Here is a 57671-nt window from a genome sequence, read left to right as displayed (position 1 = left end):
CAGACCTTTGGTATTGATTACTTCAACTATCCCAAAACAAGAACCCTTGTTTTTGGCTTAAACGTATCATTCTAATCGAAAAAACACTTCAAAAAATGAAGAATAAAATAATAATAGCATTATTTGGAATAGGCTTGCTTACCAACATAAGCTGTACAGATCTTGAAGAAGAAGTTATTGATGAATCCCTCGAGGGTAGTGGTCAGGCCGAAGCGATCAGCGGGGCCATTGCACCTGCCTATGGGCAAATAGCTTGGACTTGGCGACATACCAACTATTACGGGCTACAATTGATTCCTGCGGATGAGGCCATATTGCCTTACCGTGGTGGAACGGATTGGTATGACAACGGGAAGTTTTTGGATGCCCATTCACACGATATCGCGCCGAGCAATGATCTCGTGGGAAGCTCGTGGAACGAAGTGACCCGAAATATTTCCAGAACCATCACTGCTATAGAGGTTCTACAACCTCTTGCAGAAGCCGGGGATACGCAAGCAGAAGGAGCATTATATGAAATGATAGCGTTGAGGGCCTATTTGAACATGCTGACCTTGGATAGTTGGGGATTGGCCTTTAGAAAAGAAGTTTCTGGCGAGCTATCGGAGATTTTAAGAGGGCAAGAAGCCATCGATTATATCGAAAGTGAATTACTGTCCGTTGTGGATGTCATTAATACGAGCAGAGGTCCAGGAAGGATTACCCAAGCTGCCGTGTGGGGCTTTTTGGCACGATTGAGCTTGAACGCTGCCGTTTATCGCGACCCATATGGAACTCCGGATTTTACTACCGAGGATATGAACAATGTAATCGAGTATACCGATAACATAATTGATTCGGGCATGTTTTCATTGTCCCCAGAGTATTTTGAACTTTTCAATGATGAGAACCACGACAATCCCGAGTTGATTTTTGCGCTGGACCAGCGTGGGGTAATGAACAACGAACATAGTCGTTGGGCCTATTGGTCCTTGGCAGGTTCGTGGTATCCTCGACCAGAGCACCCCAGTGCTGATGGAACCGATGGCCCTGCAATTACATCCGATTTTTATCAAACTTGGGTAGATGCCTACGGGGATGTAGATTCAGCGCAGGCGGATGCAAGATTCTATCAAGAAAATCAAATGATTCCAGCAGAGCTTCAGGATTTGACAGGAGTTTCTCCCGAGAATGATGAAGATCACTATTACTGTGTTTCCGCTGACGATTTTGAAATCAATAGAGGGATTATCCGAGGAGTAATTTGGGGACCTCGTAAGGACGAGAACGGTGCTTTTTATACTTGTGATGAAGGTTACCGTATCTATCCAGTGATTCAAAGAAAAGGAAATGGCCCTGATAGGGATGTGGATTATGTGAACCATAATTTGCAGGTGGATTTTACCAATCAAGGAAGATTGCACAAAAATGGTTACCGCGTTTCCAAGTATCAGTTTAGTCGCACTTCACCCAACGGAAACAACTATAGCAGTGTTGATTTGGTACTGATGCGTTTCGCAGAAATTTATTTAATGCGCTCCGAAGCAAAACTAAGAACAGGTGACAATGCTGGTGCCTTGGCCGATGTAAATACCGTAAGAACCTCAAGAACGGCCCGCCCGGCTCAAACCCCGGAGGCGTTACCGGCGATTGATTTGGAAATTTTGTTCCGTGAAAGAGGATTTGAACTCTACTGGGAAGGTTTTAGAAGAGGAGACCAGATTCGATTTGGTCACTACGAGGACACTTGGACAGAAAAAACGGACGACAACGTATATCATAGATTGTTCCCGATTCCACAAGATGCAATAGATGGAGCATCCAATGTTGCAGGATATTTGGAACAGAACGAAGGTTATTAAAATCAGGTGTATTTTTTAGCTAAGCGGCAAGTTGGTTTTTCCACTTGTCGCTTACATTTTTATAAATGACAAAGAAAAGAGCATGAAGATTTCATATCAAATGGTTATAGCAGCAATTGCCGGGTTGGGCCTAGTGGGCTGTGGTTCTAAAAAAGAGAAAGAACCGGAAGAAATAGCTCCTAACGAACCCTTGAGCATTATTTTTATGATTGGTGACGGAATGGGTGTGCCACAAGTCTCATCCGCCTATTATTTTGGTGACAGCTTGCCGAATTTTTCACGGTTCAAACAAATTGGGTTTCACCAAACGTCCGCAACGGATTACACTATTACCGATTCGGCCGCAGGGGCCACGGCCTTCTCGACTGGAGAGAAAACCTATAAAAGAGCCATAGGAGTATCTTCGGATTCCCTTCCAAAAGAAACCATTTTAGAGCAACTTAAGGAGCAAGGATATCAAACCGGGTTAATAAGTCTCACCACCATAACACATGCAACACCTGCCAGTTTTTATGCACACGTCACAGACCGTGACATGCACGAGGAAATTGCAGCTCAGTTGATAGATGCCAAAGTCGATTTTTTTGCCGGGGGTGGTAAAAAGTTCTTCAACCAAAGAGAAGATGGCAAAGATCTTTTTGCCGAGTTGCTGTCCAAGAATTATCATTTGGATACCTTGGAGCTTTCAAAACCCGAAATAAATAAAAAGAATGCCTATGTATTGGCAGATGATGGGATACCATCAAAAGTTGAAGGAAGAGGTGATTATTTGTCCGAAGCCACCAAAATGGCTTTGGATTACTTTGATCAAAAAGAAGCACCATTTTTTATGATGGTGGAAGGGTCTTACATAGATTGGGGAGGACATGCCAAAAACGCAGAAATGATGATATCCGAAGTCTTGGATTTTGATAAGACCCTCGGTGTTGTTTTGGATTATGTGAAAACAAACCCCAATACGCTATTGGTGGTCACCGCGGATCACGAAACTGGGGGAGTGAGCATTGGCAAACACTATGAAACGGACGAAAGTACCGGAGAAAAAAAGGAGGTTCCCGAAAAAGTATCGGTATATTTCAATACGGACCAGCACAGTGGCGAGTTGATTCCGGTTTTTGCCAATGGCGAGGGAGCAGAAAACTTTCAGGGAATTTACGAGAACAACGAAATTTATCATAAAATCATTAAAGCCATAAATCAAGCAAAATGAGAAAAAGAACCTATTTGTTGATTATTGCCGGATTAATACTGTTCATTTCCGGAAAAGTTTTCGCCCAGAACAGTTACAAAATCCACTCGCATAACGACTACGCTCAAGAATTGCCGTTCTGGTTCGCATACAGTAGTGGAGCATCATCCATCGAGGCTGATATTTTTTTGAAGGACAATGAGCTATATGTTACTCATGCGGAAGAGGAAATCGTAGAAGGGTATACTTTGAACAAACTATATTTGAATCAACTCAGTAATCTGGAAGCATCCGGCAAACTTAAGGAACTTCAATTACTTATCGATATTAAGTCAGAAACATACGCCACCTTAAAAAAGTTGGAAGAAGTACTGAAGGAGTATCCAGAATTGATATCAGATGGCAAAGTGAAGTTTGTAATATCCGGCAATCGACCAAGACCTGAGGAATACAAAAACTATCCTGATTTTATTTGGTTCGACCATCAAAATTTGGATGAGCTAGGAACTATTGATTTGAGTAAGGTCGCATTGGTGAGCACGAGCTATAAAAACTATTCGGTATGGAACGGCTATGGAAGAATGACGGGCCCGGATTTAATTAAAGTGGAAGAAGCTATAAATAAGGCAAAGGCATCGGGAAAACCATTCCGATTTTGGGCCACACCGGATACAAAGACTGCTTGGGCACGTTTGGCCAAATTGGGAGTAGACTTCATCAATACGGACAAACCGGCACTGGCAAAAGAATATTTGGACGATGTGGACAAAAACACTTTTACCTTGGAATCGCCAGTTGAGGTTTATACACCCAAATATGAATATGATGCCGATTCCAAACCTGCCAATATCATTTTAATGATAGGAGATGGAAATGGTCTTGCCCAGATTTCTTCGGCCATGATTGCCAATAGGGGGAATCTTACCATAACATCATTGAAAAATATCGGACTGTCCAAGACCGCTTCCTATGATGATCTTATAACCGATTCGGCGGCTGGTGCCACGGCTATGGCCACAGGGCAAAAGACCAATAACCGTGCAATCGGTGTAGGGCCGGATGGCGAAAACTTATCCAATTTAACCGATGAGCTGAGCAAGAAAGATTTTAACACCGCCATAGTTTCAACAGATGCTATTTATGGTGCCACGCCCTCATCTTTCTATGCGCATCGAGTAGAGCGGGACGACACCCCAGGTTTGGTAGCGGATTTAAAAAACAGTCAACTAAATTTTTTTGTTGCTGGAGGTGAAGGAAAGAAAAAAAGTATTGAAGAAAAATTTTCCACCATAGACCTTTCTTCTCTCAGTGAATTGGATGAACAAACAGGAATCTATCTAGGGGACAATAAGGCACCATCCATGTCAAACGGTAGAGGAAACGCACTTCCCAAAAGTGTTACCAAAACGCTTCAGATTTTGGAGTCAAAGAACAATCCTTTCTTTTTAATGGTAGAAGCGGCCCAAATTGATAACGGTGGACACTCCAACAGTACAAACGACATTGTTCTTGAAATGTTGGACTTTGACCGTGCCATTGCTGAAGCTATAAAATTTGCGGACTCCAATGAGAATACCCTTGTGATTATTACCGCAGATCACGAGACATCCGGTTTTGGGATAGTGGGTGGAAATCTGGAAACGGGTACGATCCAGGGGGATTTCTTAACAGTAGACCATACAGGAATCATGGTGCCCGTATTTGCTTATGGACCTGGAGCCATTAATTTTAATGGGGTTTATGAAAATACGGAGATCTTTAAAAAAATCTTGGATTCTTTGAAGTAGCATATGATCAAGGACATTTTTTGAACAAAGATGTCCTTGGTTTTTTAAAGATACATTATCAAGTCAACACCCTCAGCTCTGAAATAAAATCATGAATAGGAACTATTGGGAGCAGGATTAGTTTCCTTAATTTTGTGCCATATTTCTTTCAAAGACAAACTATGGACAAGGATTTAGGTCGTTTGCTTTATAACTATCTAATTGAGTTGGGAATGGCAGAAGGCATTGCCACTTATATCAATTTGATTGTGCTGATGTTGGTGGTCCTCGTCCTGGTGCTCTTGCTCGATATCCTGATTTGGAAGATTCTAAGAGGTGTTTCCGTTCGCTTGGCCAGAAAGTCCAAGAATAATTTCGATAATTTTCTGGTTGCACATAGGGTTCCGAGGTACGTGGCACATGTGGTTCCGCTCACCATTTTATTGGAATTTGTACCCATAGCGTTCGAAGATTTCGATTACGCAGAGGGCATAGCACTGAAGACCATTAAAATTCTCTTTGTTCTTCTGGTCTTGGTCATATTCCGTAAGTTTTTTAAAAGTGTAAATGGCTATTTAAAAACCCGGCCCAAGTTTAAGGACAAACCTATAAACAGCTATGTACAGGTATTCATGATTTTTGCATGGATAGTGGGTATACTTACCATTTTTGCTATTGTAACAGGTACTACGGTTTGGAAGTTTTTTACCGCCTTGGGTGCGGCATCAGCAGTGGTCCTACTTATTTTCAAGGACTCCATTTTAGGTTTGGTGGCCAGTATTCAAGTGACCATAAACGACATGGTCCGCATCGGGGACTGGATTACGTTTGAAAAATATGGGGCCGATGGCGACGTGGTAGAGATCAGTTTGGCAACGGTCAAAGTCCGAAATTTTGACATGACCATTACTACTATCCCTACCTATGCACTGATTTCGGATTCCTTCAAGAACTGGAGGGGTATGCAGGTTTCGGGGGGAAGGCGAATCAAAAGATCGTTGATTATAAGGCAAAAGAGCATTCGTTTCTTAACCGAAGAGGAACTGGAAAAGCTTAAGAAAATACAATTGGTTGAAGCTTATATAAATGCCAGAAATGAACAGATTAAAGCCTACAATCAAGATAACAAAATCAATAAAGAGTTATTGGTGAATGGAAGAAATCTCACCAATTTTGGTGTTTTTCGGAAGTACGTGACTACTTATTTGGAAGGTCACTCTGCCATAAATAAAAATATGACTTTGATGGTTAGGCAGTTACAACCTACTCCACAGGGCATTCCCTTGGAGATTTATGCGTTCAGTTCAGATAAAAGATGGGAAAATTATGAATATGTGATGGCCGATATATTTGATCATCTGCTCGCTGCTCTACCATATTTTTCTTTGGAGCTTTTTGAGCTTCCCGTTACAAAAGAGTTCGTTCCTGTTGAGGAAGACGAACCTAAAGCCTGATTTTTAGGGCAAAGCGGCGGCCAAAGCAATTTTCACCATATCCTTAAAAGAACTTTCACGGGCGTGGGCCGATAATCTTTCCTTCGTCACCAATGAATCTGAAATGGTAAGGATGCTCAAAGCCTTTATGTTGTACTTTGCGGCTATGGTGTAAAGTCCGGCTGTTTCCATTTCCACACAAAGCACTCCATATTGTGCCCAGAGTTTGTACTCCTCCGGGTCATCTACATAAAATTCGTCGGATGAAAGTACATTTCCTGCCTTTATCGGAATTTTATGTTCCTGTGCATAATTCACTGCTTTAATAAAAAGCTCAAAATTGGCAGTGGGGGAATAATCGGAGTTGATAAACTTTGAGTTGTTGATGCCCGAAGTGGTTGAAGCGGCCATCGCCAATACCACATCGTTTATTTTTACATTTTCTTGGTAGGAACCTGCAGAACCCACGCGGATAATATTCTTGACCCCATAATCTTGAATCAGCTCATGAAAATAAATCATGGCGGAGGGCATGCCCATACCGCTGCCTTGAACAGATATTCTTTGGCCCTTGTATGTTCCCGTGTAACCGAGCATACCCCGTATTTTGTTATAGCAAAAGGCATCTTCCAGAAAAGTTTCCGCAATCCATTTAGCACGCAGGGGGTCCCCCGGCATTAAGACCGTGGCGGCAATCTCTCCTTGTTTGGCTTCAATATGGGTGCTCATTACTTGTTTTTATTGAATTAATGATGGTCCAGATGAGGTTCCTATTCGGGATACACCGAGTTCAATATATTTTAAGGCTTCTTCACGGGTCTTAATTCCACCTGAAGCTTTTATTTTTGCGTTATCGCCAACAACTCTTTTCATGAGGGCCACATCTTGCAGCGTGGCTCCGCCCGTACCAAAACCGGTAGAGGTTTTTACATAATCCGCCTTTGCTTCAACAGCTAAACGGCACGCTATTTCTTTCTCTTCATTTGATAGGAAACAGGTTTCAATGATTACTTTTAGTACATGGTCGCCAATGGCTTTTTTAATAGCTTCAATCTCCTCTCGAACGGCATCATAATCTTTCGATTTTAACCATCCTATATTAATGACCATATCAATTTCATCCGCACCGTTTTCAATACAGTCGACTGCTTCTTGGACCTTTGCCTTGAAAGACATGGCTCCTAATGGAAAACCCACTACGGCAGCAATTTTTATATGTGTTCCCCTCAATACTTTTTTTGCGGAGGATACATGGCAGCCGTTAACGCAAACGGCATAAAAATTATACTCAATGGCCTCTTTGCACAATGCTTCAATATCGGTAGTGGTGGCCGTAGGCTTTAAATTGGTATGGTCAATGTATTTTTCCAAAGGAATAATAGTGATTAAAAGCTAAAGATAACCAACATATACCATTTATTCTTCCGACAGATGATCTAAGATTTTTATACATATGCTGATACGGCACACCTCTTTTCTACATATCAAAACAAACCCCCAATTTGTTAAAAATTCTTCATTGAATAGCAATGGAATTTGCTTGGAATATAGTAGTTTGCTAGGTGTACTAAACTATGTTTAACAAAACAAATAAAATGAAAAAAATAGTAACATTTGGAGAAATCATGCTCCGTTTGGCCCCCAAAGAAAACCTAAGGTTTTCTCAGGCATCAGAATTTAATGTCATTTATGGGGGAGGGGAGTCCAACGTAGCTGTATCCTTGGCCAATTATGGCCTTCCCGTGGAATTTGTTACGCGTTTGCCCAAAAATGATATTGGCGAATGTGCTCTTATGGAAATGAGAAAGCGGAACGTAGGTACCAATCATATTGCTTATGGAGGCGATAGACTTGGAATTTATTTTCTGGAAACGGGGGCCGTCAGTCGAGGTAGCAAAGTAGTTTATGATAGAGCCCATTCTGCCATGGCAGAAATTCAACCCGGAATGATAGATTGGAAAGAAGTTTTCAAAGATGCCCATTGGTTCCATTGGACGGGTATAACCCCTGCCATTTCACAAGGTGCGGCCGATGCTTGTTTGGAAGCTGTTAAAGTTGCCAGTGATATGGGACTCACCATTTCAACGGATTTGAACTATCGAGCCAAATTATGGAAGTATGGAGCGGAACCAGAAACCATTATGACGCCTTTGGTCTCCTATTGTGATGTAATCTTGGGAAATGAAGAAGATGCCCATAAACATTTTGGTATCCATCCTAAAGGATTGGACGTCCATAAAGATGGTAAGGATGTAACAGCTGAAGCATTTTTATCAGTTTGCGAACAAATGATGGAAAAATTCCCAAGAGCCAAAAAAGTAATTACAACTTTAAGAGGTTCCATTAGCGCGTCGCACAATACATGGGCGGGGGTAATGTACGATGGGAAAAGAATGTACAAGTCGACAACCTATCAAATTACACATATTGTGGATAGAGTAGGAGGAGGCGATAGTTTTATGGGCGGTTTGATATATGGGTTGAATACTTATAATGATGACCAGAAGGCTTTGGAGTTTGCAGTTGCAGCATCCTGTTTGAAGCATACCATTTACGGTGATGCGAATCTAGCTACAATCGCCGAGGTGGAAAAGCTGATGGAAGGCGATGCATCAGGAAGGGTGGCAAGATAGTTTTTTATTTACCTATTTATACAATCGATTGTGTAAATCAACCGAACAGCCATGAAAAAGAAAAGCCCCGTAATTACGGGGCTTTTCAACATATAAATTTTTCTATTATTATCCAGTAAAGTAAGAAAGGATACCTATTACTATTACCACCAAGAGCACCGAAAGTACAATATCGATAGTGCTATAACTACCTTTTGAATTTATACGATCCTCGGGAGACAGTGTTCCAAAGGACAGTCCTTTTATGGTCGCATAGTTTGGTGGAGCGGTTGCCAAAGTAACGGCAATGCACAACGCTACGGAAAAAAGAAACATAAAGATGGCCATATGGGCAAAGTTTACCGTAGCAAACGCAAACAGAAATCCAGATACCTCTGTTCCTGCTGCAATCTCAGGTTGGTAATAAATCTCTGACCCCAAACGCAGGATCAATAAAACCAGTCCCGCCAATAAGGTGGTAATGGCCGCTTTGGAGTTTACCCTTTTCCAGATGATTCCCAATAAAAATACCGTGGTTACGGGCGGTGCGATATATGATTGCACGTTCTGTAGGTATTGGTACATAACACCACCGCCTATTTTGTCCATAATCGGGATCCAGATGATACCCAAGACAACAATAATACCAGTGGCAATCTTACCAATGGTCAATAATTCCCGTTCAGATTTTTCTGGGCGCAATTTTTTGTAGATATCAATGGTGAAGATGGTGGAGCATGAATTGAACACAGATGCCAAAGAGCTCATCAATGCGGCCATAAGACCACCTGCGACCAAACCTTTTAATCCAACAGGCAGTAAAGTTTTTACCAACATAGGGAAAGCCCTATCAGCTCTATCTACACTAAAAACCTCAGGATTTTGAATGGTGAGTGCAAAGGCAATGATACCAGGAATCAAGAAAATCAAAATAGGCATCAATTTTAGATAGGCTCCAAAAATGGCTCCTCGTCTACCAATCTTAATATTATTGGCCGCCAAGGTACGCTGGACAATATATTGATCGGTACACCAATACCAAATTCCAACAATGGTTCCACCGAACAGCAATCCGGTCCACGGAAAATCAGGGTCGCTCATGGGTCTCCACATATTAAAATGGTCTGGGCTTACAGAGGTTACTGTTTCGTGCAGTTGTCCCCAACCACCTACTTCTTTCAGTCCAAGGTAGGTAATCACCAACGAGCCTAAAATCAGGATAACAGTCTGTAATGTCTCGGTGTAAATAACAGCTTTCATACCGCCGACAACAGTATAGATTCCTGTAAATATGACTACACCGATAGCTCCATACCAAAATGGGATTCCCAAAAGCTCGGAAACAACAATACCACCGGCGTAAATGGTTACCGATACTTTGGTAAGCACATAGGCGACCAAAGAAAAAATGGACAAGAACCAGCGGGAACGACTATCGAAACGTTTTTCCAAAAACTCAGGCATGGTAAATGCACCACTTCGGATGTAAAAAGGCAGGAACAACCAGCCCAACAATAGTACAATCCAAGCATGCAGCTCATAATGCGCCATTGGGGTTCCTGTTTCAAATCCGGTCCCTGCCAGTCCCACAACATGCTCCGAACCAATGTTCGAGGCAAATATGGAGGCACCTATCACAAACCACCCTACATTTCTACCGGCCAAAAAATAGTCTTCGGTATTTTTGTTCTTTTGGGATACCACCCAAACGGCAACGCCGATCAAGGCCAAAAAGTAAATGCCCAGAACAATCCAATCCGGCCTTTCCAAAACTGATTCCATAATTAAGTTTGATTAGTTAACGAAGTGTTTTATATATTGATTTGACGTATATTTTAATGCTTAACATGAACGCGGATTACCCCTTTAATTAAAAAGTACATATTTTTTTCATATCTTTTTTCAAATATAGTTAACGGAATCGATTGCGTAAATTAAATTTTAAATTTCTTTTGTTGAAGTAAACATTTCTAGGAAGATAAGGTATTTGCTCTTGATCGGAATGAGCCTAAATAGCGCCAAATCCAAAAATCGATTTCAAATAATTATACTAAACTGAAACTAAAAGTTAATTTAGCAACATAAAAACTCAGGTCTGTTACAATTCCTCGACTTGAATAACCTAACCGAAATCTGAACAATGAAGATCAAAAAGGAGGTTACCATCTACGATCTTGCCAAAGAATTGAACTATTCACCCTCGACGATTTCGAGAGCCTTGAACAATCATAAAAGTATCAGTAAAAAAACCATTAAGTTAATCAAAGAGGCTGCTGAAGAGATGGGTTATCGTCCCAATAACTTGGCTGCGGGACTTAGAAACAATAAAAGCAATACCATAGGAGTACTCATTTCCAGGATCAACCGCCCCTTTATGGCTTCTTTGATCAGTGGAATAGAAGAGACTGCACGAAAAGCCGGTCACAATGTGCTTATCAGTCAATCCAACGATAAGTATGAGAACGAAATAAGTAATTGCAACACACTTTACGATAGCAGAATTACTGGGTTGATCGTTTCACTTTCCATGGAAACCGTGGAGATGGACCATTTTCAAAAATTTGTGGACAAGGGCATACCCATTGTCTTTGTGGACAGGGTGCCGGATAATTTCAATTCCTACAAAGTCGTCATCGATAACTACACCGCGGGTTATTCCGCAACCAAGCATTTGATAGAACAAGGTTGTAAACGAATTGCGCATTTTGCAGGGGCACAGCATAGAAATGTATATCGGGAACGTAAAAAGGGGTATTTGGATGCGCTTCGTGAACACGGTCTGCCCATTGAGGATAATTTGATAGTCCACTTTAAGACCTTAAGTTTTGAGGAAGGCAACAAGGCGACCAAAAAACTTTTAAAAATGAGCAATCCACCAGACGGCATTTTTTCTGCCAACGATACCGCTGCGGTGAGTGCCATTATGTGTGCCAAGAAAATGGGGGTTAATGTGCCGGAACAATTGGCGGTAATCGGATTTAACGATGACCCCATTGCATCCATTGTGCAGCCATCCCTGTCTACCGTATCCCACCCCGCAAGCAAAATGGGTGCGATTTCGGCCAAAAGAATATTAGATCATTCCATAAATACTTATGATACAGGTGTTTCTGAAGTCACCGTTCTCGGAACAGAAATAATTGCCAGGGATTCCTCCTTAAAGAAGGCCAAAGTTTTAGAGTCCGAATAATCTAGGAAGCCAAAGGCTAATCTCTGGAAATATACTCACCAAAACCAAAGCCAGAATCATTGCTAAAAACAAGGGCATCAGTGGACGTACTACTTTTTGAATCGTTGTTTTGGCCACCCCGACCCCTATGAACAATACTGCACCGACCGGTGGTGTGCACAGACCAATACATAGATTTAGCACCATTATAATTCCAAAATGGACAGGGTCTATCCCAAGTTCCATCACCACGGGCAAAAATATGGGAGTAAATATTAATACAGCAGGGGTCATGTCCATAAAAATTCCTACGATAAGAAGAATTATATTGATCAAGATGATGACCATAATCTTGTTGTCGCTCAAACTCAACAGTGCTTGGGTGACCGCTTGTGGGATATTTTCATACGAAAGAACCCACGACATCGCAATGGAAACCGCAATCAGTAACATGACTATGGCAATGGTAGAGGAGGACTCCACCAAAATAGGACGAATATCCTTAATAGAAATTTCCTTGTAGATCATGGCCAGTACCAAACAATAAATGACTGCTACGGAAGATGCTTCCGTTGCAGTGAATATTCCCGCCACAATACCACCGATGACCACTATCAATAGGAAAAGACTGGGCAATGCATTTAAAAAAGTAGTAAATATCATTTTAAATGAACTTCGGTCCGCGGTGGGATATCCTTTTTTTCTGGCCCAGATATAAGCAACTATCATTAAGAAAATTCCTGTGATAATACCGGGAAGATATCCTGCTAAAAATAGGGCACCAATACTCACCCCACCACTGGCTACGGAATAAATGATAAAAATATTGCTGGGTGGAATTATCAGTCCAGTTGTGGCAGAGGTAACATTGACCGCCACTCCAAATCCTTTATCGTATCCTGATTCTTCCATTTTTTCCGACATAAAACCGCCAATGGCTGCCGCTGCCGCTCCGGCAGAGCCTGCGATGGCTCCGAACAACATGGCCGCAACAATGTTCACATGGGCCAATCCGCCGGGCAACGCACCCACTAAACTTTTGGCGAAAGCAATCAGGCGTTCGGCAATGCCCCCCTTGTTCATAATATGGCCGGCCAGAATAAAGAAGGGTATCGCCAAGATGGAAAAACTGTCCAATCCGGTTACGAGTCTCTGTGCAATGGTGGTTACTGCTGGAAAAGTATCTACACTCACCAATAAGGTAAGTAAGGATGATATCCCAAGGGCCCATGCCACCGGAACGCGAATAGAAATCAAAATGAGAAAACTCAGGATAAGTATGCTAATTTCCATTCTTTAATTTTTTTAGGATGATGAAAAGCTCCGATAATTTAAAATAGAGGATAAAAGCACCGGATATGGGCAGCACCATATAAACAAATCCAATGGGCAATTGAAGCGCAGGCGAGGTCTGTCCCAGTGCAAAGGAAATATAAACGTACCTAATACCCCCAATCAAAAAAACAGCTACTGCAAATAACAATACAAGTAGGTGTATAACAAGGTCCAGGTAATATTGTTGCCTTTGGTTAAGGTGTTTGGGCAGCAGGTCGATGGCGATGTGCAGCTTTTTGCCCGAAGCGTAAGCGGCCCCCAAAATGCTGAGCCATACCAGTAAAAAACGGGCAAGTTCATCTGTCCATGAACTCTGGCTTTCCAATAGATATCGTGTGATTACGCCCCAAAACACATCCAAAACCATAGCACCCAACAAAAAAGCCATGACCCATTCCAAAAAAGTATCGACATGGTTTTTCATTATTCAGCGTTTTTTATTTCCTGTATCAGTTCATATAAATGCCCATTTTTTTCTTTTAGGGATTGGAGCATCGGTTTAGCTTTTTCCTCAAAAAGAGACTTGTCCGGGTATGAAACTTGAACTCCCGCTTTTTCAATTTCCCTTAATGCTTCACGTTCGGCATCTTGCCATAATTTTCGCTGTAAAAGAGTAGCTTCTTCCACAGCTTCCATTAACCAATCTTTTTCTTGTTCGCTCAGCTTGTTCCACGTCAATGTGCCAATGACTAAAATATCAGGGATTGAGGTATGTTCGTTTTTGGAAAAATACTTACAGACCTCATAATGTTTCGAGGTATAAAAACTGGGAAGGTTGTTTTCTGCACCATCCACGACGCCTTGTTGAAGTGAAGTGTATAGTTCCGCCCAAGAAATGGGAGTAGGGGACCCACCGAAATTCTTTACCATTTCTATGGCCGTGGGACTCTGCATGACCCGTAATTTAAGACCCTCCAAGTCTTTTGGGCTATCAATTGGGGTATCCTTTGTATAGAATGAACGATTTCCGGCATCAAAGTAGGTCAATCCCTTTAACCAAAACTGCTCTGAACCGGAAAGAAGTTCTTTGCCAATTTCACCATCATATATGTTGAAGCGATGCGCATCATCTTTAAATATGTAGGGGTACCCCAAGACCTTAAGGTCGGGCGAAAAATTTTCCATTACCGCAGCGGATACCTTCGTCATTCCCAAACTGCCTATTTGGAGTAGTTCCAAAGATTGTTTCTCGGAACCTAATTGGCTACTGGGATAAATTTCAATTTTGAGTTTGCCCTCCGATTTTTTTGCGACCAAATCCGCCATGTGGACCATGGCTTCGTGCACAGGATGGTTTACCCCAAGACTATGTGCCAGTTTTATGGAATTTACATTTTCTTCATCAGCCTGACAACTCAAAAGAAAAATGGCAAAAAATAGAAAAAACCAGGTTTTCATACCGATTTTATCTCTTGGATAATCTTTATAACATCTTTTACCTTTTGCTTAATCAAATCAAAGTTGCCCTCTACCAGAGCCTGTTTGTCTATGAGTTTGGAGCCCATTCCCACACAGATGGCGCCAGCTTCAAACCAAGCGGTCAGATTTTCCCGGGTAGTGTCAACCCCACCTGTTGGCATTATGTTGGTCCATGGTTGAGGTCCCTTAACAGCCTTGATGAATTGCGGGCCATATACTTCCGCAGGGAATAATTTTACCACTTCACAACCGAGTTCTTCGGCCCTTGTAATTTCGGTAAGGGTGCCGCATCCGGGGGACCAAAAAATCTTTTTACGGTTACAGATGATGGCAATGTCCTCGCGGAACACTGGAGTAACCACAAATGAAGCGCCCATATTAATGAAGTTGGATGCAGTAGCGGCATCTGTGATGGAACCCACGCCTAAAATCATATTCGGACACTCTTCATTACAAAAAGTGACCAGTTCGGAAAATACCTTTTCGGCGTTTTCCCCTCTGTGGGTAAATTCAAAAAGTCTAGCGCCCCCATCATAGCAAGCTTTTACTACTTGCTGTACCATTTTGGGGTCGGAATTGTAGAATAAGGGAACAAACCCAGTTTCCCCCATAGTTTTAAAAACATCGAGACGGTTGTATTTTTTCATGTGCAATATGTTTGTTTAGTTCAGGGGTTGTGAGTCCCTTTATGTTTTTACGCTTTCATTTTTCATTACGCTCGGGAATTGAAAATATGACTTGGCGTTATTATATGTTATGTCTTTTACTATTTGTCCTATCCATTCCATATCATTCGGTAGCAATCCAGCTTTAAGATCGTTGCCCAGCATGTTGCACAATACCCTCCTGTAATATTCGTGACGGGGAAAGGATAGAAAGCTTCTGCTATCCGTGAGCATACCCACTGAACAACTGAGTAATCCCATGTTGGAAAGAATGTTCAGTTGGTCTTCGATGCCATCTTTTTGATCCAAAAACCACCAAGCGGCCCCGAATTGCACCTTGCTTTTTACCCCTTCTCCTGTAAAATTACCGGCCATGGTTGCAAAAACCTCATTGTCCGAAGGATTGGAATTATACAGGATGGTCTTGGGCAAGCTATCATTTTTGTTCAGATGATTTAAGAATTTGGCCAAATGCTCCGCTTGTTGATAGTCACCGATACTGTCTACTCCGGCATTGATCCCGATTTTGGAAAGAACGGCCTGGTTGGTATCACGTATGGGGCCTAAATGCAATTGCATTACCCAATTTTTCTTAGCGTACAACTCGCCCAGCGCATGCATGATCGCCGATTTGTATTGAGCCACTTCTTTTCCGGTAATCGATTTGCCCTCCAAACGAAGCTTCAATATCCCATCAATTTGATCTGGGGTAAAAGCTTCACCATAAGCATGGATAAGCCCGTGGTCGGAAAGTCTGCATCCATGGGCATGGAAAAAGTCAATCCTGATACCAATGGCTTCCTTTAGGGATACAAAATCAGAGATGGCAATGTCCGTGATTTCGGATAGGCGTGATAGGTAATCTGTAAAACCATGTTTCTCAATATCGATTAATCCATCAGGCCTGAAGGTCGGTAGAATCTTAACGGGATAATCCGATTCTCTCAGTTGGTTATGGTCACAAAGATTATCCAAGGGATCATCCGTTGTGCAGACGACTTCCGCCTTCATCCCATAAAGTAGGTTCTGTGGAGAAAAATCGGGACTTTCCAATTTTTCATTACAGATTGAATAGATTTCGGCTGCAGTCTTGGGAGACAGTATTTTATCGACCCCAAAATACCGGCTCAGCTCCATATGGGTCCAATGATATAATGGATTTCTTAATGCATATGGAACGGTTTCAGCCCATTTGAGGAACTTCTCCTCATCTGTAGCGTTGCCCGTAATGTACCTTTCCTCTATGCCCAAGGCTCGCATGGCCCTCCACTTATAATGATCGCCCTCAATCCATACCTGCGTCATGTTGACAAAGTTTTTATTTTCTGCAATTTCGTTGACCGGGAGGTGACAGTGAAAGTCTATTATAGGCTGATTTTTTGCATAATTATGATATAGCTCCTTGGCGTAATCAGTTTCCAGCAAAAAGTCATCGTGTATAAATTTCTTCATGTGTTGGTTTCTAAGTAAAGGTTTAATTTAAGATGACAGTTTTGGCTGGGCTGACATGCCTCAATTAGTGGGGAACTGTCATCAAAATATACTTCGAGCTTTACAGGTGAAAAAACCTGTTTACCCATATTGAATACAATTAGCCAAACGTTGGGTTCAAAAGTGAAGGTACTATTTTTCGAGGTATTTAGATTAATATTTTTTGGATAGCCCTCAAGGTCCCGTTCCATGATTTCTTTTATTTTCTCCTTGCACAATGAAAAAATAGAGAAAGCCAGGGAACAAAATAAGTGAACCTTAGAAGACTTCATCGTTTATTGGTTTAGATTACTTTTTCTTTAAATAGATTTCAAATTTCGTAAAAATTTTCATTTTTGCAATCGATTGCGTTAAACATTTTGTTAATCTATGAATTTTTTACTTATTTTACTGGGCGCAATTGATTGATTAACCAATTAATCGATTTTTTTTGTGAATTTCCAAATGATGAAACATCTCTTTAGACTTAAAAAAACATTTTCCCTAAGCTTTTTTGTACTGCTGGGCAGTATGTCGTTCGCTATGTCCAACGGATATGAGCTATGGTTGAATTACGATAAAATATCAGATGATACTGTCTTAAAAACTTATCGAAATCAGCTTCAAAGTGTCTTTATGGAGGAAGGTGGTGCGACAATGGAAGCCATAATGATGGAGTTGGAAATGGGTTTGGGAGGCCTATTGGATAGGGAAATTCGGTTCGATTCCCTTCCATCTTCAGGGAATCAATTGGTTGTTTCCAAATATGGTAGTTTGCCGAAGGACTTTAAAGAGGACATCAATATTGATCACCTTAATAGTGAAGGTTACATCATAAAGCATATCAAAAAAAGTGGGAGGGGCTATTTGGTTATTACAGGCAAGGAAGATATCGGATTGTTATATGGAACTTTTCACCTTTTACGCATTCTAAAAATGCATCAAACACTGGAAGGTTTAAATTTGGAAGAATCCCCAAAAGTCGATATCCGTATGTTGAACCATTGGGACAATTTGGACAGAACGATAGAAAGAGGCTATTCTGGGTTCTCCATTTGGAATTGGCAGACACTTCCCGATTATATCGACCAGCGTTATATCGATTATGCCCGTGCCAATGCATCAATTGGAATCAATGCCACAGCATTGACCAATGTGAACGCGAATGCACTTATTTTAACCCCTCAATATTTGGAAAAAGTGCAGGCCTTGGCAGAAGTTTTTCGCCCATATGGCCTAAAAGTATATCTCACGGCCCGTTTTTCAGCACCCATGGAAATAGGAGGTTTGGAAACAGCGGATCCTTTGGACCAAGAAGTAATTCAATGGTGGAAGAACAAGGCTGCAGAAATTTATAAAAGCATTCCTGATTTTGGAGGTTTTTTGGTGAAAGCAAACTCTGAAGGGCAGCCCGGACCGCAAAACTATGGACGAACCCATTTGGATGGCGCCAACATGTTGGCCGACGCTTTGACACCATACAAAGGAAATGTAATCTGGCGTGCCTTCGTATATTCTGAGCACGATGCGGAGGATAGGGCCAAACAAGCGTACAGCGAATTTGTTCCAGATGATGGGAAGTATCGTGACAATGTGCTTATCCAAGTGAAAAATGGCCCTATCGACTTTCAACCACGGGAACCGTTTCATCCTATGTTCGGAGCCATGCCGAATACTCCACTTATGATGGAGTTTCAAATCACCAAGGAATATTTGGGCTTTGCCACGCATTTGGTTTATCTCCCCAAGTTATTTGAAGAGGTACTTCAGAGCGATACCTATCAAAAAGGAAAAGGGTCCACGGTGGCCAAGGTGGTCGATGGCTCCCTCAATACTAAAAAGTTAACCGGAATGGCGGGCGTGTCCAATATTGGAACAGATACCAATTGGACGGGACACCCGTTCGGTCAGGCAGATTGGTACGGCTTCGGAAGGTTGGCATGGGATCCCTCCATGAACTCGGAAGCAATAGCCGATGAATGGTTGAGAACTACTTTCAGTAATGACGAAGAGTTTATAAAATCCGTAAAAAAAATGATGCTGGAATCTAGGGAAGCCGTTGTCAACTATATGAATCCACTGGGATTACATCATATATTTGATACCAGCCATCATTACGGCCCCGGACCTTGGGTCGGTAATCTGTCCCGCCCGGAGTGGAACCCGGTATATTATCATAAAGCGGATGAAGATGGAATTGGTTTTGACAGGACCAAAACGGGTAGTAATGCATTGTCCCAATACGCACCAGCATTCGAGGAAAAATTTGGCAACCTTGAAACCTGTCCGGAGGAATACCTCCTATGGTTTCATCATTTGCCATGGGATTATCAGCTGAAGAGCGGAAGAACGCTCTGGGACGGTTTGGGAATCAAATACCAGCAAGGGGTGGACCAAGTCAAGCAAATGATCAATACGTGGGAAAACATGAAACCCTACGTGGATGAATATAGACACAATCAAGTGAGGATGTTATTGGGTATACAGCTCAAAGAGGCCAAATGGTGGCGAGATGCATGTATGCTCTATTTTCAGACATTCCCAAAAATGGATTTTCCAAAGGAAATGGAATCCCCGGAAAATACATTGGAATATTATAAATCTTTGAAATTTCCATATGCACCCGGTATTCGGCCGCAGTGGGATTAAAATTTACCAACACACATAATTAATGGATAAAAAAGTAGCCATAGTAACCGGGGGCAACTCTGGATTGGGATATGCAACAGCAAAGAAATTCTGCGATAACGGTATTAAAACCTATGTTATTGGGCGGACCAAAGAGCGCACGGTAAATGCCTGCTCCGAGATAGGGAACAATGCCATGCCATTGATTTTCGACCTGACGAATTTGGATGAAATACCCGGAATGATCCAAGATATTTTCGATAAGGAAGGGCAGATTGATATTCTAGTCAACAATGCGGGCATTAATATGAAGAAAGAGTTTATCGAAGTCACGGATGCCGAATTTGAAAACATACTCCACACCAATTTGTTCAGTGTTTTTGCCATCAGTAGAGAGGTGGTGAAAAAGATGAAGGAAACAGGAGGCGGAAGCATTGTGAACATCAGTTCCATGGCCGCACAGTACGGTATGCCCAAGGTAGTGGCGTATTCCGCCAGTAAAACCGCTATAGAAGGTATGACACGGGCAATGGCCGTTGACCTGGCCCAATATAACATTAGGACAAATTGCATCGCTCCGGGCTTTATCAAGACCAAAATGACCGCTAAGGCACTGGACTCCGACCCACCACGAAAAGAAAGGGTCTTTTCAAGAACGCCAATGGGCAAAATGGGACTTCCAGAAGATATTGCAGATGCCGTGTTCTTTATGTGTTCCAAGGAGGCCAAATTTGTTACAGGAACGGTACTTCCCGTTGATGGAGGAAATAGTATAGGTTTTTAATAAAAGGAAACAAGGTATGATTACGATGCAACAAACCATGCGATGGTACGGCCCGCATGATGGTGTTTCCCTTCGGGATATCAGAGAGTGTGGGGTAGAGGGAATTGTTACCGCTCTGCACCAGATTCCAGTAGGGGAAGTATGGCTGGTAAAGGATATTGAAGAACGCCAGCAAGTCATTCGTAAAGAAGGTATGGAATGGATGGTGGTAGAAAGTTTACCGGTGCACGAAGATATCAAGAGACGTGGTGGTAACTTCGAGCAATATATCCAAAACTATAAAAAGAGTTTGAAAAACTTGGCCGAGTGTGGCATCAAAGTGGTCGCATACAATTTTATGCCCATTTTGGACTGGGTGCGAACAGATCATGCCCATGTCAACCCTGATGGGACAAAAGCATTGTTGTTCGATGAGGTGGCCTTTATATTTTTTGATGTGTATTTACTAAAAAGAGCGGGCGCGGAGGACGATTACACCAAAGACCAATTGATTGAAGCAAAAACCTATGGAAACTCATTGGACGAATCGCAAAAGGAAAAACTCTTTAAAAATGTGCTGTTGGGATTACCGGGCAGTGATGAAAGCTTCACGCCCGAAAAGATTTTAGATCTTTTGAATGCTTATCAGGGTATCGATGATGATGCCTTGCGCAAGAATCTGGTTCATTTTCTTTCCGAAGTAGCACCTGTGGCCGAAGAACTCGGAATAAAATTGGCCATTCATCCAGATGACCCACCTTTTTCCGTGTTAGGACTTCCTCGGGTGGTTTCCACCGAAAAGGATCTTGACGATATTTTATCTGCCGTTCCACTTGATGCCAACGGACTTTGCTATTGCACAGGTTCCTTAGGTGCCCAACCGAACAACGATTTGTTGCGAATCATAGATCAGTACGGAGATCGTATTCATTTTTTGCATTTACGGAATGTAAAACGGGAGGATGGGAAACGGTTCAGAGAGTCGGAGCATTTGAACGGGGATAATCCCATGGAAGAAATTATTGAAAAACTCTTGTTGCTCATGAACAAGAACAACTCTCCTCTTCCGATGCGCCCTGACCATGGGTTCCTTCACTCTTTTGAAGCTAAAGAAAAGTACCCGGGATATTCATTAATTGGAAGGTTAAAGGGATTGGCAGAATTGAGAGGGTTGGAACTTGGAATTGTACATAAACTGAAATAAACGAAACAGTGAGGTCATTGTACTTCATTGACTCCACTTTTAAAGCACATATTAATTAAACAACGTCTGAAATGAAAATATTGAAAATTATATCCGTTTTGCTATTGGCAATGTGTATAGGTTGTAGTTCTGGGGACGATGGGGGACCTCAAGTCGGAGGACCAACTGAAACTCCCGACCCCGATTCCGAAACGCCACCGGTAGATAACAGCGACCCTTTTTTATATAGCGCAACCGAAAACTTGAAAGATGTTGCAGATTTTCCTCTCGGAAATATAGTGTCCGCAAGTAAATTGGCATCAACATCTGCCAGTAACACCACTTTTAAGGATATCTTGAACCAAGAATACAACAGCATCACTGCCGAAAACGACATGAAGATGGCCAATATGTTCACAGGTCCCGATACTTACGATTTTAGCGATGGAGATGCCATTGTTGCTTATGCTTTGGAAAATGGGTTTAGAGTGCACGGCCATGCATTGATTTGGCATTCGTCCATTCCCAATTGGTTGAACACTTTTGAAGGTACAGATGAAGAATTTGAAGCTCAGGTAGAGGCATATGTCAAGGCAACCGTAGCACACTTTGCTGAAGTGACCGATGGTGACGGAACCCCTGTGGTAGCATCCTGGGATGTGGTAAATGAATATTTTGATGGTTCCGCTGTACGTACTTCCTTGTTCACTCAACGAATCGGCACGGATTTTCACGAAAAGGCCTTTCAATGGGCCAGAGAGGCCGACCCCGATGTGAAATTGTTCTACAACGATTACAATATAGCTGGAGAGGTTGACAAACGTAACGCCATTATAAGCATGGTCTCCAACTTTATATCCGATGATATTCCAATCGACGGGATAGGTATGCAAATGCACCTGAACCACGATTGGCCATCAACGGATTTGCCGACATCTATCCAGGATATCGCCGATACGGGGTTATTGGTCCATATTTCGGAGCTGGATGTAAAAGCAAATTACAGTGATGACCTCAGTGAGCTGACCGTGGAAAGGGCCCAAGCCCAAGAAGAGCAGTATCAAAGAGTCGGATATTATTACACGACCATAGTTCCACAGGCACAGCAATTCGGTTTGACCATATGGGGTGTTAGAGATCAAGATAGTTGGCTGTACGATGGTGGTTCCGATTGGCCATTATTGTATGATAATGATTTCAACACCAAAATCACCCACAGGGGATTGGTCGATGGATTGGAAGGAGTGGCACCTTGATAAAAACATGGAATCATTATAACCAAATTATGAAGAAGATAGTTTTATTGTTACTCACAATTTTGTTGTTTTTGAGTCCAATAGCCTCGAAATCACAGACCACTACATTGGTCAACCCGATCCTGACCGGTTTTTACCCCGACCCCAGTATTGTAAAAGTGGATACCGATTATTATTTGATCAATTCTACCTTTTCCTACTTTCCTGGCATTCCGGTAATGCACAGCAAGGACTTGAAAAACTGGAAACAGATAGGAAATGTAATCCACCGCCCTTCTCAAATGGATTTTATGGGCGAACGGATGACCCGGGGATTGTTTGCCCCGGCCATTAGTCATCACAAAGGTATTTTTTATGTCAGTTGCACGGATATCGATAACATGGGCAATTTTGTGGTGACGGCGACGGACCCTGCTGGGCCATGGAGCGACCCTGTTCGGCTTCCAGAAGTAAGCGGTATTGATCCTTCCATATATTTTGACAAGGATACTGATAAGGCCTATATCATTTACAATAGTGATGCCCCGGATAGGAAGCCCTTATATTCTGGGCACAGAACCATCAGAATGTATGAGTTTGATTATGAAAACTTGAAAACAGTAGGAGAAGAAATACAGCTGGTGAACGGGGGAGTGGACATTTCGGAAAAACCGGTATGGATAGAAGGCCCTCACATTTGGAAAAGAAATGGTTGGTACTATCTCTATGCGGCGGAAGGGGGCACATCGGTCAATCATTCCGAAGTGGTTTTCAGGAGCAAATCACCCCAAGGCCCTTATGTTCCCTACAAGAACAATCCCATCCTTACCCAAAGGCATTTGCCAGAGGACAGGGACAACCCGATTACTTCAACGGGACATGCCCAACTTGTTGAAGGCCCCGATGGCAAGACCTACTCTATATTTTTGGCCGTTAGACCGTATGAAGGCGATTATTACAATACAGGTCGTGAAACTTTTATTGCCCCGATTGAATGGAAAAACGACTGGCCCCACTTTGATTTGGGGGGAGAGGAAGTAAAATATGCATATGACTTTGATTACAAGGAAGTGCCCCAGAAAGATGCTTTGCCGCAATCTGGTAATTTTGAGTATACACTGGATCTGAAAAAAGGATTGGATCCATCCTTACTCTTCCTTAGAACTGTTGATAGCAGTGCGTTTTCCATATCCAAGAAAGAAGGTTTAGTGCTAAAGTTAAAGCCCGAGACCATTGCGGAATATGGCAACCCTAGTTTTGTTGGTAAACGTCAGCAACATTTAAATAGTCGAGCAGAGACTCAAATACACTTTGATGCAAAAGCTCAATATGAAAAGGCAGGTTTAGTGGCCTTTCAAAACGAAAATCATTTTTACTTTTTGGCAATTTCCCAGAAAGAAGGTCAACAGGTTATCCAGCTTTACAAGAGCAATCTTGATGAAGGAGAAATGGAGGAACTGGCAAACGTTGCTTTTGAAGTTGATGATAGCAAGAAGATTAAACTAGCTATTGAGTCCAAAGGAGCTACGTATAGCTTCCACTATTCCGTAAATGGCAAAGATTGGCAATTGGTGAAGGATAACGTGGATGCCAAATTTTTGAGCACCAAGGTGGCTGGCGGATTTATTGGCTGTTTGTACGGTATGTACGCTACATCATCCGGGGAGAAGTCGGAAAACTCGGCTTCCTTTGAATATTTAAAATATACGGGTAACGACCCTGTATTTAGGGATTGATGCAAAATTCCAGCATTCTTAATAAATAGAAAAGGGACATCATTATCGATGTCCCTTTTTTTTGCCTTGGCTACATTAACCTATTTAGTTCTGAAGGGTGATGCAGGAAGTCCTTCCGTGTTGTATAAATTCGGATTGTCGGGATTGTCGGCCCATGCATATCGTACATATTTTGGGTTTGGAACTTCATCGTTCCAAACGATTACTTTATCACCATCAATTTTCGCCTTGGCCCAAACAAAGTTTTTGTCTTCTCCAGCAATCTCGAAGCTATCAAGGGCCTCACCATCATCAGTGGTCAATCCACCCCCAATATGGGAAAATGAAATGATGATTTTATCGTTCTCGACCTTGGAAGACTGGTAGAGCGGCCCAGAATAGACGATATCTTCCTCATATGCTATTTTTTGGGCTGCCAAAGCCATACGTTCCCCAACATCTTTCTTGTTGTCGGGGTGTATGTCGTTCCATTCCCCAAGGTCGATGTTTACTGTCATGGCTGTGTAAGCGTCGTCCCATGTCCGTAATTGCGCTTCCCTTAGTTCGGCCCAGTTACTGTCCGTAGGTGAATAGGTAACATCTCCGAAGTTGGGAAGCTGCGCGTAAATAAAGGGCAGCTCTGGGTCACCGTAAATACCCCTCCATCCATTGATCAGGGCGTGCATTAAATCCAAATATTCTTCTGGTCTACCGGCATTGCTCTCACCTTGATACCATAATACCCCTTTAATAGGAAGCTGGGTGTAGGGAGCGACCATGCCATTATATAAGGCTGTGGGTTCATTTTGAGGATTGATGATCCTTTCCTCTGGGGCATCATTATTATGCGTAAAGGATGAAAAATCCATAGGTGGATAGACTTCCCCAACTTTGTATTTCCAGTATCCTTTTAAGTCTACGGTATCCCTGTCGGTAAAAATGTAATACGGTTTATCCGGAACAAAACCGCCCTTACCGTTGTTGTTGGTCACGCGAATCACGAAAGTATTTTTCCCAGCCTTAAGAAGGTTGGCAGGCACATCATACCTTCTTTGCGGATATTGATAGGTAGTGTTCCCGACTTTTTCACCGTTGATGTACAACTCGTCCGCATCTACGATCCTACCTAAAAAAACAGTAGCTTCCGCCGCGTCCATTGATGTTGGCAAGTCTATTTCTTTGCGGTACCATACCACACCGTTGAGGTCTCTGACTCCTTGATCTTCCCAATAGCCTGGAATATTGATCCTGCGCCAGTTTTTGGGCTCAAAGCTGACATCGTACCAAGGTGTTTCGCCAATTAGACCCTTGTCTTCCGGTTTTTGAGATTGTTGATTTCCAGAAAAGCGGTTCATGGAATGACTGTTCACAAAAGCCGTATCCTTGTTTTCTTCGATGATTTTTAATTTTTCGGGGAATTTTTGATACCCTTCCTCATTGATCCATGCCTCGATAGGAGTACCGCCAACACTGGCATTGACCAACCCGATAGGCACCCCGTATTTCTTGTACAATTTACGGGCAAAGAAGTATGCGACCGCAGAGAAAGGACGAACTTCTTCGGATACGGCTACCTCCCAAGAGCCACCATCCAGATGTTTGCTTGGACCTGTTAGGTCTGTCTTTCGGGGGACTTTAAAATGGCGTATTTCAGGGAAGTCGGCATTTGCAATATCCTCGGCGTAGGTAACATCGTGAATGTCCATTTGATGTACCATGTTGGATTGCCCGGAACAGAGCCAAACATCACCGATGAGAATATCTTCCAGAAGAATTTCGTTCTTCCCTGAAATCTTCATGGTATACGGCCCCCCTGCCTTCATTTTGGGAAATTCTACGCTCCAGTCACCATGGGCATTTGCAGTAGCTTTTCTTTTCTTGCCATTGAAGGTGGCAACCACTTGTTCATTAGGTGATGCCCATCCCCAGATCATGATGTTTGCATCACGTTGCAGGACCATACCGTCCGTGATAATCTTGGGAAGTGTTATTTGGGAAATTCCCATGGTGACCGAGCAAATGAATACTATGAGGGCCACCAAGACTTTACTACTTTTCACAATTATGGTTTTAGTGTACTGTTTGTTTCAAAAATTATTTTATCAGGGTACTTTCAGGAGGGCCCAAATAGCTTTCTGCATTGGCGCCTTCCTTTTGTAATACCATTTTTTGCAAGACCAAACCGGGGTCCACGGCCCAATATTTGATGGTATGTGCCCCTTCCGAAAGTTCTTTTTCAAGTACGGACTGTGTCATGATGTTATCCTTGACCGCTTCATTCCACCATTCTGGGTAGGTCCAGTCTGCGGCAAGGGCATCTTTATGCAAGTTCATCATTTTTGGGGTATCTCCATCAATGGAAACTGCATAGATCAGTCCTTCGTCTTTCTGAAAATTCAGCGTAGGTGAAAAATATGTGGTCAGGTTATAGGTGCCGGAATCCAATAGATATATTTCATATTCCAAATAAGGGCCATCGTTGTTGGGGTTTTGTTTGGGAGCTGTAGCGGGCATAGTGGTAATCGCTGACCCAGTGCGCCCGAGATTGGGTATGGTCTGCCAAGAAACTTCTGCTGTTTCTTTAGCGTTCTGATGATTGACGGCATCCACGCTCACGATACCTTGGTTCGCTACAAAGCCTTTAATGTTTTCTGCGAGATCATTGCGGATAGGGACGCTAACCTTGGTTCCTCCTTCTGAATTGTCCGCTTTAATCACAATTTCTCCTACCTCTTTTCCTTTGGGTGCCTTGTTCCAATCAATGCTAACAAAGACTTTTTCGTCGTATTGGATGGTTCCGCCCTTTGAGGACAACTGTATCCAATCGTTTTCTGAAGTGATGGTGTATGTCAGTTTCTCTTTACCCTTATTAAAGACTTCAACATAGTATTTTTGATCATTGATAGGGTCAAAAGTCGAAAAGCTACGACTGTTCAAACCGCTTGGCATCCATTGAGACCTGCTGATGCCATTTTCCACCACATAACCCAAATAGGCTTCCTTTCCAGGTTGGATGAACGATACCGAGGGCATTTTGTTAAATGCCGGGTCGTTCCAACTGATATGGCCCATGTGGGTTTGGGACATCATATGGTTCCACTTGCCATTGGCCAAGCCATTGTGATAATATTCAGTGAATTCTGCATCTTTGAAAAATAGCTCCTCGGTTTTATCTGCGTAATAGTTTGTTGAAGCTCTGTTTTGAAATGCGTACGATCTGTTCTTTCCAGCAGCGACGTACATTTCGTTCAAATTGGCACAGGCTTCGACAGGATATTGCACTAACTGATAGAATGCAGCGTGCGCATCTGTGGGCAATTGCTCCTTCACTTTTTTTGCACGCTCAACCAGCGTTTTATAATCTTCCACCATATTTTCAGCCTCATTAAAATGTTGAAGACTGTAGGTGGTGGGTTCTATCAACTCTGGTTTCCTTCGTGAATTGTATTTGGTATAAAGTGATATGATTTCCCCGATTTCCTGGGCGTGCTTGGCTCCAAATTGTTTTTGGGCCCATGAAGTATAATATTCGGGCAACTTCTCCGCTGGGAAATTTTCAGGATTCCAAGCATAATCTAAAAAGAAACTGATGGGGAATTCCATGGGCTTAATATCACCAACGTTCACCAGCCATATCTCATCGACTCCGTAGGAATAGGTAAGGTTCATTTGCTCCCATACACGCTCAATCTGTGTGGTGTTCAACCACTTGTAGCTACGGGGACCTCCAACAAAGTCAAAATGGTAGTACATTCCATAACCACCTGAGCGAGGTTCACTGTCCAAAGCGGGCAAAACCCTTACTTGGCCCCAGTTATCATCACAGAGCAACAGGGTTACATCGTCGGGAACTCGCATGCCTTTATCGTAATATTCCTGCACCTCTTTGTAGAGCGCCCATACTTGTGGCGTTTTTTCAATGGGTTTTCCGGTAACCTCTTTGATGATCTCTCTTTGATCTTGTACGATTTTTTCTAGAAGCTCAATATTGGTTCCCTCGCTCATTGCTTCATCACCATCTCCACGCATGGCCAAGGTTACTACTTTTTCCTGACCTTTTGTGCGTTCCATGCCTTCCCTCCAAAATTCTTGGAGTTTCTCCTGGTTTTTATCATAGTCCCATGGGCCTTCCCCATATCGGTTCCATTCCACATGGGAACGCATTAAGGGTTCATGGTGCGAAGTGGCAAGGACGACGCCCATTTCATTGGCCAATGGCGCAGTTTCGGGGTCATCGTCCCATAGCGAACTTCCCCACATCGCTGGCCATAGGTAATTTCCTTTTAACCTTAGGATGAGTTCAAAGACTTTTTCGTAAAACTGTTTGTTGAAACCACCAAACTTTTCCGAAGACCATCCCGATAGTGCTGGAGCTTCATCATTGATGAATATTCCCCGATATTTTACCTTTGGTTCACCAAGAGTATACATCTGGGGCTTGGCGTATATATTCTTTCGGACCTTTACAGGTACATCGGCCCACCAGTACCAAGGCGAGACACCCATCTGTTCCGAAAGGTCCAACATCCCGAAAATGGTCCCTCTTTTGTCGCTTCCGGCTATTACCAAGGCGTTATCGACCCCTTCAATGGGGTTTTGTACAGAAGTGATTGAAAATTGTTCCCACTTGCCTTCCAATACGGTCACATCGATTTTGCCTGCTTTGGCCAAATGGTCGATTACCGTGCTCTGGCCAACGGTTCCAATGATAATCAGGTTACTGGATTGATGGGTATTTCCAAAAATTAATTCTGGTTCATTGCCAGAAACATTACCCAAGTCTTTCTGAAAAATTCCGGCAATTCTTTTAACTCCGGGGTAATCGGACTCGCTAACAAGAAGGTCACTAGCAACCCCATTTGCAATAATTGGGAATGTATTCTCTTCTTTTTCGGTTGTAAGTATTGAATTTTGTGGGAAGGCATCCTCTGTGGGTATGGTAAGGATTTGTTCTATGTCGTTTGTTTCGGTATTGGCCTCTAACGTTTCTTCTTTACAGGAGAAGAGGAACAATAATACCACCAAGGGGTATAAGTGAAAGAAATTCGGATATCTAAGGTTGGTTCTTGTATTCATGAATCTTTTAGAATGAAAATTAATCATTAACCGTTTGTATTACAGCGTGAAATGCTTTCTTTGGTTTCAGTTCTCTATCGAACAACAAGGTGTAATCCGTTCTGCCGCGAATAGGGAAATTGTTTTTCCAGGACAATCCATCGTGCAATCCCCAAAAGGTAACCCTTCCAATTTTGTCGGAATGTTTGTTGAATAGTTTAAAAATTTCTGCATACCGGTTAGCTAATTGGTCCTCAACCGAATCTGGTAAACCGTTGGGGTAGGGGTCCATGTCCGGATTATTCTCAAAGCTTACGGAAACATCAGCGGTCGGCGAGTTCCATGGACTGGGCAAAACCGAAATATCCAATTCCGTAAACATGACCTTCACACCGGTCTCTGCATACATTTCTATTGCGGTCTCGATATCTTCTATGGAAGGTTCTTCCAAACTCCAATGGGCCTGTACTCCGATGCCATCTATTTTAATGTTCTTGGCTTTAAGGTTATTGATAATGCGAATGGCCCCATCTCTTTTATCTGCATCGATGAGGTTGTAATCGTTGTAATATAACTCAGCTTCCGGATCCGCTTCATGAGCAAACCTAAAAGCATTTTCAATGAATGTTTCACCACTTATTTTATAAAATGTGGATTCCCGGTAGGAGCCATCTTCGGCCAAGGCTTCGTTGACCACATCCCATGCATCTATTTTGCCTTTGTATTTACCTACGATAGTTGAAATATGTTTTTCTATTCGATGGGTCAATTCCAAATTATCAATAGTGTCCCCATTTGCTGTCTTAAAAACCCAAGGTGCCAATTGACTATGCCATACCAAGGTGTGCCCGACCACAAACATATCATTGGCATCTGCCAGGGCCACCAATTTGTCGGCCTGTTCAAAATTGAACGTGTTTTCCTGAGGATGGATGTTCATCCACTTCATATCGTTTTCTGCGGTGAGAGCATTGAATTGGGATATGATCAGGTCTGTTTCTTTGTTGTTGCTTTGGTTTATTTGATATCGATTCACGGCAACGCCCATCAAGAATTTATCTTTAAAAGCGTCTTTAAGGCCCGTTGTTTGTGCAAAGAGAGGTGATTGGCCTAGAAGTGTCGATATGGCCAAAATCAAGGTCAAGTATTTTTTCATAATGGGTTATCTGCAATCAATAGTTTAATTATGGTATGATAAATCAATCTCTCAAAAGCAATCGGTTGCATTTGTAAGGTGAATTTTAATCTGAAATTTTTGATGGTGCAATTTGGTGAAAACCAAACTGTATCATCCTTAGGGTCATAAAATGAAAGGCCGCCCATTGACAGCCTTTTCATTTTAATTTATAAACGTATACGTGTCATCGTCGTCCTACTCTTCTTGTGGTGGCGCCAATAGGCTTACATCATCAATAAAATAAACTGCATCCAGGGTGAATCCAAGGTCCAATACTATGCCGGTCTGAGTGCTATTTGCTGTAAATATCCATTCAACTTTCTGCCATTCGGTGGTTACGGTCACATCACCTTGATATTGTGCATCCCCGTTACCGGTGGTGGACATTCTGATGGAACCTCCATTGCCAGGACCTGGTGCCGCTTTGATCCATAAACTGGCGGTATATTCCACCCCATCTTCGGTTGCAACTGCATCACTGGCCAATTGGGTCCTCCAGGCATCTCCTCCAAATCCAACGGCCCTTAGCGCCCTTTCGCCGCTTCGGACTTCGTCGCTTGCTGTTGTCGCAGTCAACAAATCAGCTCCATTGAACTTACTCCAATTGGTAAATTCATCGCCATCTCCTTCTTCAAACCCTCCATTAAGCAAGATTTCCGTAGGCTGTGGTCCTGAAAGGCCGGTTGCGACCAAGGTGACGTTGTCTATAAAGTATACGGCATCGGCAATTACTCCAAGATCCAAAACTGCCCTTGCAGGTGTAGCGTTGGCTGTAAATACCCACTCAATTTGTTGCCACTCTGTGGTTATGTCGTAGTTCCCACTGTAAAGGGCATCTGGATTGGTCGAAAATCTAATATTCCCACCATCGCCAGGGGTTCCTGCCTGTGCTTTTATCCACATGGTTAGCGTGTATTCCACTCCAACCTCTAAAGGCGCTGTATCACTTGCCAATTGGGTTCTCCATGCGTCTCCGCCGGCACCCAGGGCACGTAGGGACCTGCCGAAATAGGCCTGACCATCGGCACTGGTTGCCGTAAGTCCATCGCCACCGTTAAATTTTGACCAATTGGTAAAATCATCTCCATCACCCAGTTCAAAACCTCCATTTAAAAGTAAATTTTCACCTACATAAAATTTTCCTGGCGCTGTTGCCTCACCACCAGATGTTACCACGGTAATCGGCGCTTCAAGATTTTCTTGAAGACCGGAAGGAACGGTTATTGTCAATTCTGTTGCTGTCGACGAAACCACTTTTGCTTCGACCTCTCCAATAGTCACTGACTCGAGATTATTGAGGGATGTTCCTTTAATAATTACTTCTGCACCTTCCGGAGCAGCATTTGTAGATAATGCCAGGATAATAGGGAAAGGCCTTGCAACCACCTCTATATTTCGGGTAACAATATAACCATCTGGCATTACCAATGTTACAAGTCCTTCACCAATGGCCACGTTTGAGGGTAGGGTAAAGGTCAATGTATCGCCATCCAATTGAAAGGGAATCTGGTTATTTCCTAAAAATACGAAAAGGACGGCTTCAAAATTACTTCCTTGCATGGTTACCTGATCGCCCGGATAAAAATTCTCGGACTCTACGCTGGTTACATCTACCGTGGAAGCGGATAAATCATCCTCTTCGCAACTCGATATCATGGCAGCTGCAAAAACAATCGCCATAACGGTTAAAAGGTTACTAAAATATTTTAGAGTTTTTGACATGATCTTGGTTTTTGTTTAGTTGTAACTTATGTTTTATGCGCTAAAAATGAATTAAATAGTGGTTATGTTATGGATACTCCTATGCTATTGTTATCGTTATCATTTTGAGGTCTCTGCCATCTGCATTTTTAAAAGAGGCCGTCGCATTGGACCGCCTCTTTTTAATGCAACTTTAAACTAACTAACTCAAACTATTTACGAATTTTACGTAACTAGATTTTTAATATCCTGGATTTTGATATGCAGCCTTTTCGGCTTCTGACATATTCAAATCATCTATCTGTCCTTGTGGTATTGGTCTTAAGTAATGGTATGGTTCAATGGTCCTGTTCGTTGTTTCAGGATTATGGTCGGCAGCATCATTTCCTGCAATTTCATAGGAACTTGCGTATTCTGTCCATTTTTGTGTGCGTACCAAATCATACCATCTCATACCCTCGCCAAAATATTCTCGCGAACGTTCGGCCAAAACATAGTCGATATCTATTACGGCGGGTGTAGCAGCGACCATAGCGGCGCTGTTGTCCTCGATACGTTCTTGTTGCTCACCGTTATCGAAGCGCCACATACCGGCACGGGCACGGATTACATTAATGAGGTCGTTCGCAGTAAAGCTTCCTGTAGCCCCTTTAACAGCTGCTTCGGCGGCCACTAAATAGAATTCTGAGAATTTGGCAATAGGGAAGGGGCGTGTGATGGCTCCGTTAGGGGATCCTAGGCCTCCACCATTATCGGTACGGTAGGTTCCCAATTTCCATAGACCAGGATAGAACCTCCTGTTAATTTCATTGAGATTGATAACATAATCCGACCTTCCAGGAATTTGTCCTCCTCCTATATTACCACCATTTACGCTATAGTCTACAGCCGGATCATAATCATCCAAGAACGATACCACTGCATCTCCCGGAGCTATTTCCAAACCATTGGCCGCGGTTAGGGTAGGACTGGTGTCACCACCTTTATCCCAGTTTCCTCGATAACTGGTGACGAATGTACCATCGTATCGGGAATCCAAATCTTTTTCTGCAAACGTTTCTGTGAACACGCTGATAGGTGGCGCCATACGGGTCCAAGGCCTACCGTAGCTCTGGGCAGCTTCACGTTGAACCGCTGCTACACCATCAACACTTATGGTCGTATAGTTGGATGTCACCATCCAAACAGCTGTATTCGCTGGATTTTCGGTTCCGCTGAAGCCTAGGTCCGCACCGTTGTAAATTTGACTTTCTTCGGTACGGTCGGCATACAACATCATTTCCTCATGACGGTCGTTGGTAGCTACATGTACATCATAGAAATAATCCAATAAGCGATATGGTCCAGGGTTATTGATGCCCTGTACTGCTTGATTGTAGGCCTGTTGAAAGTAGTATGCCGGACCATTGCCATTTGGATCGGTCCTTGGGGCCTCTGGATAGGTTGGGATACCATTGGGGTTTTCCAGCCACCATCCGTAAGTTAAATAGGCCTTGGCCAAGATCAATCGGGCCGCGTTCTTGGTAACTGCCCCGGTCAACCTTGGGCTTTCTGGCAAATTGGCAACGGCATCCTCTAAATCGGGAAAAATAGCCCTGGTATATACTTCTGGGACGGTGTTACGGACCGAAGTCCTGACCGCGGAACTGTTGAACGCCAATTCGCCCGAACCTAGATCCAATGGCACACCTCCGTAGGTTTGAACCAATAGGAAATAATTGAACGCCCTAAAAAACTTGGCCTCTGCGATCAAAGATTCGTCCAAGCCCACGGCTGCGGCGTTTTCTATGATTCCGCTGGCAGTATTGATGGCCGGGAAAGCATTGCCCCACGGCGTACCGATGGAAAAACCGCTTTCAGGTCTTAGATTTCCTTGGCCAGCAAGGTCAAGGTCATAAAAATTATTATCGGCACTTTGTGCAGCGCAGTACTCATCTGTTCCCGTTTCTCCCAAATTTAGGAAATAGGCAAAGCCATATACGTTCCTTAAGTTTTGGTACAAATAGGTCAAACCACCCTGAACACCAAGCTCTGTTGAGAAAAACTCTGGGGTGAACACACCTCTTGGTTCCTCCTCTATAATATCTTTTGTACAGGATCCTATAAACAATGCAATGGATAAGATTGCTATTGATATACTTTTTCTTTTCATCTTTCTCATTTTTTTAAAATGTTACGTTTAATCCTAGCATAAAATTCCTTGATGTGGGCGCATTGGCTCCTACCGTTGGTATTCCTGTGGAAATATTATTAGTGTTAACGGCAACGTTTTGTCTTGTGCCGTCAGCATTTACACCCGAGTTGGTTTCCGGGTCCAGACCGGATTCATCGTGGAATGGAGAGAACAATACAAATGGATTTTGTACCGTGGCATACAGGCGCAGACTTTTGAACCAAGTATCCTTTAAAGTGGATTGGTCAAAATTATAGCCCAAGGTCATTGCGCGGACCTTTAGATAAGAGCCATCAAAATAACCTAAGGTACTTCCGTATTTTGGGTTGTCACCGCTTTGGATTCCCCCAGGAGCAGGATACCTGGCATCGGTATTGGAAGGGGTCCAATAATCTACATCAACGTTATTTCTTCTACCGGTAAGTAGGTTCAGATATCCGCTTGATGAGTACAATGTACTTACGAGTATACCTCCACTTTGGAAAGCGCCAACCACATTCAAATCGAAATTTTTATAGGCCAGGCGAGTATTGAAACCACCAAGGAAATCCGGGGTGGGGTCTTGAACGATTCTGTCATCGGCACCGATAACGCGGGTAGGAGAACCGTCAGGATTGAAATCTCCGGTATATCTTACCCTGATCATACCTTCGTTACCTCCGGGTTCATATTGGTCCAGATATTCAAACCCTGGGTCGGATTCGTTCCATAGGCCCAATCTTTCGTAATCAAATATTACATTGATGGGAGAGCCAACAAACCAAAGGTTTCCTTCATCCCTGTCCTGACCGGAGGCCAATGAGGTAATCTCGTTTCTATTGGTATACACGTTAACCCCAACGTCCCATGAGAATCCATCGGGATTGTCGAAAATGATACCGTTCAGCGCAATCTCGAGACCTTTGTTCTCTGTGTTACCTATATTACTGGTCACGCTTCCCACACCCGCAGTACTTGGAAGTCCGAGGCCCAATAAGATATCATTGGTTTTGGTAATGTAGTATTCAGCGCTACCGGATAGACGGTTGTTGAAAAATCCAAAATCCAGACCGTAGTTGTAGGTTTCTGAAAACTCCCATCCTAGATCCGGATTAGGTAGTTGATTTACAAAGTAACCTGTGGCAAAGGTATCCCCAAAGTTATAGTTGACCTGTCCTAATCTACCTTGAACGGAATAAGGAGCGATGGCCTGGTTGGAGGTTTCACCGTATCCTGCACGCAATTTCAACTGATTTACCCAGCCAACTTTGTCCATAAATGGCTCATTGGCAATATTCCATCCTACAGAAACTGCGGGATATGTAACCCACTTACGCCCGGGAGCTAATCTGGATGAACCGTCCGAACGAACGGTAGCGGTCAATAAATACCGATTGTCAAACTGATATAGGACCCTGGCCATATAGGATAATAGGCCAGTTGCGGAATAACCGGTTCCGTAGTCTGTAATGTCCTCTGAAAGCGCAGCATCAAGATTGTACCACAAAGATGTTTCATCGGGAACATTTCGTACAGCCAGTCCCACATTGTCAAATTCGGTGTTCTGAGAAGAGAACAACCCAACAAAATTGACTTGGTGTTTGCCAAACGTCTTATCGTAGATTAATTGATTTTCAATGACGTAATCCTTTTGGATTGAAGAGTTGTAGCTTGCAGATGAAGGGTTTATGGGGTTATAATTGAATACACCCTGACCAGTGAAATTACCATCTCTGGCCGAACGGAAATTCAAACCGACATTAAGGCGGTATTTTAATCCATCTACCCAAGGTATTTGCAATTCCCCATAGATATTGTTGTAGGTACCGAAGTCTAGTTGCTCGTTTACCCTACCTTTACCGATACGGTTTACTTCGTCTCTGGTGGGAATCCATGCATCATCTGCCTGCGTTTGAAGACGGACAGATTCTAGGTAGTTACCATCTGCATTGTACGGACTCAAGAGGGGAGATGCTCCCAACGTTTGGTATATGCCCACAATACTACTTGTTTTATTGAAGTTGGTAACCGAGTTTAAACCAAATCGGAACAGTTTTCCTACATTTTGGTCAATCTGTGCACGTAACGAATATCTATCAAAGGAATCGCCAGGTACAACGGATGTTTCTTTAAAATATCCCAGTCCCACATTATAGGAACCATTTTCCGTACCACCCTGAATACTTACATCGTGAGCGGTTTGCAGACCGGTCTTGTATAATTCGTCCTGCCAATCGGTATCGTTGCCCAAGTATTCATCACCGGCCAAACCGAATAGTGGCGTACCTCCGTTGTTTGCCGCCACATCTGCCCGTAATTGAATAAGCTGTGCTGCATTCATCATCGGGAATTTGGCAAACACTTCTTTTGATGCATAATAGGTATTATAGGTAATGGTGGCCTTTTGCCCTTTTGTACCGGATTTAGTGGTAATCAAAATAACACCGTTTGCACCTCTGGAACCATAAATCGCTGTGGCGGATGCATCCTTTAATATGTCAAGGCTCGCAATATCGTTTGGATTGATATCACTTAATCCTCCAGAAAAAGGGATTCCGTTGAGAACTATCAACGGGTTGTTGTCCGCAGAAAGTGAGCGTGTACCACGAATACGTATTTGTGGTGCCGCACCGGGCCTAGAACTGGTCGAGGAAATGTTGACACCGGCGGCTCGACCTTGAAGTGCTTGTTGGAAGTTGGCCGATTGTACCTCATTTAAATTATCGCCCTTAATGGAGACCACGGAACCAGTTACAGATTCCTTTCTTTGGGTACCATAACCTATTACGACCACCTCGTCCAATTGTTGGGTATCCTCAGCCAATTGCACATTAAGTGTAGATTGCCCATTTACCGCAATCGTTTGAGAAATGAAACCAAGATAACGGAATTCTAGGGTCGCATTGGACGCAGCCTCAATCTGATAGTTCCCGTCAAAGTCTGTCGATGTTCCATTTGTTGTATTCTGCACGATTACACTGGCCCCTGGAATTGGTGTGCCAGATGCGTCGGTCACAGTACCTGATACGGTGACGGTGTTCTGAGCTATAGCTGCGGTAGTGCAAAAAATAAATAACAAAAAGCTTGTTAAGTGCAAACGCAAAGGGGAGGTCCATCTGCCATTTGTATAAACAAATAAAGGTTTTTCAGTCATGTTACTAAGTTTTGATTTTGTTCAGTTAATTAATTCCATTATGACAAAAAAGAATGCTCATTATTTGGAATGTGATAAATATACATAATATATCGTTTAACGCAATCGGTTGCATTAATTTTTTTTAGATTTGACATTGAAATTATTCTGTATGCACAATAAATACTATATAAGTAACTGATAAACAGTTTTATATGTTTTTTAAAAAAATAGGCAAACGATTGTTTATTCAGAATAATATGTATTTTTAAAAATCAAAACGATCTATTGTATTATGAAAAACACATTTTTGACTCAAAAAAACTGCTCAAGGCGGATTTCTTCAACCTGTTTTCTATTAATTCCACTTGTTTTTTTTACGTTTAGTTGCAAACGTCAAAAGCAAGGTCCCCAAGATGCTCAGGAGGATGTAGGTGTGATTGTGGATACCGTCGGAACAACTCCTGATAAGGTCTATACTTTGACATCTGAACTTTATACTGCAGATCCTTCTGCCCATGTTTTTGAGGGTAAGTTATATGTATATCCATCACACGATTTTGAATCAGGAATTCCAGAGGATGATTTGGGAAGTCATTTTAACATGGAAGATTATCATGTGTTTTCGATGGATAGTGTGGGAGGAGAGGTTACAGACCATGGATTGGCGCTACATATTGACGATGTCCCTTGGGCAGGTAGGCAAATGTGGGCTCCGGACGCGGCTAAAAAGGGCGATGAATACTTTTTATACTTTCCGGTTAAGGACAAAGAGGATGTTTTTCATATTGGTGTGGCCAAGAGCAACGCTCCCGAAGGTCCATTTGAGGCCATGCCGGAGCCAATTAAGGGAAGTTTTAGCATGGACCCTGCGGTTTTTGGGGATATCGATGGCTCCTATTATATGTACTTCGGAGGTATTTGGGGTGGACAGCTTCAACAATGGGACCAAGGGGAATATTTGGGAACCGACAAGTACCCTGCAGATGACGAACCGGCACTTATGCCCAAGATTGCCAAGATGGGAGATGATATGATAAGTTTTACTGAGGAGCCCAAAGATGTTATGATATTGGATAAAAATGGAGAGCCTATTCTTGCAGGGGACAACGACCGAAGGTTTTTTGAAGCTGCCTGGGTCCACCGATATAATGGCAAATATTATCTTTCTTACTCCACTGGTGATACCCATAATATTGTTTACGCTATCGCAGATAATCCATACGGACCGTTTACTTATCAAGGGGTGATCTTAGGTCCTGTATTGGGTTGGACCAATCACCATTCTATCGTCGAGTATCAGGGGAAGTGGTGGTTGTTTTTCCATGATAGTTCCATGTCTGGAGGAAAAACACATTTACGAAGCGTTAAAATGACCGAACTTACCTATAATCCCGATGGTACCATCCAACGAATAAATGCATTGGTAACAGCAGAAACAGGGTCTGCCAATGAAAAATAAAATCTCGTAGTTAAAACACTTAAAAAGAAAAACCCGATAAATCAATTGACTTATCGGGTTTTACGTTTTATAGAAGTGACCTGACTGGGGCTCGAACCCAGGACCCTCTCCTTAAAAGGGAGATGCTCTACCAACTGAGCTATCAGGTCTCCTTTGTGTGCCTAGCTGTTTGGCTAAGCGGGTGCAAATATAACATCAATAATCTATTTTCCAAGGTGAATTATGGATAAATTTGTGTTTTTTTGAAATCTGATAAAATTCATCAATATGAAAATTGTGTTAGTAGGGTATATGGCGAGTGGTAAGTCGACCGTTGGACGATTGTTGGCCAGTCATTTACAGATGGAGTTCGTCGATTTGGATGATTACATTGAAGCCAATCAAAAAAAAACCATAAAAAATATTTTTTCCGAAAATGGTGAGATTTTTTTTAGAAAGTTGGAGCATCAAATGCTCAAGGAAGTTCTAGAAAAAGAAGAGTCCACTATAATTTCAACTGGGGGCGGTACACCATGCTATGGCACCAATATGGCCACCATTTTGGAAAAGGCCGATGCATCTATCTATCTTGACCTGAGCATTCCCAATTTGGTGAACCGGATTTCAAAAGAAAAGGAGAATCGCCCATTGGTGAAAAATATTCTCGATGCGGAACTTCCAGAATTTATCGGAAAGCACTTGTTTGAGCGAAGGCCCTATTATTTACAATCAAAGTATATTTTGGATTGTAATGGAAAAGATGTGGAAACTGTAGTGGATAAAATCAAGGAACTACTCTAGGTAGACGGCGTTGTTCTTGGGCTCAAAATCCACTTTTATATGCTCGTTCAATGATGTGGATAACGAAATACCCTTGAAATCGGCCTTAATCGGATATTTTTTGTGGTTCCTGTTGACCAATACAGCCGTTTTAAGCTGTTTTATGGGCGTTTTAAGGAAATGATGGGTTCCATATATCAAAGTAGTGCCGGAATTCAGCACATCGTCCACCAAAACGATTGACTTATTTTTATAACCATCTTCAGCCAGGGAGGTACTGACCCCACTTTTCAACGGATTTTTCTTGTCCATATCCATTTTGCACAACACAATGTTGGCATCGGTAATGTTCTTGAGCACGGCAACTATTTTTTTTGCAAAACTTTCTCCGCCACCTTTAATTCCAGCGACCACAATTTCAGCTTCGTCCACATTGGTCTCATAGATCTGATAAGCGATTCTCTTGGTAATGTGCTGTATCTGGTCGTGGTTAAGAATAAGGTTCCTCATAGTTGCGCAATAGTTGATTCAAAGATATGAAAACGGTTTATTCCGATTCGTCCAAAAAGTCGTCCAAATCCCGACGGTCTTTTTTGGTAGGTCGACCAAGTCCTTTTTTTCGGTAATGCTTTTTGGCATGTTGAAGCAGTTCGCTGTGCTCAAAGGCCTCTTTTGGCGTAGTATCTTTTCGGTAGATGTCCACCAATTTGGCCGCGACACGGCTTTCGGGAACGTCCAAAACAGTAAGCTGATAATCGATTTGATTTTTCCGTACCACGATTTTATCCATGGGGAAAACATCCCGTGAAGGCTTCACGGCGCTCCCGTTTACCTTAACATGGCCCTTTTTTACCGCATTGGAAGCAATGCTTCGTGTTTTAAAGTATCTGGTGCACCAAAGGTACTTGTCTATTCGCATGGTCTTCGCAAATCTTTGTTAACGGACGGAACAAAAATAATGGAAAATTGTATCTTGCGCGCCTAAATAACAGACTTGATGAAGTACGGAGTTTTAGTATTTATTTGTTTTGCGGTCACACTGCTATCCTGTAAAAATGATGATAATGGAGGCCCTGAAGCCATACCACCAAGCTTATTGAGCGATGTAGCACCGGAGGATGACGAAACCATAAGAGAATTTTTGAACACCCACTTTTACAATTACGAAGAATTTGAAACACCACCTGAGGGCTTTGATTATAGAATAGTTATTGACACCATAGCAGGTGAGAATGCGGACAAAAGGCCTTTGATGGAAGATGCTGAATCTATTACCTTGAATGTATCATCAAGTTTTTTGGGCCTTAGTGCCGGAGAAGAAAATATAGCTCATAAACTGTACTACATCGAAGCACGTGAAGGAGGCGGAGAAAGCCCGACGTATGCAGATTCGACTTTTGTAAAGTATGAAGGTACGTTGTTGGATGGTACTCCTTTTGATCAAAGATCTGAATTTTTGTGGCAAGAACTTGCAGGAACTGTTCAAGGTTACTCTAATGGTGTTGCACAAATGAAAGCTGGAACATCTGATCAGGTAATAGACAACCCTGATGGCACCTACAGTATTGCTAACAGCGGAATAGGTTTGATCATTATGCCTTCCGGTCTTGGATATTTTCATAGTCCAAATTCCTCGGTAATACCAAGATATGCACCTCTTATCTTTAAAATGGAATTAGGTGCTTTTATTGAGGATACCGATAGTGATAATGATGGTATTCCCTCAATCCAGGAAGATTTGAATGGTAATGGTTACTTGGGTGACGATAATACAGACATCGACCAAGAATCATCCTTTACTGGTTTCATCCCTAATTTTCGTGATTCGGACGACGATGGTGATGGCATACCTACACGCGATGAGATTTCAGACGAAAATGGGAATATCATCATTCCTTATCCAGATGCGGACGGAGACGGAGTTCCAGATTATTTGGACCCGGACAACTAAAAGCAATCGCTTATAAAAAATAAAAACCCGCTGCATTGCAGCGGGTTTTTTATTGTACTTAATCGGATTTTATAATTTCAGCGATGCTGCAAAAATAACTTGCGAAGGTCTTGAATCTATTCTTCCTTCCACATTGGCAACATTTGCGTCGATGAATTCGGCCTCATTTTTAGAGAAGCCTCTTTCGTATCGTACATCAAGTCCCAATCTTCCCAAGTTGACACCTATACCTGCATTCAAGCCTACGGTAAAATCGTTCTCCACATCTTCGATTTCCAAACCTTCCAAATCGTTCTTAAGGGTATATTGGAAAGCTGGACCTGCAAAAATATGCAAGGGGCCAATCAATTTATACCCTAAAAGAACAGGCATATCCAATTTGGATACATCATAATCTTGTGAGTCACCATTAATATCATAGGAACTCTTAGTTTTGGAATACACCAATTCGGGCCTTAAATAAATTTTTGGAAAATCAAGTTTACCCCAAAAGCCAAAATGATACCCAGCTTTACCCTCGGGGTCATCTACAGCATCTGTTACAGTATTGACCAAGTCACCATTCTTGTTGTAAGAAAGACCGGCCTTGATACCGAATCCTGAGCCGCTCTGAGCCATGGCAGCAGAGCCAATAAGGGCAAATGCTACTACTAAAAAAGTTTTTTTCATAAGTGTTGTTTTAAAAGATGAAATATCCCCATAGGGGGATACCTGAAACTATTTACGTTTCAACACCTTTAAAACGGCTTCTTCAATAGCTTTATTGTTCAAACCATACTTCTCCATCAACTGTTCTGGAGTTCCACTTTCCCCGAAGGTGTCCCGTGTTGCCACAAACTCTTGTGGTGCAGGATGGTTGCTGGCCAATACACGTGCCACACTTTCTCCAAGTCCACCTAAATAATTATGCTCTTCAGCAGTTACAACACAACCTGTCTTCTTCACGGAATCCAAAATGGCTTTATCATCCAATGGTTTAATAGTGTGAATGTTGATAACTTCTGCAGAAATTCCTTGGTTCTCTAAACTTTCTGCAGCAATCAAAGCTTCCCATACCAAATGACCTGTTGCAATAATGCTAACGTCGGTACCTTCGTTGAGCATAAGGGCCTTCCCGATTTCAAATTTTTGGTCAACAGGAGTAAAATTGGCCACTTTGGGTCTTCCAAAACGAAGATATACCGGTCCATGGTGCTCGGCAATGGCAATGGTTGCCGCTTTGGTCTGATTGTAATCACATGGGTTGATCACCGTCATACCGGGCAACATTTTCATCAAACCGATATCTTCCAAAATCTGGTGGGTAGCACCATCCTCACCCAAGGTCAAACCCGCGTGGGAGGCACATATTTTTACGTTTTTATCGGAATACGCAATGGACTGGCGGATTTGATCGTACACACGGCCAGTGGCGAAGTTTGCAAATGTAGAGGCAAAAGGGATTTTCCCGCCAATGGTCAGACCGGCGGCCATTCCCATCATATTGGCCTCGGCAATTCCCACCTGAAAGAAACGTTCTGGGTTTTCCTCAATAAAAGTTTCAATTTTAAGGGAACCTACCAAATCGGCACAAAGGGCCACTACATTTGGGTTGGTCCTCCCCAATTCCGTCATTCCGGCACCATATCCGCTTCGGGTGTCCTGTTTTCCTTGATCTGTATATTTAGTCATCGTATCTTTTTCTATAATTAGTAATCACCTAAAGTCTCTGGGTTCTGCTCCAACGCATTTGCCAATTGCTCATCGCTTGGTGCCTTACCGTGCCAAGCGTGGGTGTGCATCATAAAATCAACACCGTTCCCCATTTCAGTTGTCATAACAATACATACTGGTTTCCCTTTTCCAGTTCTGCTCTTGGCTTCTTTTAGCCCTGCAACTACTTGCTCTAGGTTGTTTCCATCTTCTATTTCCAACACATCCCATCCAAAGACCTTGAATTTTTCGGCAACATCGCCAATGGGCAGCACATCTTCGGTAGCACCATCGATTTGTTGTCCATTTCTATCAACGGTAGAAATCAAGTTGTCCACTTTGTTACCGGCAGCGTACATAATTGCCTCCCAGTTCTGTCCTTCCTGCAACTCCCCATCACCATGAAGACTAAAAACCAAATGATCGTCGCCGTTCAGCTTTTTGGCTTGTGCCGCACCGATGGCAACCGACATTCCCTGACCCAAGGAGCCAGATGCTACGCGAACACCGGGTAGGCCTTCGTGTGTAGTGGGGTGTCCTTGTAATCTGGAGTCGATTAGCCTAAAAGTGTTTAATTCCTCAATCGGAAAGTAACCTCTTCTTGCTAAAACACTATAAAAAACGGGAGAAATATGGCCGTTGGACAGGAAAAATACATCTTCCCCGATTCCATCCATATCAAAACCATCCTTTAATTCCATTACCTCGTTGTAGAGTGCTACAAAAAACTCGGTACAGCCCAAAGAACCTCCTGGGTGACCCGAATTTACCTTATGGACCATTCTTAAAATGTCCCTTCTAACCTGTACTACCAGGTCCTGTAATTCTTGCGTGTTCGGCATCGTGTCAATAATTTAGATATCAAATGTAATTGCATTATTCGTAGAAAACAAGTGTCTATTTTACATTTAATAAACATCTTGTGCTCAGAAACTTTATTTTTTTGTTAAGGATGAACGAAATAGAGTTAGTTATATTTGCGGTTCTAAAACGAACAATTGGAATTTACCTTACTACAAAAGGACAGCAAAACAAAGGCTAGGGCAGGAGAACTGACTACCGACCATGGCAATATTCAGACTCCTATTTTTATGCCCGTGGGAACTGTGGCCTCCGTTAAGGGCGTTCACCAACGGGAATTAAAAGATGAAATAAATCCTGATATTATTTTAGGGAACACCTATCATCTTTTCTTAAGACCGGGCACCGGAATACTTGAAGAAGCTGGCGGACTTCATAAATTTATGAATTGGGACCGTCCTATTTTGACGGATAGTGGAGGATATCAGGTATATTCTTTATCCGATAACAGAAAGATTAAAGAAGAGGGGGTCAAGTTCAAGTCCCATATTGATGGTTCACGTCACGTTTTTACTCCGGAAAATGTGATGGAGATACAGCGTACCATTGGTGCGGACATCATCATGGCATTTGATGAATGTACACCCTATCCCTGTGATTATCAGTATGCCAAACGTTCCATGCGCATGACGCATAGGTGGCTGGACAGATGTATCAACCATTTGGAAAAGCTTCCGTTCAAATATGGGTATTCACAAAGTTTTTTCCCCATTGTACAGGGGTCTACCTATAAAGATTTAAGAAAACAATCCGCAGAATACATAGCATCCGTAGGAGCGGAGGGCAATGCAATTGGAGGACTTTCGGTAGGGGAACCTGCGGAGGAAATGTATGAAATGGCGGAGATTGTATGCGATATCCTGCCTGAGGACAAACCAAGATACCTCATGGGCGTTGGTACCCCGATCAATATTTTGGAAAACATAGCCTTGGGCGTGGATATGTTCGATTGCGTTATGCCCACTCGTAATGCTCGGAACGGTATGTTGTTCACCGCACAGGGTACCATCAACATCAAAAACAAAAAATGGGAGAACGATTTTTCTGCTATTGATGAAATGGGCATCACATTTGTAGATACCGAATATTCCAAGGCCTATCTGCGACATTTGTTCGCGGCCAATGAATATTTGGGCAAGCAAATTGCCACCATTCATAACCTTGGTTTTTATTTATGGTTGGTACGTACCGCAAGAGAACGTATTTTAGCCGGAGACTTTTTGGAATGGAAGACCAAAATGGTCAATCAAATGGATAAAAGATTGTAATGCTTACCATACTCGATAGATACATTTTAAAACGCTACTTGATCACCTTTATGGGGATGCTTTTGCTGTTCGTGCCTATTGGGATTATGGCGAACCTGGCGGAAAAAATTGGTAAGATCATTGACAATGAAGCGCCGTTGGCCGAAGTGATTGTGTTCTATGGAAACTTTACTTTGGTGATTGGAAACCTATTGTTGCCGATTTTCCTTTTTCTATCTATCATCTTTTTTACCTCGAAATTGGCGAGCAATACCGAAATCGTGGCGATTTTGAGTTCAGGTGTATCTTTTGGACGTTTTTTGCGTCCCTATTTTGTAGGGGCAACACTGGTGGCCATACTGATCTTTATGATGGGGATGTTCATTGTGCCCCATGCCAGTATTGGTTTCAACGAATTTGAATATAAATACTTTAAAAAAGGTAAACAGACCCGGATAACGGAGAATATCTTCAACCAGTTGAACGAGCGCGACTATTTGTATGTGAGCAGTTTTGATCCCAATCGTCAAATAGGATACAATTTTACCTACGAGCATTTCGATTCCATTGGTAAACTAGATTATAAGATTTCGGCGAGTAATATTCGGTGGATTGCTGACGACAGTATATACCGTTTGACTAATTACGAGAAGAGGGAGGTGAGAAACGAAACGGAATACATCAATGCAAAGCGTAGGCTGGATACCGTTTTCTCCTTTAAGATTGATGATTTAACTCCTGTATCGTATGTAGCCGAAACCAAAAACCTTTTTGAGCTGAACGATTTTATTGAAGATCAGCGTAGAAAGGGAGCATCCAACATCAATGCATATGTACTGGTAAAATATAAAAGGTGGGCACTGCCCATTGCAGCATTCATCCTTACAGTTATTGCCGTAGCGGTATCATCAGTGAAACGTAGGGGAGGTATGGGTCTTAATCTGGCGTTTGGTATTGGGGTGGCCTTCGTATATATCTTTTTTGATAAAGTTTTTGGAACACTGGCAGAGCAATCTGGTTTTTCACCACTATTGGCAGTTGTGATTCCCAACCTTCTTTTTGGCGTTTTTGCGATTTATATGCTTATGAAAGCCAAACGATAATTTAGTCACAATGGCGTATATTGTTGAAGTTAAAAGACTTGTATATTTCATGTGAGTATGTCATAATGTTATATATTTGTCCCCATTGTTTTTCGTGAAAATAAAAGACTTCCCATGGAATATCTAGAATTTGAACTCCCTATCAAAGAACTTGAAGACCAACTTCAAAAATGTATGGTGATCGGGGAAGAAAGTGATGTTGACGTTACCGAGACCTGTTCTCAAATCGAGAAAAAACTGGCCCAGACCCGAAAAGATATATATCAGAACCTTACCGCTTGGCAAAGGGTGCAATTATCCAGGCACCCCAGCAGGCCTTACACAATGGATTACATCAATGCCATTTGTGGAGATACCTTTTTGGAGCTCCATGGTGACAGAAATGTAAAGGATGACAAGGCTATGGTAGGGGGACTTGGAAAAATAGGCGACCAGAGCTACATGTTCATCGGTCAGCAAAAAGGATACAATACTAAGACCCGTCAGTACCGTAATTTTGGTATGGCAAATCCTGAAGGATACCGTAAAGCACTTCGTTTGATGAAGTCCGCCGAAAAATTTAAGATACCTGTAGTGTGCTTTGTGGATACTCCCGGCGCTTACCCAGGTATTGAAGCAGAAGAACGTGGACAGGGAGAGGCAATTGCACGTAATATTTTGGAGATGACCCGCCTAAAGGTGCCTATTATAGTAATCATAATTGGCGAAGGTGCATCGGGTGGAGCATTGGGCATTGGTGTTGGAGATAAAGTGCTGATGTTGGAAAATACATGGTACTCCGTAATCTCTCCAGAATCTTGTTCATCCATTCTTTGGAGAAGTTGGGAATACAAGGAACAAGCCGCGGAAGCTTTGAAGTTGACCGCTACCGATATGAAAAAGCAGGGTCTTGTCGATGAAATCGTTAAGGAGCCTCTTGGAGGGGCACATTCCAATAGACAGAAAACATTCGAAACCGTAGCCAATAAAATTTCTTCCCATTTCGAAGAACTCAATAAGTTATCACCAAAGGAATTGGTGAAATCCCGAATGGAAAAGTATTCCAATATGGGTGTTTTCAGTGAATAATCCTTGTTTTTTGGGGGTTGACCATTTTAGTTAGGTTATATCCCCGATTTTTTTTATGTTATTAACAGGTATTTTAAGTTATCAACATTTAAATTGTTGAGTACCTGTGGAAATCGTTACTGTCAAAATTAAAGTTAACTAAAGGTTAATTAGCTACTTTCGCATTCATGGAAAAACCTAGCCCCATAGTTGGACACAGAGTGGACAAATCTGCCCTTATCAGTCTTGAGAAAGGAAAAATACCTCCTCAAGCAGTTGATTTAGAGGAGGTTGTGTTGGGCGCTATGATGATTGATAAAAAAGGAGTAGATGAGGTAATCGATATTCTTCATCCAGACGTTTTCTATAAAGATTCACATAAATACATTTACGAGGCCATCTTCAAACTGTTCGAATCGTCCGAACCGGTCGATTTATTAACTGTTTCCTCGCAGTTAAAGAAAGATGGTAAGCTAGAAGCCTGTGGAGGTGACTTTTATTTGATAAAACTTACCCAAAAAGTGGCGTCTTCGGCCCATATTGAGTTTCACGCCAGGATTATTCTTCAAAAGTATATCCAAAGAAGTTTGATTAAAATTTCCAACGATATTATCGAGGAAGCGTATAGTGATGCTACTGATGTTTTCGACCTTTTGGACAACGCAGAGGCCAAATTGTACGAAGTAACCCAAGGAAACTTGAAACGGTCGGCTGAAACAGCCCAAAACTTGGTGATACAGGCCAAAAAGCGAATCGAAGAAATTTCGAATAAGGAAGGCCTCAGTGGTATTCCATCCGGGTTTGATAAATTGGATAGACTTACCTCTGGGTGGCAGCCCAGTGATTTGATTATTGTGGCAGCACGTCCGGGTATGGGTAAAACGGCTTTAACGCTGTCCATGGCACGTAATATTGCCGTGAATTCCGAAATTCCAGTGGCGTTTTTCTCTTTGGAGATGTCATCCGTACAGTTGATTACCCGTTTGATTTCTTCCGAAACAGGCCTGTCCTCAGAAAAATTAAGGACCGGTAAACTGGAAAAACACGAGTGGGAACAATTGAACGTAAAGGTGAAGACCTTGGAAAAGGCACCTTTGTTCATTGATGATACCCCATCCTTGTCCATTTTCGACCTTCGTGCCAAGGCAAGACGATTGGCATCCCAGCATAATATTCGCATGATCATTATCGATTATTTGCAGTTGATGACAGCTGGAGGTAGTCAAAAAGGAGGAAACCGTGAACAGGAAATCTCCACAATTTCACGTAACCTTAAGGCATTGGCCAAGGAACTGGATGTTCCCGTAATTGCACTTTCGCAGTTATCCAGGGCGGTGGAAACTCGTGGAGGTAGCAAACGACCCATTCTTTCAGATTTGAGGGAATCCGGAGCAATCGAGCAGGATGCGGATATCGTATCGTTCATCTACCGTCCCGAATACTATAAAATTGACGAGTGGGACGATGAGGAACGCACCCCTACCCAAGGTCAGGCAGAGTTCATCGTGGCCAAACACCGTAACGGTGGTTTAGAAAATATTAGGTTAAAATTTGTGGGTGCTCTAGGTAAATTTGATAACTTGGATGACTTTGATTCCCCATTCGAATTCCAATCGAAGATGAATGCGGATGAAGATAATCCCTTTGCAACACCAAATCTGCCCAGTGCGGACGATGCATTTGGTAGTGCAATGAACAGTGATGATGACCTAGATGATAATGACGTGCCATTTTAAAAAATTTCTTTCCGAAGTGTCATTTCGAGCAAATGCGAGAAATCTCACCTTCATTTTTATTTTACTTTTTTTCTTTAAAGCTTCAGCCTCCGTTATCCTAATCCCTATGGATGATGAAGGTCAAAAAAATCACTTAAAGGCTTACGGAATTACCTATTGGGTACTGGAGAAACAGCAAAAGGTCCAGTGGTTGCTCAACTATCGTGGTGGTTCTTTTTTGTTGCCCGATGGAGATGCCATCCGCAAGGAATGTCAGATTAGAGGAGTTTCTTTTGAAGTGTTGTCTGATGGGCAAGCGGCACAAATTCTGGATGATATCGCCAGCCCTTCCCAAAACCAAGATGCCGTAATTCTTGAAAAAGCACCAAAAATTGCTGTCTATTCCCCGAAGGGAAATCAACCATGGGACGATGCGGTGACCATGGTGCTTACCTATGCCGAAATTCCTTATACCACCATTTACGATACTGAGGTGTTAGGGGATAAATTGGCGCTGTATGATTGGCTGCATTTACACCATGAAGATTTTACAGGTCAGTATGGACGTTTCTACGGTCACTATAGAGCTGCTCCATGGTATATTGAGGACAAGGCAAATGCTGAGGCATTGGCCCAAAGCTTGGGATATTCAAAAGTATCCGACGAAAAATTGGCCGTGGCCCTTAAAATAAGAAATTACGTTATCGGCGGCGGGTTTATGTTCGCCATGTGCTCGGCAACCGATAGTTTTGATATTGCCCTAGCCGCTGAAGGGGTTGATATTTGTGAACCCATGTTCGATGGGGACCCTTCGGATGCCAATTATCAATCCAAGTTGGATTATAGCAATACGTTTGCATTTACCAATTTTACGTTGGAGCGAAACCCCATCCGATATGAATTTTCATCCATCGATATGACCAATAAGAGGGCGAACGTTCCCAAGGAGTCGGATTATTTTTCTTTAATGGAATTCTCGGCAAAATGGGACCCTGTTCCCACTATGCTTACACAGAACCATACCAGCTTGGTCAAAGGATTTATGGGACAGACTACGGCCTATACTCGTAAAGAGGTAAAACCAACGGTAATGGTCTTGGGTGAAAACAAAATCAATGGTGAGGCCAGATACATTCATGGTATCAAGGGAAAAGGATTTTTTACCTTTTACGGAGGCCACGACCCGGAGGATTACCAGCATAGGGTAGGGGATCCTAAAACAGAGTTGGAACTACACCCCACCTCTCCGGGATACCGATTGATTTTGAACAATGTATTGTTCCCTGCTGCCCGCAAAAAGAAACAGAAGACCTAACTCAGGTGCTCTTTGAAGAAATCTACCGTTCTTTTCCACGCTAAATCCGCCGAAGCTTCATCAAAGCGGGGAGTAGTATTGTTGTGGAACCCATGGTTGACATCGGGATAAAAATGTACCTCGTAATCCTTGTCGAGTTCTTTTAATTTGGCTTCGTAATCCTCCCAGCCGGCATTTACCCTTTCATCCAATCCAGCATAATGAATTAGTAGAGGTGCATTGATCTGCGCAACTTCATCATCGGCAGGTTGGCTGCCATAAAATGGAACTGCAGCGGCCAAATCTGGAATTTTCACAGCCATCATATTGGAGATCCATCCGCCAAAACAAAATCCTACCACACCAATTTTACCGTTGCAGTCCTCATGGTTTTTAAGATAATTGAAGGCGGCGATAAAGTCCTCCAACATTTCGTTTCTGTCTCTTTGTCGCTGAAGCGTTCTACCTTCATCATCATTGCCTGGATAACCTCCAAGGGGGGTAAGGGCATCAGGAGCCAAAGAAATAAATCCTGCTTTGGCCGCCCTACGTCCCACATCTTCAATATAAGGGTTTAGACCACGGTTTTCGTGTACGACTACAACACCACCCATTTTACCCTTACTATTTTTTGGTTTGGATAGCAATCCTTTGATTTCACCGCCGCCTTTTGGAGAATTATAGGTGATGAATCCGGAATCCAAATCAGGGTCGTTTGGTAAAACGGTTAGCGTATCCTTATAATTCGGCATAATAAAGCTCATCAACGAAGCCATGGTGATGCCGCCAACAGCGTACACGGAAAGTTTTTCCATAAACTCACGGCGGTCTATTTGGTTGTGGGCGTATTTGTCGTAAAGGTCAAAGACCTCTTGTTTGATGTCGTCTTTTTTTAAAGGTGCCATATGGGTAGTTTTAGTTAAAGTGTCTTTTAAGATACAAATTATCTGTTTGCACCTAGATTAAATAATTGAAAAGTAATGGCTTAGACTTTAAGTACGGCCATGGATTAATCTTCGATTGCCAAGGTATCGGCCTTAGGATTTTTTTGCCATGCTTGGCCTATCAAATGGTTTACAATCAACCATTCCCCATTTACATTTTTAAATACCCTTAAGTGATGGATTTGTCGGTCGTCCATAGGTGAACCATCGGGCCAGTTTTGATTTTTACGAATGTTCAAAGATCTGACCGTGGCAATGGAATCATTTAAAAAAGTAATTTCATTTTCTCCATAGTTGTTGTCACCGGACATTACAAAATCAAGGCTAAATATGTCTTCAAGTAGTTCTCGAAGCTCTTCTTTGGTACGGACCCGATCGCCAAAAGCGTTGGTCCAGTCCGTACTATCGGCATAATGTTTTAAGGACAGTCCTATATCTTTACTTTCCCATCCTTTATCCCAAGCAGCAATACTTTCGTTGATAGCTGATTTGGCTTTATCATAGTCCATTTTGGGGTGGGCGGTCTTGCTTTCGCAACTGGCCATAAAGCATACAATGGCCAATGCTTTTAGTACATTTTTCATCCGGTTGATTTTTATAAAGTTAATGGGGGAGCAGCGGTTGGGGTAACTAACTGATAGTCATAAATATATGCAAAAAAATCAGACCGTTGGGCACAAATGTTTAGAGAAGCTTTTCTAAAATACGCTCTACCCCAAAATTATCATTGCTATCTGTTCTGAATTTTGCTGTTTTCAGCACATTAGGGTGGGCATTTGCCATGGCGAAACTAAAATCAGAAAGCTCCAGCATCTCCAAATCGTTGTTGTAATCCCCGAATACCATTATTTCATTAGGAGCTATCTGAAATTCATCCATTACTTTTTTCAGTGCGTAGCCTTTGTGGGCATTCAAATCGGAAATATCCACCCAATTGGCACCGGAGACTTTTACCTTTAACTCTCCTTCCAGATGTTTTACGTGTGGATAGATATGTTCCTCGGAGCTTTCAAAATGATATATGGCTATTTTCAGCACGTCGTCAACCACTTGTTTTTGGTCTTCCACGATTTGAAACTCCGAATAGTATTCGCGTAGCATGTCCAAAAATTCATTGGAATCTCCACCAACGTAAGCGGTATTTTGAGAGCATAACACAGGGTGAACATTGTCCAATGGCCGAACAGTATCAAGAATACGGTGTACTTCGGACTGGTTGATTGTAGTGGTGAGCAGGGTTTTTTCTTGCTGTTTTATCAAAGCCCCATTTTCCGCAATGACCAGAATCTCATTTTTGATGGTTTCCAATTTGTCCACCATACTGTGGTATTGTCTTCCACTTGCTGCAACAAAAGCTATATTCTTTTTTTTGAGTTCTTCGAAAATTTCAAAAAATCGAGGGCTCACTTCATGTTTGGAATTTAAAAGCGTTCCATCCATATCGGTGACCACCATTTTAATCTGTGATAAATCCATGCAAAATATTTAAGCTGCAAAGTTATTTGTTATTCATGGAACGGGACCTTTGTTTTGGTAAACTTTATATTAATTTGGGGTCAAAGAATGTTTTTGCATGAATTTTTATCAGAAAGAAATACAATTACGATCATACTCCAGAGGGTTCCATTTAATTACGGATACGATTCTTGATGCGTTGCCAGAGCTGAAAAAAATAAACACTGGTTTTTTACAGGTTTTTATTAAGCATACCTCGGCCAGCTTGACGATCAATGAGAATGCAGACCCAACGGTACGTACAGATTTTGAAAGCCATATCAATACCATGGTGCCGGAAAACGCTCCTTATTATGTTCACAATTATGAGGGTCCGGATGATATGCCCGCCCATATCAAAGCTTCTTTGATGGGGGCCTCGGTTCAGATACCAATAACACAAGGTAGTTTGAATATGGGAATATGGCAAGGGATTTATCTTTGTGAGCACAGGAACCATGCTTCCAGGAGAAATCTGGTCATTACTGCATTTGGGCAATAATCATTCTTGACAATTTGAGTAACTCGTGTCAAGCTGTTTTAGACCTTTTATAAAATAAAAGATCCCGCACAAGGCGGGATCTAAATAAGCGGGGTAAGTTTATATTAGCTTTTTATTTTACTTTCTCAACGATGGCCTTGAAGGCATCTGGGTGGTTCATGGCCAAATCGGCAAGAACTTTTCTGTTCAATTCGATTCCATTGGCTTTCACCTTACCCATAAATTGAGAGTAAGACATTCCGTGCATCCTGGCCCCGGCATTGATACGGGTAATCCAAAGTGAACGGAAAGTACGCTTTTTGTTTCTTCTGTCGCGGTAAGCATATAGCATTGCTTTCTCTACCGCATTTTTGGCTACTGTCCAAACGTTTTTACGTCTTCCAAAGTAACCTTTGGCTTGCTTCATTACTTTTTTTCTTCTAGCTCTTGAAGCAACTGAATTTACTGATCTTGGCATAATGTCATTTTTTTGTAGCAGGCGTCCCTATATTGAGTACTTTTTTTGGCCTGGCTCCATGGTTAATAAATAATGTACCGGTCGAACAATTATTTTAAACGTAATTGTTCTTTGATGTTGTCCTCGTCCGCTTGGTGAACCAATGTGGAGTGGGTCAACTTTAGCTTGCGCTTTTTTGATTTTTTGGTCAAAATGTGACTCTTAAAAGCGTGCTTTCTCTTGATTTTACCAGTTCCTGTAAGCTTAAAACGCTTCTTGGCACTGGATTTTGTTTTCATCTTAGGCATTTTCCTAGTATTTAACTCCGCTTATTATACCGAACAAGGTCCGGTTTTTATTTTTTACTTGTCTTAGGTGCGATGAACATGGTCATTCGCTTTCCTTCCAATTTTGGCATTTGTTCAACCTTACCAAGGTCTTCCAATTCTTGGGCCAATCTTAGAAGCAATATTTCGCCCTGATCTTTATAAACGATGGAACGTCCTTTAAAGAATACATAGGCTTTTAGTTTGGCACCATCTTTCAAGAATTTTTCAGCATGTCGCTTTTTAAATTCATAATCATGGTCATCGGTCTGTGGTCCAAACCTAATTTCCTTTACCACAACTTTGCTCGCTTTGGCCTTCATGGCCTTGTCTCGTTTCTTTTGTTCGTAAAGGAATTTTTTATAATCCATTACCTTACAAACAGGAGGTTCTGCGTTTGGTGAAATCTCTACCAAATCCAATTCCTGTTCCGTGGCTATTTCCCTTGCTTTGGAAATGGGGTAAACACCCATCTCAACATTGTCCCCGACAAGACGAACTTCTCGGGCCTTTATTTTTTCATTGATGTTGTGAGGGTTTTTGTTTTCCCTCCTAGGTTGGGGTCTAAATCTTCTTCTAATTGCTATGACGTAAACTTTTTAATTAAACTTAATTTTTTAGAACGACTTTAAGGTACTATTTATTTCAGTAGTTACCAAGTCTGAAAAAGCATCTACGCTTAAACTTCCTAAATCTTCACCGCCATGACGCCTAACAGATATGGTTGCAGACTCTTCCTCTTGCTCCCCGACTATAATCATAAAAGGGATTTTTTTCAGTTCTGCCTCTCGGATTTTCTTCCCTACTGTCTCGTTCCTCTTATCAATGAGCGCGCGAATTTCGTGATTTTCTAGTGAATTCAAAACTTTTTCCGCATATTTTTCATGTTTCTCACTGACGGGCAATACGATAGCTTGGGTTGGAATCAACCACAACGGGAAGTTTCCTCCGGTATGTTCCAATAACAATGCCACAAACCGTTCCATGCTACCAAAAGGTGCTCGGTGAATCATAACAGGTCTGTGCATTTCATTGTCGCTTCCTTTATAGGTAAGGTCGAAACGTTTGGGTAGGTTATAATCAACCTGTATAGTGCCCAATTGCCAGTTTCTGCCAAGAGCATCCTTGATCATAAAGTCCAACTTGGGACCATAAAAAGCTGCTTCACCACTTTCTATTACATAGTTCAGCCCTTTTTCTTCGGCCGCATTGATAATGGCTTGCTCCGCTTTCTCCCAGTCGTCCGTATTACCAATATATTTGTCGGGATTTTCCAAATCCCTTACGGATACTTGAGCGGTAAAGTTGTCAAACCCTAAAGAGTTCAATACATATAAGGTAAGGTCTATCACATTTTTGAACTCGTCGTTCAATTGTTCCGTAGTACAGAAAATGTGGGCATCATCTTGAGTGAATCCTCGAACCCTGGTAAGTCCATGCAATTCACCGCTCTGCTCATATCTATACACCGTACCAAATTCGGCGTACCTTTTTGGGAGGTCCTTATAGCTAAAAGGATGACTGTTATATATTTCACAGTGATGTGGGCAGTTCATGGGCTTTAACAAGAACTCTTCATCTTCTTTTGGAGTGCGAATTGGTTGAAAACTATCCTCACCATATTTGGCATAATGCCCAGAGGTAACATAAAGTTCCTTTTGGCCAATGTGTGGTGTGACTACCATTTCGTACCCTGCTTTCTTTTGGGCCTTTTTTAGGAATTGCTCCAAACGCTCTCTTAACGCAGCGCCATTTGGCAACCATAAAGGAAGCCCTTGTCCCACTTTTTGTGAAAACGTAAAAAGTTCCAGTTCCTTTCCAAGTTTTCTGTGATCTCTCTTTTTCGCCTCTTCCAATAGGTGTAGGTATTCCGTAAGCTCCTTTTGCTTTGGAAAAGAGATGCCGTAAACACGTGTTAATTGCGTATTTTTTTCATCACCTCTCCAATAGGCGCCGGCAACGCTCAACAATTTGATGGCTTTTATTATTCCTGTATTGGGAATGTGCCCTCCGCGGCACAGGTCGGTAAAAGTACTATGGTCGCAAAAGGTTATGGTTCCGTCCTCAAGATTCTCGATGAGCTCTACCTTATATTCGTTTCCTTGTTCCTTGTAATAGGAAAGTGCTTCCTGTTTGGAAACGCTTCTCATTTGGTAGTCATGCTTTCCACGGGCAATTTCCAATGCCTTTTTTTCAATGGCTGGAAAATCCTTTTCTGAGATGCTTTGCTCACCAAAATCCACATCATAATAAAAACCGTTCTCTATTGCCGGACCTATGGTAAGCTTTATGCCGGGATAAAGTTCTTCCAAAGCTTGGGCCACCACGTGTGAGGTGGAGTGCCAAAATGCTTTTTTCCCTTCATCATCGTTCCATGTATAAAGAGTCAAGGTGCCATCCGTGGTCAACGGTGTGGTAGTTTCAACCGTGGTATCGTTAAACTTTGCGGAAATAATGTTTCTTGCAAGCCCTTCGCTTATACTTTGGGCAACGGAAAAAGGAGTAGTTCCCTTTTCAACTTCTTTTACAGCACCATCGGGCAGTGTGATCTTTATCATGCTATTTGAACTTCTATTTTTTATAATCGAAAGGACAAAGATAATACCTTGTATAGATGCTACAATACTTACTTTATATATAAGCTCCAATTTTCTACCAGGAGTCGGGTTCAATCGAGCTTTTTTGGTGTATATAAATATTAAATGAAGGGTGCTTTTGTGTTTTTGATTTTTTTTGTATTTTTATCTGCTTTGCTTTCAATTAGTTGGAAGAAATTCTGCAAAGAAGAAAAAAAACCTCTTGTTTATTGTAGAAAGGGTGTTACATTTGCAGCCCGAAAAACAACAAAGGATTTGTTTCTAGGGAAGTTCAAAAGCTCATTGACATACTGTTTTGATAAGTCGGAAAGGCTAGAAAAAAATATCAAAAAAAGCATTGTGTAATCAAAATATTCATTTTACATTTGCAGCCCGAAAAACACTAAGGTGGTTGAGGTAAAAGTTCATGTAAAAAGATTGTTTTTGAGGTCAAGAAAAAGCTTTGAAATTTTTTTCAAAAAAAACTTGCCGGATTAAAAAACAGTTGTAAATTTGCAGCCGCTTAACCAACGAGGTTATGTGGAGGAAACCGAAGGGAGTTTGATTTTAACAAGAAGAGGCTCGGTTTTTTTTTAGAATAAAGAAGTTCATATACATATT

Annotated in this window: 47 protein-coding genes and 1 tRNA gene (1 of these 48 running past the window's edge); 21 read left to right on the top strand and 27 right to left on the bottom strand. The window is 42.2% G+C overall.

The window, feature by feature from the left end; genetic code table 11:
- The 5 genes from DCK90_RS05730 to DCK90_RS05710 form a co-directional block, all read left to right on the top strand.
- Positions 1 to 75, top strand: partial view of a SusC/RagA family TonB-linked outer membrane protein gene (locus DCK90_RS05730; protein WP_108245231.1) — the 3' portion only. It extends 3180 nt beyond the left edge of the window; 75 of the gene's 3255 nt are visible here — the last part of the coding sequence; the start codon falls outside the window, past its left edge; its stop codon occupies positions 73 to 75.
- Between the two features lie 20 nt (positions 76 to 95).
- Positions 96 to 1841, top strand: a complete 1746-nt coding sequence (locus DCK90_RS05725) for a RagB/SusD family nutrient uptake outer membrane protein (protein WP_108245230.1) — start codon at positions 96 to 98, stop codon at positions 1839 to 1841.
- An 82-nt stretch (positions 1842 to 1923) separates the two neighbouring features.
- On the top strand, positions 1924 to 3051 hold the full coding sequence (locus DCK90_RS05720; RefSeq protein WP_234414653.1) for an alkaline phosphatase: 1128 nt from the start codon (positions 1924 to 1926) through the stop codon (positions 3049 to 3051).
- Entirely contained in the window at positions 3048 to 4817 is a 1770-nt protein-coding gene (locus DCK90_RS05715; RefSeq protein WP_108245229.1) for an alkaline phosphatase, read from the top strand. The genes DCK90_RS05720 and DCK90_RS05715 overlap by 4 nt, the downstream gene beginning before the upstream one ends.
- Positions 4818 to 4978: 161 nt before the next feature.
- Positions 4979 to 6250 (top strand): mechanosensitive ion channel family protein, encoded by a 1272-nt coding sequence (locus DCK90_RS05710; RefSeq protein ID WP_108245228.1) that lies wholly within the window; start codon positions 4979 to 4981, stop codon positions 6248 to 6250.
- Between the two features lie 3 nt (positions 6251 to 6253).
- On the opposite strand, the gene deoD is transcribed toward DCK90_RS05710, so the two are convergent.
- Both deoD and deoC read right to left on the bottom strand, forming a co-directional pair.
- Positions 6254 to 6958, bottom strand: coding sequence for a purine-nucleoside phosphorylase (gene deoD / locus DCK90_RS05705; protein ID WP_108245227.1), 705 nt, complete (start codon positions 6956 to 6958; stop codon positions 6254 to 6256).
- 9 nt (positions 6959 to 6967) lie between these two features.
- Positions 6968 to 7606, bottom strand: coding sequence for a deoxyribose-phosphate aldolase (gene deoC / locus DCK90_RS05700; RefSeq protein ID WP_108245226.1), 639 nt, complete (start codon positions 7604 to 7606; stop codon positions 6968 to 6970).
- Positions 7607 to 7824: 218 nt separating this feature from the next.
- Between deoC and DCK90_RS05695 the strand changes: the two genes are divergently transcribed.
- On the top strand, positions 7825 to 8862 hold the full coding sequence (locus DCK90_RS05695; RefSeq protein ID WP_108245288.1) for a sugar kinase: 1038 nt from the start codon (positions 7825 to 7827) through the stop codon (positions 8860 to 8862).
- 108 nt (positions 8863 to 8970) lie between these two features.
- Here the strand turns inward: DCK90_RS05695 and DCK90_RS05690 are convergent, their stop codons facing one another.
- The gene (locus DCK90_RS05690; RefSeq protein WP_108245225.1) at positions 8971 to 10623 is read right to left on the bottom strand and encodes a sodium:solute symporter; all 1653 of its coding nucleotides are present in this window, start codon (positions 10621 to 10623) and stop codon (positions 8971 to 8973) included.
- Positions 10624 to 10981: 358 nt separating this feature from the next.
- Here DCK90_RS05690 and DCK90_RS05685 point away from each other — a divergent pair, with 358 nt between their 5' ends.
- Positions 10982 to 12031 carry a LacI family DNA-binding transcriptional regulator gene (locus DCK90_RS05685; protein ID WP_108245224.1) on the top strand — a complete coding sequence of 350 codons (1050 nt, stop codon included), beginning with the start codon at positions 10982 to 10984 and terminating at the stop codon, positions 12029 to 12031.
- Here DCK90_RS05685 and DCK90_RS05680 read toward each other — a convergent pair.
- Genes DCK90_RS05680 through uxaC form a run of 5 tightly spaced genes read right to left on the bottom strand, consistent with a single transcriptional unit; the run spans position 12017 to position 16881 of the window.
- The gene (locus DCK90_RS05680) at positions 12017 to 13303 is read right to left on the bottom strand and encodes a TRAP transporter large permease (RefSeq protein ID WP_108245223.1); all 1287 of its coding nucleotides are present in this window, start codon (positions 13301 to 13303) and stop codon (positions 12017 to 12019) included. The two genes, DCK90_RS05685 and DCK90_RS05680, sit on opposite strands and share 15 nt — an antisense overlap.
- Positions 13293 to 13769, bottom strand: coding sequence for a TRAP transporter small permease (locus tag DCK90_RS05675; protein ID WP_108245222.1), 477 nt, complete (start codon positions 13767 to 13769; stop codon positions 13293 to 13295). Before DCK90_RS05675 ends, DCK90_RS05680 begins: the two co-directional genes overlap by 11 nt.
- Positions 13769 to 14743 (bottom strand): TRAP transporter substrate-binding protein, encoded by a 975-nt coding sequence (locus DCK90_RS05670; RefSeq protein WP_108245221.1) that lies wholly within the window; start codon positions 14741 to 14743, stop codon positions 13769 to 13771. The genes DCK90_RS05675 and DCK90_RS05670 overlap by 1 nt, the downstream gene beginning before the upstream one ends.
- On the bottom strand, positions 14740 to 15411 hold the full coding sequence (locus DCK90_RS05665; RefSeq protein WP_108245220.1) for a bifunctional 4-hydroxy-2-oxoglutarate aldolase/2-dehydro-3-deoxy-phosphogluconate aldolase: 672 nt from the start codon (positions 15409 to 15411) through the stop codon (positions 14740 to 14742). Before DCK90_RS05665 ends, DCK90_RS05670 begins: the two co-directional genes overlap by 4 nt.
- Positions 15412 to 15450: 39 nt before the next feature.
- The gene (uxaC, locus tag DCK90_RS05660; RefSeq protein ID WP_108245219.1) at positions 15451 to 16881 is read right to left on the bottom strand and encodes a glucuronate isomerase; all 1431 of its coding nucleotides are present in this window, start codon (positions 16879 to 16881) and stop codon (positions 15451 to 15453) included.
- A gap of 483 nt (positions 16882 to 17364) precedes the next feature.
- On the opposite strand from uxaC, the gene DCK90_RS05650 reads away from it, so the two are divergent.
- The 5 genes from DCK90_RS05650 (at position 17365) to DCK90_RS05630 (ending at position 24444) form a co-directional block, all read left to right on the top strand.
- Entirely contained in the window at positions 17365 to 19548 is a 2184-nt protein-coding gene (locus DCK90_RS05650) for an alpha-glucuronidase family glycosyl hydrolase (protein ID WP_234414651.1), read from the top strand.
- A 22-nt stretch (positions 19549 to 19570) separates the two neighbouring features.
- On the top strand, positions 19571 to 20311 hold the full coding sequence (locus DCK90_RS05645) for an SDR family NAD(P)-dependent oxidoreductase (RefSeq protein WP_108245217.1): 741 nt from the start codon (positions 19571 to 19573) through the stop codon (positions 20309 to 20311).
- A gap of 25 nt (positions 20312 to 20336) precedes the next feature.
- Positions 20337 to 21494: a mannonate dehydratase gene (gene uxuA, locus DCK90_RS05640; RefSeq protein WP_199912655.1), complete on the top strand. Its 1158-nt coding sequence runs from the start codon at positions 20337 to 20339 to the stop codon at positions 21492 to 21494.
- A gap of 71 nt (positions 21495 to 21565) precedes the next feature.
- Positions 21566 to 22729, top strand: a complete 1164-nt coding sequence (locus DCK90_RS05635) for an endo-1,4-beta-xylanase (RefSeq protein WP_108245215.1) — start codon at positions 21566 to 21568, stop codon at positions 22727 to 22729.
- Between the two features lie 29 nt (positions 22730 to 22758).
- The gene (locus DCK90_RS05630; RefSeq protein WP_108245214.1) at positions 22759 to 24444 is read left to right on the top strand and encodes a glycoside hydrolase family 43 protein; all 1686 of its coding nucleotides are present in this window, start codon (positions 22759 to 22761) and stop codon (positions 24442 to 24444) included.
- A gap of 80 nt (positions 24445 to 24524) precedes the next feature.
- Here the strand turns inward: DCK90_RS05630 and DCK90_RS05625 are convergent, their stop codons facing one another.
- The 6 genes from DCK90_RS05625 to DCK90_RS05600 all read right to left on the bottom strand — a co-directional run bounded on the left by DCK90_RS05625 (position 24525) and on the right by DCK90_RS05600 (position 37662).
- On the bottom strand, positions 24525 to 26483 hold the full coding sequence (locus DCK90_RS05625) for a sialate O-acetylesterase (protein WP_199912652.1): 1959 nt from the start codon (positions 26481 to 26483) through the stop codon (positions 24525 to 24527).
- 34 nt (positions 26484 to 26517) lie between these two features.
- Positions 26518 to 29499, bottom strand: coding sequence for a glycosyl hydrolase 115 family protein (locus DCK90_RS05620; RefSeq protein ID WP_159075774.1), 2982 nt, complete (start codon positions 29497 to 29499; stop codon positions 26518 to 26520).
- 19 nt (positions 29500 to 29518) lie between these two features.
- Positions 29519 to 30634, bottom strand: a complete 1116-nt coding sequence (locus DCK90_RS05615) for an endo-1,4-beta-xylanase (RefSeq protein WP_108245211.1) — start codon at positions 30632 to 30634, stop codon at positions 29519 to 29521.
- 216 nt (positions 30635 to 30850) lie between these two features.
- A complete protein-coding gene (locus DCK90_RS05610; RefSeq protein ID WP_108245210.1) occupies positions 30851 to 32377 on the bottom strand; it encodes a carbohydrate binding domain-containing protein in 1527 nt (508 codons plus the stop codon).
- Positions 32378 to 32597: 220 nt separating this feature from the next.
- Positions 32598 to 34508: a RagB/SusD family nutrient uptake outer membrane protein gene (locus tag DCK90_RS05605; RefSeq protein WP_394339699.1), complete on the bottom strand. Its 1911-nt coding sequence runs from the start codon at positions 34506 to 34508 to the stop codon at positions 32598 to 32600.
- Positions 34509 to 34521: 13 nt separating this feature from the next.
- Complete coding sequence (locus tag DCK90_RS05600) at positions 34522 to 37662, bottom strand: SusC/RagA family TonB-linked outer membrane protein (RefSeq protein WP_108245208.1); 3141 nt, start codon at positions 37660 to 37662, stop codon at positions 34522 to 34524.
- 274 nt (positions 37663 to 37936) lie between these two features.
- Between DCK90_RS05600 and DCK90_RS05595 the strand changes: the two genes are divergently transcribed.
- On the top strand, positions 37937 to 39103 hold the full coding sequence (locus DCK90_RS05595; protein WP_108245207.1) for a glycoside hydrolase family 43 protein: 1167 nt from the start codon (positions 37937 to 37939) through the stop codon (positions 39101 to 39103).
- A gap of 76 nt (positions 39104 to 39179) precedes the next feature.
- Here DCK90_RS05595 and DCK90_RS05590 read toward each other — a convergent pair.
- Positions 39180 to 39252: transfer RNA gene (locus tag DCK90_RS05590), tRNA-Lys, on the bottom strand.
- A gap of 118 nt (positions 39253 to 39370) precedes the next feature.
- Here DCK90_RS05590 and DCK90_RS05585 point away from each other — a divergent pair.
- Positions 39371 to 39883: a shikimate kinase gene (locus tag DCK90_RS05585; RefSeq protein ID WP_108245206.1), complete on the top strand. Its 513-nt coding sequence runs from the start codon at positions 39371 to 39373 to the stop codon at positions 39881 to 39883.
- On the opposite strand, the gene DCK90_RS05580 is transcribed toward DCK90_RS05585, so the two are convergent.
- Together DCK90_RS05580 and DCK90_RS05575 are read right to left on the bottom strand one after the other, a co-directional pair.
- A complete protein-coding gene (locus DCK90_RS05580; protein WP_108245205.1) occupies positions 39875 to 40372 on the bottom strand; it encodes a phosphoribosyltransferase family protein in 498 nt (165 codons plus the stop codon). The two genes, DCK90_RS05585 and DCK90_RS05580, sit on opposite strands and share 9 nt — an antisense overlap.
- 37 nt (positions 40373 to 40409) lie before the next feature.
- Positions 40410 to 40781: an RNA-binding S4 domain-containing protein gene (locus tag DCK90_RS05575; RefSeq protein WP_108245204.1), complete on the bottom strand. Its 372-nt coding sequence runs from the start codon at positions 40779 to 40781 to the stop codon at positions 40410 to 40412.
- 78 nt (positions 40782 to 40859) lie between these two features.
- Between DCK90_RS05575 and DCK90_RS05570 the strand changes: the two genes are divergently transcribed.
- Positions 40860 to 41813: an FKBP-type peptidyl-prolyl cis-trans isomerase gene (locus tag DCK90_RS05570; RefSeq protein ID WP_108245203.1), complete on the top strand. Its 954-nt coding sequence runs from the start codon at positions 40860 to 40862 to the stop codon at positions 41811 to 41813.
- Positions 41814 to 41882: 69 nt separating this feature from the next.
- Here the strand turns inward: DCK90_RS05570 and DCK90_RS05565 are convergent, their stop codons facing one another.
- Genes DCK90_RS05565 through DCK90_RS05555 form a run of 3 tightly spaced genes read right to left on the bottom strand, consistent with a single transcriptional unit; the run spans position 41883 to position 44347 of the window.
- Positions 41883 to 42482 carry an outer membrane beta-barrel protein gene (locus DCK90_RS05565; RefSeq protein ID WP_108245202.1) on the bottom strand — a complete coding sequence of 200 codons (600 nt, stop codon included), beginning with the start codon at positions 42480 to 42482 and terminating at the stop codon, positions 41883 to 41885.
- 48 nt (positions 42483 to 42530) lie between these two features.
- Positions 42531 to 43484, bottom strand: coding sequence for a transketolase family protein (locus tag DCK90_RS05560; RefSeq protein ID WP_108245201.1), 954 nt, complete (start codon positions 43482 to 43484; stop codon positions 42531 to 42533).
- Between the two features lie 17 nt (positions 43485 to 43501).
- On the bottom strand, positions 43502 to 44347 hold the full coding sequence (locus tag DCK90_RS05555) for a transketolase (RefSeq protein WP_108245200.1): 846 nt from the start codon (positions 44345 to 44347) through the stop codon (positions 43502 to 43504).
- Positions 44348 to 44503: 156 nt separating this feature from the next.
- Here DCK90_RS05555 and tgt point away from each other — a divergent pair, with 156 nt between their 5' ends.
- From tgt to DCK90_RS05530, 5 genes are all read left to right on the top strand, one after another.
- Positions 44504 to 45634 (top strand): tRNA guanosine(34) transglycosylase Tgt, encoded by a 1131-nt coding sequence (gene tgt, locus DCK90_RS05550; protein ID WP_108245199.1) that lies wholly within the window; start codon positions 44504 to 44506, stop codon positions 45632 to 45634.
- Complete coding sequence (locus DCK90_RS05545) at positions 45634 to 46716, top strand: LptF/LptG family permease (protein WP_108245198.1); 1083 nt, start codon at positions 45634 to 45636, stop codon at positions 46714 to 46716. Before tgt ends, DCK90_RS05545 begins: the two co-directional genes overlap by 1 nt.
- Before the next feature lie 114 nt (positions 46717 to 46830).
- Entirely contained in the window at positions 46831 to 47784 is a 954-nt protein-coding gene (locus DCK90_RS05540) for an acetyl-CoA carboxylase carboxyltransferase subunit alpha (RefSeq protein WP_108245197.1), read from the top strand.
- 167 nt (positions 47785 to 47951) lie between these two features.
- On the top strand, positions 47952 to 49499 hold the full coding sequence (gene dnaB / locus DCK90_RS05535; protein WP_108245196.1) for a replicative DNA helicase: 1548 nt from the start codon (positions 47952 to 47954) through the stop codon (positions 49497 to 49499).
- Positions 49500 to 49605: 106 nt separating this feature from the next.
- A complete protein-coding gene (locus DCK90_RS05530; RefSeq protein WP_234414649.1) occupies positions 49606 to 50793 on the top strand; it encodes an asparagine synthetase B in 1188 nt (395 codons plus the stop codon).
- Here DCK90_RS05530 and DCK90_RS05525 read toward each other — a convergent pair.
- The 3 genes from DCK90_RS05525 to DCK90_RS05515 all read right to left on the bottom strand — a co-directional run bounded on the left by DCK90_RS05525 (position 50790) and on the right by DCK90_RS05515 (position 53192).
- Complete coding sequence (locus DCK90_RS05525; RefSeq protein WP_108245195.1) at positions 50790 to 51677, bottom strand: dienelactone hydrolase family protein; 888 nt, start codon at positions 51675 to 51677, stop codon at positions 50790 to 50792. The two genes, DCK90_RS05530 and DCK90_RS05525, sit on opposite strands and share 4 nt — an antisense overlap.
- Positions 51678 to 51781: 104 nt before the next feature.
- Positions 51782 to 52300, bottom strand: a complete 519-nt coding sequence (locus DCK90_RS05520; RefSeq protein WP_108245194.1) for a YybH family protein — start codon at positions 52298 to 52300, stop codon at positions 51782 to 51784.
- Positions 52301 to 52400: 100 nt separating this feature from the next.
- Positions 52401 to 53192, bottom strand: coding sequence for an HAD family hydrolase (locus DCK90_RS05515; protein ID WP_108245193.1), 792 nt, complete (start codon positions 53190 to 53192; stop codon positions 52401 to 52403).
- Positions 53193 to 53289: 97 nt separating this feature from the next.
- On the opposite strand from DCK90_RS05515, the gene DCK90_RS05510 reads away from it, so the two are divergent.
- A complete protein-coding gene (locus DCK90_RS05510; protein WP_108245192.1) occupies positions 53290 to 53712 on the top strand; it encodes a secondary thiamine-phosphate synthase enzyme YjbQ in 423 nt (140 codons plus the stop codon).
- A 112-nt stretch (positions 53713 to 53824) separates the two neighbouring features.
- On the opposite strand, the gene rplT is transcribed toward DCK90_RS05510, so the two are convergent.
- From rplT to thrS, 4 genes are all read right to left on the bottom strand, one after another.
- Positions 53825 to 54169, bottom strand: a complete 345-nt coding sequence (rplT, locus tag DCK90_RS05505) for a 50S ribosomal protein L20 (RefSeq protein WP_014033571.1) — start codon at positions 54167 to 54169, stop codon at positions 53825 to 53827.
- Positions 54170 to 54258: 89 nt separating this feature from the next.
- On the bottom strand, positions 54259 to 54456 hold the full coding sequence (gene rpmI, locus DCK90_RS05500) for a 50S ribosomal protein L35 (protein ID WP_108245191.1): 198 nt from the start codon (positions 54454 to 54456) through the stop codon (positions 54259 to 54261).
- A gap of 47 nt (positions 54457 to 54503) precedes the next feature.
- Entirely contained in the window at positions 54504 to 55055 is a 552-nt protein-coding gene (gene infC, locus DCK90_RS05495) for a translation initiation factor IF-3 (RefSeq protein WP_262497840.1), read from the bottom strand.
- A 36-nt stretch (positions 55056 to 55091) separates the two neighbouring features.
- Entirely contained in the window at positions 55092 to 57032 is a 1941-nt protein-coding gene (gene thrS, locus DCK90_RS05490; protein ID WP_108245189.1) for a threonine--tRNA ligase, read from the bottom strand.
- Positions 57033 to 57671: the final 639 nt, after the last annotated feature.

It is taken from the genome of Muricauda brasiliensis, assembly GCF_003057865.1.
Taxonomy (GTDB): Bacteria; Bacteroidota; Bacteroidia; order Flavobacteriales; family Flavobacteriaceae; genus Flagellimonas; species Flagellimonas chongwuensis.
Note: the sequence above shows the minus strand (reverse complement) of the source record. Positions and strands in the feature narration are given on the sequence as shown.

What these genes read in the sequence shown, in the direction of transcription:
- DCK90_RS05635 (WP_108245215.1), top strand. Translation starts at nt 21,566, where the DNA reads ATGAAAATATTGAAAATTATATCCGTTTTGCTATTGGCAATGTGTATA.
- DCK90_RS05510 (WP_108245192.1), top strand. Translation starts at nt 53,290, where the DNA reads ATGAATTTTTATCAGAAAGAAATACAATTACGATCATACTCCAGAGGG.
- DCK90_RS05720 (WP_234414653.1), top strand. Translation starts at nt 1,924, where the DNA reads ATGAAGATTTCATATCAAATGGTTATAGCAGCAATTGCCGGGTTGGGC.
- DCK90_RS05685 (WP_108245224.1), top strand. Translation starts at nt 10,982, where the DNA reads ATGAAGATCAAAAAGGAGGTTACCATCTACGATCTTGCCAAAGAATTG.
- DCK90_RS05620 (WP_159075774.1), bottom strand. Translation starts at nt 29,499, where the DNA reads ATGAATACAAGAACCAACCTTAGATATCCGAATTTCTTTCACTTATAC.
- DCK90_RS05520 (WP_108245194.1), bottom strand. Translation starts at nt 52,300, where the DNA reads ATGAAAAATGTACTAAAAGCATTGGCCATTGTATGCTTTATGGCCAGT.
- DCK90_RS05565 (WP_108245202.1), bottom strand. Translation starts at nt 42,482, where the DNA reads ATGAAAAAAACTTTTTTAGTAGTAGCATTTGCCCTTATTGGCTCTGCT.
- DCK90_RS05585 (WP_108245206.1), top strand. Translation starts at nt 39,371, where the DNA reads ATGAAAATTGTGTTAGTAGGGTATATGGCGAGTGGTAAGTCGACCGTT.
- DCK90_RS05670 (WP_108245221.1), bottom strand. Translation starts at nt 14,743, where the DNA reads ATGAAAACCTGGTTTTTTCTATTTTTTGCCATTTTTCTTTTGAGTTGT.
- DCK90_RS05575 (WP_108245204.1), bottom strand. Translation starts at nt 40,781, where the DNA reads ATGCGAATAGACAAGTACCTTTGGTGCACCAGATACTTTAAAACACGA.
- rplT (WP_014033571.1), bottom strand. Translation starts at nt 54,169, where the DNA reads ATGCCAAGATCAGTAAATTCAGTTGCTTCAAGAGCTAGAAGAAAAAAA.
- DCK90_RS05570 (WP_108245203.1), top strand. Translation starts at nt 40,860, where the DNA reads ATGAAGTACGGAGTTTTAGTATTTATTTGTTTTGCGGTCACACTGCTA.
- DCK90_RS05605 (WP_394339699.1), bottom strand. Translation starts at nt 34,508, where the DNA reads ATGAAAAGAAAAAGTATATCAATAGCAATCTTATCCATTGCATTGTTT.
- DCK90_RS05545 (WP_108245198.1), top strand. Translation starts at nt 45,634, where the DNA reads ATGCTTACCATACTCGATAGATACATTTTAAAACGCTACTTGATCACC.
- DCK90_RS05595 (WP_108245207.1), top strand. Translation starts at nt 37,937, where the DNA reads ATGAAAAACACATTTTTGACTCAAAAAAACTGCTCAAGGCGGATTTCT.
- DCK90_RS05525 (WP_108245195.1), bottom strand. Translation starts at nt 51,677, where the DNA reads ATGGCACCTTTAAAAAAAGACGACATCAAACAAGAGGTCTTTGACCTT.
- DCK90_RS05645 (WP_108245217.1), top strand. Translation starts at nt 19,571, where the DNA reads ATGGATAAAAAAGTAGCCATAGTAACCGGGGGCAACTCTGGATTGGGA.
- DCK90_RS05555 (WP_108245200.1), bottom strand. Translation starts at nt 44,347, where the DNA reads ATGCCGAACACGCAAGAATTACAGGACCTGGTAGTACAGGTTAGAAGG.
- DCK90_RS05600 (WP_108245208.1), bottom strand. Translation starts at nt 37,662, where the DNA reads ATGACTGAAAAACCTTTATTTGTTTATACAAATGGCAGATGGACCTCC.
- DCK90_RS05665 (WP_108245220.1), bottom strand. Translation starts at nt 15,411, where the DNA reads ATGAAAAAATACAACCGTCTCGATGTTTTTAAAACTATGGGGGAAACT.
- DCK90_RS05540 (WP_108245197.1), top strand. Translation starts at nt 46,831, where the DNA reads ATGGAATATCTAGAATTTGAACTCCCTATCAAAGAACTTGAAGACCAA.
- thrS (WP_108245189.1), bottom strand. Translation starts at nt 57,032, where the DNA reads ATGATAAAGATCACACTGCCCGATGGTGCTGTAAAAGAAGTTGAAAAG.
- DCK90_RS05580 (WP_108245205.1), bottom strand. Translation starts at nt 40,372, where the DNA reads ATGAGGAACCTTATTCTTAACCACGACCAGATACAGCACATTACCAAG.
- DCK90_RS05560 (WP_108245201.1), bottom strand. Translation starts at nt 43,484, where the DNA reads ATGACTAAATATACAGATCAAGGAAAACAGGACACCCGAAGCGGATAT.
- DCK90_RS05515 (WP_108245193.1), bottom strand. Translation starts at nt 53,192, where the DNA reads ATGGATTTATCACAGATTAAAATGGTGGTCACCGATATGGATGGAACG.
- DCK90_RS05690 (WP_108245225.1), bottom strand. Translation starts at nt 10,623, where the DNA reads ATGGAATCAGTTTTGGAAAGGCCGGATTGGATTGTTCTGGGCATTTAC.
- DCK90_RS05725 (WP_108245230.1), top strand. Translation starts at nt 96, where the DNA reads ATGAAGAATAAAATAATAATAGCATTATTTGGAATAGGCTTGCTTACC.
- DCK90_RS05650 (WP_234414651.1), top strand. Translation starts at nt 17,365, where the DNA reads ATGATGAAACATCTCTTTAGACTTAAAAAAACATTTTCCCTAAGCTTT.
- rpmI (WP_108245191.1), bottom strand. Translation starts at nt 54,456, where the DNA reads ATGCCTAAGATGAAAACAAAATCCAGTGCCAAGAAGCGTTTTAAGCTT.
- DCK90_RS05530 (WP_234414649.1), top strand. Translation starts at nt 49,606, where the DNA reads ATGGATGATGAAGGTCAAAAAAATCACTTAAAGGCTTACGGAATTACC.
- DCK90_RS05695 (WP_108245288.1), top strand. Translation starts at nt 7,825, where the DNA reads ATGAAAAAAATAGTAACATTTGGAGAAATCATGCTCCGTTTGGCCCCC.
- DCK90_RS05615 (WP_108245211.1), bottom strand. Translation starts at nt 30,634, where the DNA reads ATGAAAAAATACTTGACCTTGATTTTGGCCATATCGACACTTCTAGGC.
- DCK90_RS05675 (WP_108245222.1), bottom strand. Translation starts at nt 13,769, where the DNA reads ATGAAAAACCATGTCGATACTTTTTTGGAATGGGTCATGGCTTTTTTG.
- uxuA (WP_199912655.1), top strand. Translation starts at nt 20,337, where the DNA reads ATGCAACAAACCATGCGATGGTACGGCCCGCATGATGGTGTTTCCCTT.
- DCK90_RS05610 (WP_108245210.1), bottom strand. Translation starts at nt 32,377, where the DNA reads ATGTCAAAAACTCTAAAATATTTTAGTAACCTTTTAACCGTTATGGCG.
- DCK90_RS05715 (WP_108245229.1), top strand. Translation starts at nt 3,048, where the DNA reads ATGAGAAAAAGAACCTATTTGTTGATTATTGCCGGATTAATACTGTTC.
- dnaB (WP_108245196.1), top strand. Translation starts at nt 47,952, where the DNA reads ATGGAAAAACCTAGCCCCATAGTTGGACACAGAGTGGACAAATCTGCC.
- uxaC (WP_108245219.1), bottom strand. Translation starts at nt 16,881, where the DNA reads ATGAAGAAATTTATACACGATGACTTTTTGCTGGAAACTGATTACGCC.
- deoD (WP_108245227.1), bottom strand. Translation starts at nt 6,958, where the DNA reads ATGAGCACCCATATTGAAGCCAAACAAGGAGAGATTGCCGCCACGGTC.
- DCK90_RS05630 (WP_108245214.1), top strand. Translation starts at nt 22,759, where the DNA reads ATGAAGAAGATAGTTTTATTGTTACTCACAATTTTGTTGTTTTTGAGT.
- DCK90_RS05710 (WP_108245228.1), top strand. Translation starts at nt 4,979, where the DNA reads ATGGACAAGGATTTAGGTCGTTTGCTTTATAACTATCTAATTGAGTTG.
- DCK90_RS05680 (WP_108245223.1), bottom strand. Translation starts at nt 13,303, where the DNA reads ATGGAAATTAGCATACTTATCCTGAGTTTTCTCATTTTGATTTCTATT.